This window comes from Pseudaeromonas sp. HNCC25DJ182 (genome assembly GCF_055413365.1).
On the sequence record NZ_JBVAYG010000022.1, the window covers coordinates 1 to 55,633 of the forward strand.

At 58.2% G+C, this 55,633-nt stretch carries 57 protein-coding genes; 33 read left to right on the plus strand and 24 right to left on the minus strand.

What is annotated here, in order from left to right:
• Window positions 1-56: 56 nt before the first annotated feature.
• Entirely contained in the window at window positions 57-917 is an 861-nt protein-coding gene (locus ACZYUB_RS15305; protein WP_463949118.1) for a YicC/YloC family endoribonuclease, read from the minus strand.
• A gap of 131 nt (window positions 918-1,048) precedes the next feature.
• Here ACZYUB_RS15305 and rph point away from each other — a divergent pair, with 131 nt between their 5' ends.
• The 4 genes from rph (at window position 1,049) to ACZYUB_RS15325 (ending at window position 5,390) form a co-directional block, all read left to right on the plus strand.
• Window positions 1,049-1,762, plus strand: coding sequence for a ribonuclease PH (gene rph, locus ACZYUB_RS15310; RefSeq protein WP_463949119.1), 714 nt, complete (start codon window positions 1,049-1,051; stop codon window positions 1,760-1,762).
• A gap of 77 nt (window positions 1,763-1,839) precedes the next feature.
• Window positions 1,840-2,487 carry an orotate phosphoribosyltransferase gene (gene pyrE / locus ACZYUB_RS15315; RefSeq protein ID WP_463949120.1) on the plus strand — a complete coding sequence of 216 codons (648 nt, stop codon included), beginning with the start codon at window positions 1,840-1,842 and terminating at the stop codon, window positions 2,485-2,487.
• Between the two features lie 46 nt (window positions 2,488-2,533).
• A complete protein-coding gene (locus ACZYUB_RS15320; protein ID WP_463949121.1) occupies window positions 2,534-3,283 on the plus strand; it encodes a sugar nucleotide-binding protein in 750 nt (249 codons plus the stop codon).
• Between the two features lie 202 nt (window positions 3,284-3,485).
• Window positions 3,486-5,390, plus strand: a complete 1,905-nt coding sequence (locus ACZYUB_RS15325) for a hypothetical protein (protein WP_463949122.1) — start codon at window positions 3,486-3,488, stop codon at window positions 5,388-5,390.
• A 117-nt stretch (window positions 5,391-5,507) separates the two neighbouring features.
• On the opposite strand, the gene ACZYUB_RS15330 is transcribed toward ACZYUB_RS15325, so the two are convergent.
• The 4 genes from ACZYUB_RS15330 to coaBC all read right to left on the minus strand — a co-directional run bounded on the left by ACZYUB_RS15330 (window position 5,508) and on the right by coaBC (window position 8,729).
• Window positions 5,508-6,338, minus strand: coding sequence for a mechanosensitive ion channel domain-containing protein (locus tag ACZYUB_RS15330; protein ID WP_463949123.1), 831 nt, complete (start codon window positions 6,336-6,338; stop codon window positions 5,508-5,510).
• A 46-nt stretch (window positions 6,339-6,384) separates the two neighbouring features.
• Window positions 6,385-6,999, minus strand: coding sequence for a nucleoid occlusion factor SlmA (slmA, locus tag ACZYUB_RS15335; protein ID WP_463949124.1), 615 nt, complete (start codon window positions 6,997-6,999; stop codon window positions 6,385-6,387).
• Window positions 7,000-7,087: 88 nt separating this feature from the next.
• On the minus strand, window positions 7,088-7,543 hold the full coding sequence (dut, locus tag ACZYUB_RS15340; protein ID WP_460884361.1) for a dUTP diphosphatase: 456 nt from the start codon (window positions 7,541-7,543) through the stop codon (window positions 7,088-7,090).
• The gene (coaBC, locus tag ACZYUB_RS15345; protein WP_463949125.1) at window positions 7,530-8,729 is read right to left on the minus strand and encodes a bifunctional phosphopantothenoylcysteine decarboxylase/phosphopantothenate--cysteine ligase CoaBC; all 1,200 of its coding nucleotides are present in this window, start codon (window positions 8,727-8,729) and stop codon (window positions 7,530-7,532) included. The genes dut and coaBC overlap by 14 nt, the downstream gene beginning before the upstream one ends.
• Window positions 8,730-8,991: 262 nt before the next feature.
• On the opposite strand from coaBC, the gene radC reads away from it, so the two are divergent.
• The 4 genes from radC (at window position 8,992) to mutM (ending at window position 11,171) form a co-directional block, all read left to right on the plus strand.
• Window positions 8,992-9,666 carry a RadC family protein gene (gene radC / locus ACZYUB_RS15350; RefSeq protein WP_460884359.1) on the plus strand — a complete coding sequence of 225 codons (675 nt, stop codon included), beginning with the start codon at window positions 8,992-8,994 and terminating at the stop codon, window positions 9,664-9,666.
• Between the two features lie 135 nt (window positions 9,667-9,801).
• Window positions 9,802-10,035, plus strand: a complete 234-nt coding sequence (rpmB, locus tag ACZYUB_RS15355) for a 50S ribosomal protein L28 (RefSeq protein ID WP_460884358.1) — start codon at window positions 9,802-9,804, stop codon at window positions 10,033-10,035.
• 11 nt (window positions 10,036-10,046) lie between these two features.
• Window positions 10,047-10,214 carry a 50S ribosomal protein L33 gene (gene rpmG, locus ACZYUB_RS15360; RefSeq protein ID WP_377151161.1) on the plus strand — a complete coding sequence of 56 codons (168 nt, stop codon included), beginning with the start codon at window positions 10,047-10,049 and terminating at the stop codon, window positions 10,212-10,214.
• A 144-nt stretch (window positions 10,215-10,358) separates the two neighbouring features.
• Window positions 10,359-11,171, plus strand: a complete 813-nt coding sequence (mutM, locus tag ACZYUB_RS15365) for a bifunctional DNA-formamidopyrimidine glycosylase/DNA-(apurinic or apyrimidinic site) lyase (RefSeq protein ID WP_463949126.1) — start codon at window positions 10,359-10,361, stop codon at window positions 11,169-11,171.
• Here the strand turns inward: mutM and coaD are convergent.
• A complete protein-coding gene (coaD, locus tag ACZYUB_RS15370) occupies window positions 11,168-11,668 on the minus strand; it encodes a pantetheine-phosphate adenylyltransferase (RefSeq protein ID WP_463949127.1) in 501 nt (166 codons plus the stop codon). The genes mutM and coaD overlap by 4 nt on opposite strands.
• Before the next feature lie 118 nt (window positions 11,669-11,786).
• Between coaD and ACZYUB_RS15375 the strand changes: the two genes are divergently transcribed.
• Window positions 11,787-12,827, plus strand: a complete 1,041-nt coding sequence (locus ACZYUB_RS15375; RefSeq protein ID WP_463949128.1) for a glycosyltransferase family 9 protein — start codon at window positions 11,787-11,789, stop codon at window positions 12,825-12,827.
• A gap of 263 nt (window positions 12,828-13,090) precedes the next feature.
• On the opposite strand, the gene ACZYUB_RS15380 is transcribed toward ACZYUB_RS15375, so the two are convergent.
• Together ACZYUB_RS15380 and ACZYUB_RS15385 are read right to left on the minus strand one after the other, a co-directional pair.
• The gene (locus tag ACZYUB_RS15380) at window positions 13,091-13,870 is read right to left on the minus strand and encodes a glycosyltransferase family 2 protein (protein WP_463949129.1); all 780 of its coding nucleotides are present in this window, start codon (window positions 13,868-13,870) and stop codon (window positions 13,091-13,093) included.
• Window positions 13,867-14,934, minus strand: a complete 1,068-nt coding sequence (locus tag ACZYUB_RS15385; protein WP_463949130.1) for a glycosyltransferase family 9 protein — start codon at window positions 14,932-14,934, stop codon at window positions 13,867-13,869. Before ACZYUB_RS15385 ends, ACZYUB_RS15380 begins: the two co-directional genes overlap by 4 nt.
• A 100-nt stretch (window positions 14,935-15,034) precedes the next feature.
• Here ACZYUB_RS15385 and ACZYUB_RS15390 point away from each other — a divergent pair, with 100 nt between their 5' ends.
• The gene (locus tag ACZYUB_RS15390; RefSeq protein WP_463949131.1) at window positions 15,035-15,763 is read left to right on the plus strand and encodes a 3-deoxy-D-manno-octulosonic acid kinase; all 729 of its coding nucleotides are present in this window, start codon (window positions 15,035-15,037) and stop codon (window positions 15,761-15,763) included.
• Here the strand turns inward: ACZYUB_RS15390 and waaA are convergent.
• From waaA to rfaD, 6 genes are all read right to left on the minus strand, one after another.
• Window positions 15,760-17,040 (minus strand): lipid IV(A) 3-deoxy-D-manno-octulosonic acid transferase, encoded by a 1,281-nt coding sequence (waaA, locus tag ACZYUB_RS15395; RefSeq protein ID WP_463949132.1) that lies wholly within the window; start codon window positions 17,038-17,040, stop codon window positions 15,760-15,762. The two genes, ACZYUB_RS15390 and waaA, sit on opposite strands and share 4 nt — an antisense overlap.
• A gap of 182 nt (window positions 17,041-17,222) precedes the next feature.
• A complete protein-coding gene (locus ACZYUB_RS15400; RefSeq protein ID WP_463949133.1) occupies window positions 17,223-18,590 on the minus strand; it encodes a 3-deoxy-D-manno-octulosonic acid transferase in 1,368 nt (455 codons plus the stop codon).
• A 9-nt stretch (window positions 18,591-18,599) separates the two neighbouring features.
• Entirely contained in the window at window positions 18,600-19,670 is a 1,071-nt protein-coding gene (gene waaF / locus ACZYUB_RS15405; protein WP_463949134.1) for a lipopolysaccharide heptosyltransferase II, read from the minus strand.
• Window positions 19,671-19,680: 10 nt separating this feature from the next.
• The gene (locus ACZYUB_RS15410; RefSeq protein ID WP_463949135.1) at window positions 19,681-20,787 is read right to left on the minus strand and encodes a glycosyltransferase family 9 protein; all 1,107 of its coding nucleotides are present in this window, start codon (window positions 20,785-20,787) and stop codon (window positions 19,681-19,683) included.
• 16 nt (window positions 20,788-20,803) lie between these two features.
• Window positions 20,804-21,853 carry a polysaccharide pyruvyl transferase family protein gene (locus tag ACZYUB_RS15415; protein WP_463949136.1) on the minus strand — a complete coding sequence of 350 codons (1,050 nt, stop codon included), beginning with the start codon at window positions 21,851-21,853 and terminating at the stop codon, window positions 20,804-20,806.
• A 94-nt stretch (window positions 21,854-21,947) separates the two neighbouring features.
• The gene (gene rfaD, locus ACZYUB_RS15420) at window positions 21,948-22,904 is read right to left on the minus strand and encodes an ADP-glyceromanno-heptose 6-epimerase (RefSeq protein WP_463949137.1); all 957 of its coding nucleotides are present in this window, start codon (window positions 22,902-22,904) and stop codon (window positions 21,948-21,950) included.
• A gap of 289 nt (window positions 22,905-23,193) precedes the next feature.
• On the opposite strand from rfaD, the gene ACZYUB_RS15425 reads away from it, so the two are divergent.
• On the plus strand, window positions 23,194-23,862 hold the full coding sequence (locus ACZYUB_RS15425; protein ID WP_463949138.1) for a TetR/AcrR family transcriptional regulator: 669 nt from the start codon (window positions 23,194-23,196) through the stop codon (window positions 23,860-23,862).
• 97 nt (window positions 23,863-23,959) lie between these two features.
• On the opposite strand, the gene ACZYUB_RS15430 is transcribed toward ACZYUB_RS15425, so the two are convergent.
• On the minus strand, window positions 23,960-24,970 hold the full coding sequence (locus ACZYUB_RS15430; RefSeq protein ID WP_463949139.1) for a substrate-binding domain-containing protein: 1,011 nt from the start codon (window positions 24,968-24,970) through the stop codon (window positions 23,960-23,962).
• Between the two features lie 440 nt (window positions 24,971-25,410).
• On the opposite strand from ACZYUB_RS15430, the gene ACZYUB_RS15435 reads away from it, so the two are divergent.
• From ACZYUB_RS15435 to glpG, 7 genes are all read left to right on the plus strand, one after another.
• On the plus strand, window positions 25,411-26,529 hold the full coding sequence (locus ACZYUB_RS15435; protein WP_463949140.1) for a branched-chain amino acid ABC transporter substrate-binding protein: 1,119 nt from the start codon (window positions 25,411-25,413) through the stop codon (window positions 26,527-26,529).
• Window positions 26,530-26,636: 107 nt separating this feature from the next.
• Entirely contained in the window at window positions 26,637-27,560 is a 924-nt protein-coding gene (livH, locus tag ACZYUB_RS15440; protein WP_463949141.1) for a high-affinity branched-chain amino acid ABC transporter permease LivH, read from the plus strand.
• Window positions 27,560-28,810: a high-affinity branched-chain amino acid ABC transporter permease LivM gene (locus ACZYUB_RS15445; protein ID WP_463949142.1), complete on the plus strand. Its 1,251-nt coding sequence runs from the start codon at window positions 27,560-27,562 to the stop codon at window positions 28,808-28,810. Before livH ends, ACZYUB_RS15445 begins: the two co-directional genes overlap by 1 nt.
• On the plus strand, window positions 28,807-29,571 hold the full coding sequence (gene livG, locus ACZYUB_RS15450; RefSeq protein ID WP_463949143.1) for a high-affinity branched-chain amino acid ABC transporter ATP-binding protein LivG: 765 nt from the start codon (window positions 28,807-28,809) through the stop codon (window positions 29,569-29,571). The genes ACZYUB_RS15445 and livG overlap by 4 nt, the downstream gene beginning before the upstream one ends.
• Before the next feature lie 8 nt (window positions 29,572-29,579).
• Window positions 29,580-30,281 carry an ABC transporter ATP-binding protein gene (locus ACZYUB_RS15455; RefSeq protein ID WP_463949144.1) on the plus strand — a complete coding sequence of 234 codons (702 nt, stop codon included), beginning with the start codon at window positions 29,580-29,582 and terminating at the stop codon, window positions 30,279-30,281.
• A gap of 132 nt (window positions 30,282-30,413) precedes the next feature.
• Complete coding sequence (gene glpE / locus ACZYUB_RS15460; RefSeq protein ID WP_463949145.1) at window positions 30,414-30,758, plus strand: thiosulfate sulfurtransferase GlpE; 345 nt, start codon at window positions 30,414-30,416, stop codon at window positions 30,756-30,758.
• A complete protein-coding gene (gene glpG / locus ACZYUB_RS15465; protein ID WP_463949146.1) occupies window positions 30,755-31,597 on the plus strand; it encodes a rhomboid family intramembrane serine protease GlpG in 843 nt (280 codons plus the stop codon). Before glpE ends, glpG begins: the two co-directional genes overlap by 4 nt.
• 5 nt (window positions 31,598-31,602) lie before the next feature.
• On the opposite strand, the gene ACZYUB_RS15470 is transcribed toward glpG, so the two are convergent.
• Complete coding sequence (locus ACZYUB_RS15470) at window positions 31,603-32,112, minus strand: flagellar basal body-associated FliL family protein (RefSeq protein ID WP_463949147.1); 510 nt, start codon at window positions 32,110-32,112, stop codon at window positions 31,603-31,605.
• A gap of 65 nt (window positions 32,113-32,177) precedes the next feature.
• On the opposite strand from ACZYUB_RS15470, the gene ACZYUB_RS15475 reads away from it, so the two are divergent.
• From ACZYUB_RS15475 to ACZYUB_RS15485, 3 genes are all read left to right on the plus strand, one after another.
• Complete coding sequence (locus ACZYUB_RS15475; protein ID WP_463949148.1) at window positions 32,178-32,735, plus strand: chorismate--pyruvate lyase family protein; 558 nt, start codon at window positions 32,178-32,180, stop codon at window positions 32,733-32,735.
• Between the two features lie 2 nt (window positions 32,736-32,737).
• Window positions 32,738-33,610 carry a 4-hydroxybenzoate octaprenyltransferase gene (gene ubiA, locus ACZYUB_RS15480; protein WP_463949149.1) on the plus strand — a complete coding sequence of 291 codons (873 nt, stop codon included), beginning with the start codon at window positions 32,738-32,740 and terminating at the stop codon, window positions 33,608-33,610.
• Between the two features lie 123 nt (window positions 33,611-33,733).
• On the plus strand, window positions 33,734-34,201 hold the full coding sequence (locus ACZYUB_RS15485) for a 2TM domain-containing protein (RefSeq protein ID WP_463949150.1): 468 nt from the start codon (window positions 33,734-33,736) through the stop codon (window positions 34,199-34,201).
• A gap of 77 nt (window positions 34,202-34,278) precedes the next feature.
• Here ACZYUB_RS15485 and plsB read toward each other — a convergent pair whose 3' ends face one another.
• The gene (plsB, locus tag ACZYUB_RS15490; protein ID WP_463949151.1) at window positions 34,279-36,711 is read right to left on the minus strand and encodes a glycerol-3-phosphate 1-O-acyltransferase PlsB; all 2,433 of its coding nucleotides are present in this window, start codon (window positions 36,709-36,711) and stop codon (window positions 34,279-34,281) included.
• Between the two features lie 180 nt (window positions 36,712-36,891).
• Here plsB and lexA point away from each other — a divergent pair, with 180 nt between their 5' ends.
• The 7 genes from lexA to ACZYUB_RS15525 all read left to right on the plus strand — a co-directional run bounded on the left by lexA (window position 36,892) and on the right by ACZYUB_RS15525 (window position 43,138).
• Window positions 36,892-37,515, plus strand: coding sequence for a transcriptional repressor LexA (gene lexA / locus ACZYUB_RS15495; protein WP_463949152.1), 624 nt, complete (start codon window positions 36,892-36,894; stop codon window positions 37,513-37,515).
• Window positions 37,516-37,671: 156 nt separating this feature from the next.
• Entirely contained in the window at window positions 37,672-38,136 is a 465-nt protein-coding gene (locus ACZYUB_RS15500; protein WP_463949153.1) for a tRNA (cytidine(34)-2'-O)-methyltransferase, read from the plus strand.
• Window positions 38,137-38,245: 109 nt separating this feature from the next.
• Window positions 38,246-39,229, plus strand: a complete 984-nt coding sequence (locus tag ACZYUB_RS15505) for a substrate-binding domain-containing protein (protein ID WP_463949154.1) — start codon at window positions 38,246-38,248, stop codon at window positions 39,227-39,229.
• Between the two features lie 499 nt (window positions 39,230-39,728).
• Window positions 39,729-40,646, plus strand: coding sequence for a cation efflux pump FieF (gene fieF, locus ACZYUB_RS15510; protein ID WP_463949155.1), 918 nt, complete (start codon window positions 39,729-39,731; stop codon window positions 40,644-40,646).
• Window positions 40,647-40,649: 3 nt separating this feature from the next.
• Window positions 40,650-41,429, plus strand: a complete 780-nt coding sequence (cysE, locus tag ACZYUB_RS15515) for a serine O-acetyltransferase (RefSeq protein WP_460883436.1) — start codon at window positions 40,650-40,652, stop codon at window positions 41,427-41,429.
• 82 nt (window positions 41,430-41,511) lie between these two features.
• Window positions 41,512-42,783, plus strand: coding sequence for a hypothetical protein (locus ACZYUB_RS15520; protein WP_463949156.1), 1,272 nt, complete (start codon window positions 41,512-41,514; stop codon window positions 42,781-42,783).
• A gap of 145 nt (window positions 42,784-42,928) precedes the next feature.
• The gene (locus ACZYUB_RS15525) at window positions 42,929-43,138 is read left to right on the plus strand and encodes a cell division protein ZapB (protein WP_460883434.1); all 210 of its coding nucleotides are present in this window, start codon (window positions 42,929-42,931) and stop codon (window positions 43,136-43,138) included.
• Window positions 43,139-43,198: 60 nt separating this feature from the next.
• Here the strand turns inward: ACZYUB_RS15525 and rraA are convergent, their stop codons facing one another.
• From rraA to argS, 5 genes are all read right to left on the minus strand, one after another.
• A complete protein-coding gene (rraA, locus tag ACZYUB_RS15530) occupies window positions 43,199-43,684 on the minus strand; it encodes a ribonuclease E activity regulator RraA (RefSeq protein WP_460883433.1) in 486 nt (161 codons plus the stop codon).
• 170 nt (window positions 43,685-43,854) lie between these two features.
• Window positions 43,855-45,183 (minus strand): HslU--HslV peptidase ATPase subunit, encoded by a 1,329-nt coding sequence (hslU, locus tag ACZYUB_RS15535; RefSeq protein WP_463949157.1) that lies wholly within the window; start codon window positions 45,181-45,183, stop codon window positions 43,855-43,857.
• A gap of 46 nt (window positions 45,184-45,229) precedes the next feature.
• Window positions 45,230-45,763 (minus strand): ATP-dependent protease subunit HslV, encoded by a 534-nt coding sequence (gene hslV, locus ACZYUB_RS15540; protein ID WP_463949158.1) that lies wholly within the window; start codon window positions 45,761-45,763, stop codon window positions 45,230-45,232.
• A 170-nt stretch (window positions 45,764-45,933) separates the two neighbouring features.
• Window positions 45,934-46,743, minus strand: a complete 810-nt coding sequence (locus ACZYUB_RS15545; RefSeq protein WP_463949159.1) for an SPOR domain-containing protein — start codon at window positions 46,741-46,743, stop codon at window positions 45,934-45,936.
• A gap of 3 nt (window positions 46,744-46,746) precedes the next feature.
• On the minus strand, window positions 46,747-48,489 hold the full coding sequence (argS, locus tag ACZYUB_RS15550) for an arginine--tRNA ligase (RefSeq protein WP_463949160.1): 1,743 nt from the start codon (window positions 48,487-48,489) through the stop codon (window positions 46,747-46,749).
• Between the two features lie 279 nt (window positions 48,490-48,768).
• Between argS and ACZYUB_RS15555 the strand changes: the two genes are divergently transcribed.
• The 3 genes from ACZYUB_RS15555 to ACZYUB_RS15565 all read left to right on the plus strand — a co-directional run bounded on the left by ACZYUB_RS15555 (window position 48,769) and on the right by ACZYUB_RS15565 (window position 50,804).
• On the plus strand, window positions 48,769-49,347 hold the full coding sequence (locus ACZYUB_RS15555) for an LON peptidase substrate-binding domain-containing protein (RefSeq protein ID WP_463949161.1): 579 nt from the start codon (window positions 48,769-48,771) through the stop codon (window positions 49,345-49,347).
• 205 nt (window positions 49,348-49,552) lie between these two features.
• Complete coding sequence (locus ACZYUB_RS15560; protein ID WP_463949162.1) at window positions 49,553-50,143, plus strand: sigma-70 family RNA polymerase sigma factor; 591 nt, start codon at window positions 49,553-49,555, stop codon at window positions 50,141-50,143.
• Entirely contained in the window at window positions 50,130-50,804 is a 675-nt protein-coding gene (locus ACZYUB_RS15565; RefSeq protein WP_463949163.1) for a ChrR family anti-sigma-E factor, read from the plus strand. Before ACZYUB_RS15560 ends, ACZYUB_RS15565 begins: the two co-directional genes overlap by 14 nt.
• 33 nt (window positions 50,805-50,837) lie before the next feature.
• Here the strand turns inward: ACZYUB_RS15565 and priA are convergent, their stop codons facing one another.
• Window positions 50,838-53,045 carry a primosomal protein N' gene (priA, locus tag ACZYUB_RS15570; protein ID WP_463949164.1) on the minus strand — a complete coding sequence of 736 codons (2,208 nt, stop codon included), beginning with the start codon at window positions 53,043-53,045 and terminating at the stop codon, window positions 50,838-50,840.
• A 154-nt stretch (window positions 53,046-53,199) separates the two neighbouring features.
• On the opposite strand from priA, the gene rpmE reads away from it, so the two are divergent.
• Window positions 53,200-53,412 (plus strand): 50S ribosomal protein L31, encoded by a 213-nt coding sequence (gene rpmE, locus ACZYUB_RS15575; protein ID WP_463949165.1) that lies wholly within the window; start codon window positions 53,200-53,202, stop codon window positions 53,410-53,412.
• A gap of 86 nt (window positions 53,413-53,498) precedes the next feature.
• Here the strand turns inward: rpmE and ACZYUB_RS15580 are convergent, their stop codons facing one another.
• Window positions 53,499-54,125: a tRNA-uridine aminocarboxypropyltransferase gene (locus ACZYUB_RS15580; protein WP_463949166.1), complete on the minus strand. Its 627-nt coding sequence runs from the start codon at window positions 54,123-54,125 to the stop codon at window positions 53,499-53,501.
• Between the two features lie 243 nt (window positions 54,126-54,368).
• Between ACZYUB_RS15580 and ACZYUB_RS15585 the strand changes: the two genes are divergently transcribed.
• The gene (locus ACZYUB_RS15585; protein ID WP_463949167.1) at window positions 54,369-55,613 is read left to right on the plus strand and encodes a malic enzyme-like NAD(P)-binding protein; all 1,245 of its coding nucleotides are present in this window, start codon (window positions 54,369-54,371) and stop codon (window positions 55,611-55,613) included.
• The last annotated feature ends 20 nt before the right edge of the window (window positions 55,614-55,633 follow it).

The window sequence follows — 55,633 nt, forward strand, 5'->3', positions numbered from 1 at the left end:
CCTGTAAGAGGGGCTTTGGTTTTTTAAGCGAACACCTGCGTTCTCGAGATAAGGGCCTATTCGATGTTCTGGATCTGTTCGCGCATTTGCTCGATCAGGACCTTGAGCTCGACGGCGGACTGGGTGGTCTCGGCGTTGATGGACTTGGAGCCCAGCGTGTTCGACTCGCGGTTGAACTCCTGCATCATAAAGTCCAGACGACGGCCACAGGCGCCGCCTTTTTTCAGGATCTTGTGAGTCTCGGTGATGTGCATGCCCAGACGATCCAGCTCTTCGGCGACATCAATGCGTTGGGCCAGCAGGATGATCTCTTGCTCGACGCGAGTGGATTCCAGCTCCAGCTTGGCTTCGGCCAGACGGTCGACCAAGCGTTGACGTTGCCAGTCGAGGATCTGCGGCATCAGGGCGCGGACCTTGGTCACTTCCACCTGGATGCCCTCCAGACGCTGTTCGATCAGCGCCTTGAGCTTGTCGCCTTCACTCTGACGGCTCTCGATGAATAGCCCCAGCACCTCGTCAAAACCGGCCAGCAGACGGGTGTTGAGCTCATCCATATCCTGCTCGGGGGCGGCGATAACGCCGGGCCAGCGCAGCACATCCAGCGGATTGAGTTGACCCTGACCGGCGCGGTCGATGACCCACAGGGCGTTGTCGATCAACTGCTCGGCCAGGGCTTCGTTGACATGCAACTGGCCGCCATCGGTCTGGCTTTCGAAGCGCAGATTGCATTCGACCTTGCCGCGCTCCAGGTGCTTGCGGAAGCGCTCACGCAGGATTGGCTCCAGACCACGCAACTGCTCGGGCAGACGCAGATACGTTTCCAGATAGCGTTGATTGACGGAGCGGATTTCCCATACCGCGGTGCCCCAATCGCCTTTGAATTCTTTGCGGGCATAGCCTGTCATGCTGTGAATCATACGGATCTCGTCGGTCGGTAAAAAATTGTCGCGATTATAGCCCTGCCGTCGGCAAAAAGCCCGTCATGTGAAAAGCCGCGGCCGATCCCGTATACTGACGGCCATTTCCGATTTTAAGCAGAGAAGATCCCATGCGTCCGAACGGCAGAACGCCCGCGCAAATGCGCCCGGTTACCATCACCCGTCACTTCACCGCCCACGCCGAGGGCTCCGTTCTGGTCGAATTCGGCCAGACCAAAGTGCTGTGTAATGCCAGCGTGGTGGACGGCGTGCCTCGCTTCCTCAAGGGCAAGGGGCAGGGCTGGATCACCGCCGAATATGGCATGCTGCCGCGTTCGACCCACTCGCGCATGAATCGTGAAGCGGCCTCCGGCAAGCAGGGCGGTCGCACCCTGGAGATCCAGCGCTTGATCGGTCGCGCCCTGCGCGCCGCGGTGGACCTGAGCAAGCTGGGTGAATACACCATCACCCTGGATTGCGATGTGATCCAGGCCGATGGCGGTACCCGCACCGCCGCGATCACCGGCGCCTGTGTGGCGCTGGTGGATGCGCTGCGCTGGTTGCAGGAGCAGGGCAAGCTGAAAACCGATCCGCTCAAGTACATGGTCGCGGCGGTTTCGGTGGGCATTCATGAGGGCCAGGCGATTTGCGATCTGGAATATGTCGAGGATTCTGCCGCCGAGACCGATATGAATGTGGTGATGACCGAGTGCGGTCGCATCATCGAGGTGCAGGGCACCGCCGAGGGCGAGCCTTTCAGCCAGGACGAGCTGAACCAGTTGCTGGAGTTGGCCAAGGGCGGTATCGCCGAGTTGGTGACCCTGCAGAAGCAGGCTCTGTTATAAGTGTTGATGTGACGCGGCCGAGGCCGCGTTTTTTGTGATGAAAACCCGTTAAAGATGAAGAACCAAGAGGACCAAGCATGAAAGCCTACCAGCGCGAGTTTATCGAGTTTGCCCTGAGCAAGCAGGTATTGAAGTTCGGCGAGTTCACCCTGAAGTCAGGCCGCAAGAGCCCTTATTTCTTCAATGCCGGGCTCTTCAACTCCGGTCGGGATCTGGCCAAGCTGGGTCGTTTCTATGCCGCCGCGCTGGTGGATGCCGGTATCGACTATGACGTGCTGTTCGGACCGGCCTACAAGGGCATTCCTATTGCCTCGGCCACCGCGGTCCAGCTGGCCGAAGTGCATGATCAGGATGTGCCCTGGTGTTTCAACCGCAAGGAAGCCAAGGATCACGGTGAGGGCGGCAACCTGGTCGGCAGCCCGCTCAAGGGGCGCATCATGCTGGTGGACGATGTGATCACTGCCGGGACCGCCATCCGTGAGTCCATGGATCTGATCCAGGCTAACGGCGCCGAGCTGGCCGGGGTCTTGATTGCGCTGGACCGTCAGGAGAAGGGCAAGGGCGAACTCTCGGCCATTCAGGAAGTGGAGCGGGATTACCAGGCACAGGTGATTGCTATCATCACGCTGGGGGATCTGATCCGCTATCTGGAAGAGAAGCCGGAGATGGGTGCCTTGCTGGAGCAGGTGCGTGCCTATCGGGCGCAATACGGCATCGAGGCCTGATCCCGGCTTCCCCGTCGTTCATCCTTCAACGAGCACAGGAGTGGCTATGCGTCTCTTGATTACCGGTTTGAATGGCACGCTCGCCCCCCATCTGGCGGCGCAGGCCAAAGCGGCGGGGTGGCAGCTGATCCCCTGGTCACGGCAGCAGGTGGATCCTGAGGACAGCACGGAATCGGCGCTGTTTTTGCAGCGGATGAGGCCCGATGCGATTGCCCATCTGGCGATGGGCGGCGAGAGCTGGGCCGCACAACTGGCAGCCTACGCCGCTCTGGCTCATATCCCCTTCCTGTTCACCAGCTCGGCCATGGTGTTTCACCATCAGCCGGATGGCCCCCATGGGGTGTCGGATGCGCCCAATGCCGAGGATGACTACGGTCGCTACAAGATGCGCTGCGAGCAGGCGATCTGGCAGGCCAACGCCCGGGCGTGTGTGGCGCGGATTGGCTGGCAGATCGATGGGGAGGCCCGGGGCAATAACATGCTGGCGGCGCTGGATAACTGGCAGCGGGAACAGGGTAAAGTGGCGGCCAGTCAGCTCTGGATCCCCGCTTGTTCGTTTATGGACGACACGGCTCGCGCCTTGTGGCAACTGCTGCAGGAGCGGGCGAGCGGTTTGTACCATCTGGATAGCAACGCCACCGAGGCCTGGACGTTCGCCGAACTGGTGCAGGCTCTGGCGGGTCAGTTTGATCGCGACTGGCGGATTGAGACGAATGATGACTATCGGCACGACCAGCGTTTGCTGGGGCATCCGGAACGCATGCCTGCATTGAGTCAACGCCTGCCCCGAGGGTGATTGTTTATTCAATATCGGCCTGCTGATGAGCCCCGCACCCTGTGCGGGTTTTTTTATCGTGGACGGAGAATGGTGCTCTGCTGGGGCTTTGTGCACGGGGTAGAAAAAAGCGCCAAACGAACTTGTTCCCTCTGTCGAGAATCGTCATGATTGGCGCCTGTTACAGCTGGTTTACATTTTAATAAATGACGGAGTTTTGCACATGAACAAGGGATTAGTGGCAGGCCTGGTGGCCGCCGCACTGGTAGGTGGTGGCAGCTATTATGCGCTGCAGGGAAAACTCGGCGGCAGCTCAGGTTCCAGTCTGGATTATGTGCCAGCCGATACCCTGGTCTTTGTCGGTGGCCTGGAGCCCATGTCCTGGAGCGATCTGGCCGCCTTCCGCGACAGTTTTTCCATGGGCTCCAAGCCGGAAGATATGCAGAAGATGGTGCAGGATCTGCTGAAAGCCGAAGGCGAAACGCCGAATCAGGCTCCGGCGGGCTTCCGTCTGTTACTGAGTCTGTATGCGGACTATCTGACCGCCGTCACGGCTCCGGATTTCAAACCGGAAGTACTCGGCCTGACTGACAAGCTGGATTCGGCCTTTTATACCGTGGGCGCTCTGCCGGTGATTCGCATCAAGCTGGGCAATGAGGCGACCTTCGATGCCTTCCTGAGCAAAGCCGAAGGCCGTTTCAAACTGCAGGCCGAAGCGGGCACGCTGAATCAATTCAATTACAAGCGCTATGCCCTGAATGATGATGCCAAGCAACCCATCTATCTGGCGATTGGCAAGCGCGACGGCTACGCCGTTCTGACTCTGGATCTGGGGACCCTGATCCCGGCCAACGAAGGATTGTCCGTGGCGTTTGGTCTGACCAAACCCGCCCAGGACCTGGCCAGCAGTGGCACCCTGCAAGCCATGGTCAAGGAGCAAGGTCTCAAACCCTTCTCCCTGGGATTCCTGAACCACGAAGCGTTGATCCGGGCCGTCACCCGTGCCGATAGCCCATTGGCCAAGTTGCTGGATAAAGTCAGCGAAGGGCAAGTCACCCAGGATCTGGCGCCCTTCCGCTCTGCCGCGTGCCAAAGCGAAATCGAAGGCATGGCCGCGCTGTGGCCACGGACCGTCTTCGGTTATACCGAGCTCGACAGCAGCAGCTCACCGATCCGGGTCAACAGCCTGCTCAAGGTGGTCTCTACCGACGCGGCGGCCATGGAGCAGTTGCAAAAACTGCGTGGCTTCCTGCCGGATCTCTCGGCCGGGCAGAGCAAGTTCTCCTATCAGCTGGGTCTGAATATGGATGAGCTGACCCCGGTCCTGACCAGCTTGTGGAGCCGCGCGACCCAGGCCAAGTTCAGCTGTGAACCGCTGATCGCCGCCCAGGCGCAACTCAAGGAGGTCAATCCGAGCCTGCTGGGCGCTATGACCGGCATGGTGCAGGGCGTGCAGGGGATGGGGATTGATCTGCAGGAGCTGAGCTTGAAACCGGCTGCCGAAGGTCAGGAGATGCCGGGCATCGCCGCACTCTCCTTCATGGCCACCCTTTCCAGCAAGCAACCTCAACAGCTGTGGAGCATGTTGGCCATGATGCAACCGGAGCTGGCCGCTATGCCGTTACCGGCGGATGGTCAGAGTGTCGAGCTGCCGTTGCCGCTGCCGGTGGAGTTGCCAGGCAAGATCAAGCTGGGGGTGTTTGGCAAACATATTGCCCTGTTCAGTGGCGACAAGGCTGAAGCGCTGACCGCTTCCTTAGGCAAGCAGGAGCTCAAGTCGAATGGTTTCTTCCATATGGGTCTGGACTACGGTCTGGTCGCCGATGCCTTTGACCTGTTGCTCAAGGACAAGCTGGCCAACCAGCAGGCTCTGGCTGCGGCCGCCGCTACCGAAGCGGAAGCTGCAGGTGCCGCATCTGCGGCACAAAGCACCGAAGTGACGGATGAAGCGGGATACGCAGAACCGACTGCGGCGGAGCTCAAGGCACAAGCCGATCGGGAACTCGAAGAGATGCAAGCCGCTCAGGCGATGATCGCCAAGTTGCGTGGCATGCGTCTGAGCTCAGGCTTCGACTTTACCGCGACCGGTCTGGAAGTTCGGGCCGACATGGAAATGCCGAAGCATTGATCCTGCGCGGGTGATCTGCTGTCACCCAGCCGCCATCATGCCAAAGGGCCGGACATAGTCCGGCCCTTCATTTTTGGGGCTTTCTTGAGTGACATTTTGCTTGGCGTAAAGCCGGCGTCAGGACTTGGGAACATGCATGGCGACCTGGGGCAGCGGACGTTTGAATCCTTCCGCCTCGAAGGCTAGGCTGACACGTTCCTGCAGTGCGAAGAATACATCCCAGTAATCCCCATTCTTGACCCAGGGCCGCACCACAATCTGCACCGCAGTGTCGGTCAGTGCCGCCACGGCGATCACCGGAGCCGGATCCTTGAGAACCCGGGGATCTTCATTGACCAGACGGGTCAATAGCTCCTTGGCCTGGCGCAGGTCGACGTCGTAGGCCAGATTGAAGCTCATATCGATGCGACGGGTCTCCATGCGGGAATAGTTGGTGATGGTGCCGTTCAAGATGGTGCCATTGGGAACCACTACCATCTTGTTGTCACCCGTGGTCAGCACGGTCGTGAAGATCTGCACGGTTTGCACCACACCGGCGGTTCCGGCGACTTCGACAAATTCACCGACCTTGATGGGACGGAACAGGATCAGCAAGACGCCGGATGCGAAGTTGGAGAGGGAACCTTGTAGCGCCAGACCAACCGCCAGACCGGCGGCACCGATCACGGCGACAAACGAGGCGGTCTGCACCCCGATGCGGCTGAGCGCCGCGATGCAGACGAAAGCCAGAATGGCATATTTCACCAGATTGCCGATGAAGTCGGTGATGGTGGAGTCCAGATTGCGTGCCTTCATCAGTCGCATCATGCCACCGGTCAGCAGGTTGGCGGCAAACCAGCCGAGTAGCAGGGTCAACAGTGCGGCGGCAATATTGACGCCGTACTCAATCAGCAGAGTCTGGTTGTTGGTCAGCCAGTGGGTGGCGTTATCGATGATTTCAGTTTCCATGAGTGCTCCTTGTGAGATCAGGCAGCGGGAAACTGAGCTCCCGCCATCAGCTTTGTAGCAACTGGTTATGAATAAATTGCCATTGGGTATCGAAATTGGCGGTCGGTTGCAGCCGGAATTGGCTACGCACAAATTGGCTGAGTCGACCTTCCACATAAGCTAGCAGAAGATTGGCCAACTGAGACTCCTCCACCGAAAATCCTTTGCCCTCCCGCAGTTTGCGTTCGCGTAGCACTTGCTTGAGCTGGCTTTCGAGTTTGTCAAACATATGGGTCACCCGATCGCGTAGCCGTTCGTGTTCCCCTTGCAGGGCATCACCGGTCAGAATGCGGGTAATGCCGGGATTTAGCTCAGAAAATTTGAGCAATAACAGTAAGATCCGCTCACAGCGGGCCAGCGTATCCTTCTCTTCACTCAGGATCAGATTGACCCGGGACAGCAGGGTCTCCTCGATAAAGTCGATCAAGCCTTCAAACATGCGCGCCTTGCTGGGGAAGTGCCGGTATAGCGCCGCCTCCGAGACACCGACTTCGGCCGCCAGACTCTTGGTGGTGATCCGTTGCCCGGCCTGATGTTCGAGCATATGGGCCAGCGCCTGGAGTATTTGCTCACGGCGGTGAGGTGTCTGTGACGCAGCTGGCGTGGCAGTTTGAGTTGTCATGTCCGAATAATCCCTAAACGAGAAGACAATGGAGGAACCATTCGCCGTGGCATGGGCGTCACGGCGATACTGCAGTCAGGTCAGGCCATCAATGACGGCCGGAGGATCCAAAGCCCCCTTCGCCCCGCTCACTGCTATCAAATTCATCAACAATGGTGAAACTGGCTTGCACCACCGGCAGGAAGACCAGTTGCGCGATACGCTCACCGGGCTGGATGGTGAAGCTCTGCTGGCCGCGATTCCACACCGAGACCATCAGTTGCCCCTGATAGTCGGAGTCAATCAGTCCGACCAGATTACCCAGTACTATGCCGTGCTTATGACCCAGACCGGAGCGCGGCAGTATGGTGGCACACAGCCCCGGATCGGCGATATGAATGGCCAGACCGGTGGGCAGCAGGGTGGTGGCGCCGGGCGCCAGTTCGACGGCCGCATCCAGACAGGCGCGTAAATCCAGGCCTGCCGAGCCCGGAGTGGCGTATTCCGGCAGCGGGAATTCATGGCCGATACGCGGGTCGAGAATTTTCAGTTCAATCTGTTTCATGTCGGTACTTCTTGAAGATAAGAGTCATAAGGTGGCGAGCCACCTCGGTTTTTGCGGCCAGCGGCAGTTCCTGCCGACCGCCGGGCCAGAATACAGTCAGCGCATTGTTATCGCTGTTAAAGCCCTGTCCTTCTCGCGCTACATCATTGGCGGCAATCATATCCAGCCCTTTGCGCGCCATCTTGTCGAGGGCGTAGTGTTCGACATCCCGGGTCTCGGCAGCGAAGCCGACCACGAAGGGCTTATCGGTCCGAGCTGCGACCTCAGCGATGATGTCGGGATTTCTCACCAGAGTCAGCGTCAGTTCATCGGCCGATTTTTTGATTTTTTGAGGGGCAATATCCACAGCGCGATAATCGGCGACGGCGGCGCAGCCGATAAACACCTGCTGCTGGCCAACTTCGCTTGCCACCGCGGCCTGCATCTCCAGCGCACTTTCCACATCAATGCGGCGCACACCGGGTGGCGTTGGCAAGGCAACCGGGCCCGATATCAGCGTCACATCGGCACCCAGCTCCGCCGCGGCCGCAGCCAGGGCAAAGCCCATCTTGCCGGAGCTGTGATTGCTGATGTAACGCACCGGATCCAGCGCCTCGCGGGTGGGCCCTGCGGTGATCAGCACCTTCAGGTCGAGGGACGGACGAGTGAAGAAGCGCACGCACTCGGTGACCAGCTCGTTCGGGTCCAACATGCGGCCTGGGCCGACATCGCCGCAGGCCTGGGAGCCGGAGTCCGGTCCCCACAACTGGACTCCGCGCTGGGCTAATAGCTGCAGATTGGCCTGGGTGGCCGGATGCAGATACATCTGCTGGTTCATGGCCGGTGCCACGGCCACGGGGGCGGGGGTGGCCAGACACAGGGTGGTCAGTAATTCATCGGCCATGCCGGATGCCAGCCGGGCGATCAGGTTGGCGGTAGCGGGAGCCAGCAATACCAAATCGGCCCATTTGGCCAGTTCGATATGGTTCATGCCCATTTCGCTGGCCGGATCCAGCATGCCATCCGGAATGGCGTGCCCCGAGACAGCCTGAAGCGTCAAGGGGGTAATGAAGGCGCGGGCGGAATCGGTCATTACCACCCGCACTTCCGCGCCCCGATCGCGCAGACGGCGCACCAGTTCGGCGCTCTTATAGGCGGCAATGCCACCGCTGACGCCCAGTAATATGCGTTTATCGCGCAGTTCCATACTTTCTATTTCCTGCTGCCAGGTCGAAGGCAAGAGAATATCACAAGGGATAGCGGACGAGCAGAAGCCGCCATCACACCCCGGTTGTATCACGGAGATATGTCAATCTGTCACTCCTGGCGGCCAGGGCCGAGAGCTGACAGGGGGCTGGCTCCACTCGAGTTGCTATCTTCAAGGCTGCTCAGCACCTAGATGCTACTGCAAGTGCAGCAAGAATCGTGCTCGCAATCAACAGGCCGGGGATCGGCAGCAAGGAGAGGGAATGGGGATCCGGGATTGGCCGGCGGCCGAGAGGCCCAGAGAGAAGTTGCTGAGCAAGGGGGCTGCGGCGCTCAGTGATGCCGAATTACTGGCTATTTTCCTGCGCACCGGCGTCTCCGGCATGGATGCAGTGGAGCTGGCGCGCCGCCTGCTGATGGAATTTGGTTCCCTGCGCGGACTGTTTGCCGCCGATCAGCGGCAGTTTTGTCAGGCCCATGGCCTGGGAGAAGCCAAGTTCGTGCAGTTGCAGGCAGTACTGGAGATGAGCTGCCGCTATCTGGATGAGGAGATGAAGCGCGGAGATGCGCTCACCAGCCCGACGGCGACGCGGCGCTTTTTGCAGGCGCGGTTACGGGATCGGCGGCAGGAGGTGTTTGCCTTGTTATTGCTGGATAATCAGCATCGGGTGGTGCATTTCACCGAACTATTTTGGGGAACGATCGACGCGGCCAGTGTCTATCCACGGGAAGTGGTACAGACGGTGCTCAAATATAATGCGGCGGCGGTGATCCTCTGCCATAATCACCCGTCCGGTGTGGCTGAGCCTAGCCGGGCAGACCGAAGCCTGACCGACCGCATCTGCGCGGCCCTGGGTCTCATCGATGTGCGGGTGCTTGATCATCTGGTCATTGGTGACGGTGAAACGGTTTCCTTTGCCGAGCGTGGTTGGCTATAGCCGATCACCGCTTGGCTTTTGCTTGATCTTCGCCGAGCGATGCTGTATAAAATGCCGCCTTCTATGTGGCCCCGCAACAGGCCAGCGGGGCTGAGAAATGCTCGAGCAAAAGAAGTAAGATTTGGAGAGACTGACATGTCTAGAGTATGCCAAGTAACCGGTAAGCGTCCGGCAGTGGGTAACAACCGTTCCCACGCTAAGAACGCGACCCGTCGTCGTTTCCTGCCTAACCTGCAAACTCACCGTTTCTGGGTTGAAGGCGAGAAGCGTTTCGTCAAGCTGCGTGTATCCACCAAGGGCATGCGTATCATTGACAAACTGGGAATCGAAGCAGTTCTTGTTGATCTGCGCGCCCGTGGTGAAGTGTAAGGAGATAGATCATGGCTAAAGGTGTACGCGAAAAAATCCGCTTGAACTCCAGCGCCGGTACTGGTCACTTCTACACCACTACCAAGAACAAGCGCACCATGCCTGAGAAGATGGAAATCAAGAAATTTGATCCCGTTGTTCGTCAGCATGTGATCTACAAGGAAGGCAAGATCAAGTAATTGATCCTGTCCTGCTTGAAAAGAACCCGACTCCGGTCGGGTTTTTTTATGCCTGCGATTCAGCGAGGGGAGTAGGTGCATCGACGCCAGCCTTGGGTCACAATAGCCGCCAGTGTTAACAGTTTGTGATGAAAGGAATGCCTCATGCCGGAGTTACCCGAAGTCGAAGTCAGCAAGCAGGGGATCAGCCCCTGGTTACTCGGGCATACCGTAACTCGTGTGGTGGTCCGGACTCCGTCTCTGCGTTGGCCGATCCCGGCCGAGATCCAGCAGCTGGTGGGCTGTCCTATTGAGCGCGTCGAGCGCCGAGCCAAGTATCTGCTGCTCTTCTCCACCCTGGGAACGGCGATCCTGCACTTGGGGATGTCCGGGCGACTGCGCATTCTGCCCATCGGTGCCGCGGTGGAAAAACATGATCATGTGGATATCGAACTGGATAACGGCAAAATGCTGCGACTCAATGATCCCCGTCGCTTCGGGGCTCTGCTCTGGACTCGTGACGCACCGGAAACCCATCCGCTCTTGGCTGCGCTAGGGCCTGAACCGCTGACGGTCGCATTTCATGGTGAGTACCTGTATCAGCGGTGTCGTCGCAAGCACAGTGCCATCAAACCTTGGCTGATGGATAACCACCTGGTGGTGGGGGTCGGTAACATCTACGCCAATGAGTCGCTGTTTGCGGCCGGGATTGATCCGCGACGCGGCGCCTCTACCCTGAGCCTGGAGGAGTGCGAGCGGCTGGTGGTCGAGGTCAAGGCGGTGCTGGAGCGCGCGATCCGGCAGGGCGGCACCACGCTCAAGGATTTTACCCGCGCCGATGGCAGGCCGGGGTATTTCGTCCAGGAGTTGCAAGTCTATGGCCGGGCCGGTCAGGCATGTGTCCGCTGCGGCCATCCGTTGGAAGAGTTGCGGCAAGGGCAGAGAACGACTGTCTATTGCCGTCTGTGTCAGCGTTAGTCCGGATTGTGGGGCGCTTGCTGCTGTTTGGCCTGCACCGCAATGGCGACTTCGGCACTGACGAAGGGGCTGACATCACCGCCGTGCAGAGCCACTTCTCGCACCAGGCTGGAGGTGACGCAACTGAGCTCGCTGCGTGACGGTAGGAAAAGTACTTCCAACTCGGGCATTAATTGCCGGTACATGCCAGCCAGCTGATTTTCGTAGTCGAAGTCGGTCATGGAACGAATACCGCGTACCAGCACATTGGCGCCTTGCTGACGGGCAAAATCGATGAGCAGACCGCTAAACCCCTCCACCCGGACCTGCGCATAGGGTGCGCAGCTTTGGCGAGCCAGGGTGATGCGCTCCTCCAGACTGAAGAGCGGGCGCTTGCCCGGACTCATGGCGATGGCCACGATCACTTCATCAAAAATTCCTGCCGCACGGGCGATCAGATCCTGATGCCCGAGGGTTAACGGGTCGAAGGTTCCAGGGAAAATAGCCTTGGTGTGCATCGCATGGTTCCTTGCGTGGTGCCTCGCGGAAAATTCTTGGCGAATTATACGGTTGCCTGCTTGTGAAAGGTACGACCTTTGGCAAGAATAGCCGCCATTGCGGTGAAGGAGAGCGACGATGCAACGTATTCTGGTGGTGCGTAACGACAAGATTGGCGATTTCATGCTGGCCTGGCCCAGCTTCGCCATGCTCAAGGCGTCGTGCGACTGCCATGTCACGGCTCTGGTGCCACCCTATACCGCAGCATTGGCCGAGCTCTGTCCCTGGATCGATCAGGTGATTCTGGACCCGGGTGCTAAGGCGAGCCGTACCGAACAAGTTGCTCTGCTGCGTCGACTGCGGCAAGGCCAGTTCGATGCGGCGATTGCGTTGTTTTCCCGCTGGCGCACCGCCTGGTTGTTGTGGCGTGCCGGAATCCCCTATCGACTGGCGCCGGCCACCAAACTGGCGCAGTTTCTCTATAACCACCGCCTGGTGCAGCGCCGCTCGCGTTCGGAAAAGCCGGAATCTCAGTACAATCTGGATCTGATCCGCCATTATCTGCAGCAGCAGAACCAGGCACCGGTCGAGCCTAACCCGCCATACCTGGTGTTCGACGATGCACTGTTGGTCGCCGTTCGCGGTGATACGGCCGGCCAGTTGGGGATCAACCCGGCCAAACCCTGGTTGATGGTGCACTGTGGCACCGGCGGCTCGGCCAATAACCTGAGTCTGCAGCAGTACGCAACGCTGATCCTGGGGTTGCAGCAGCACTATCCAGATTATCCCTGCGTGCTGACGGCCGGTCCTGGTGAGGGCGAGATGGCCGCGGCGCTGGCGACCCTGGTGCAGCAAGGTGGCGGTCATGCCTCCATCTATCACTCCCGTGAAGGCTTGCCCCGTTTCTGTCAGGTGATTGCCAATGCCGCCTTGTTTATCGCGGGCAGTACCGGCCCCCTGCATATTGCCGCGGCGCTGGATGTCCCGACGGTCGGCTTCTTCCCGGCCCGGCGCTCGGCGACTCCCTTGCGTTGGCAACCCTTGAATAGTGAAGGACGTCACCTGGCGATTGCCGCACCGACGGTGGGCGATGGCCAGAATATGCACCTCATCTCGATGACCGAGACCTTACCCCGGGTCCACGCCTGGTTTGCGGCCCTGCAGCCCGCAGCAGAGTAGCGCCGTTTGCTATCCACCCGGTAGGGTGGCGATCCCATGACGCAGGAAGCTCATCGGCGTGGGTGCTTATCCGTCATGAGGCTCGGGCGAGATATCCTCTCTCGCCAACTCGCCGTAAACCCTTCCCTGGGGGCTCGACGGCGGCATCCCTGCCGCCAACGGTTGGCTCAACAGGCTATCTCGCCTTCGCTAACGGACAGGTATTGGCGCTCAGGGGGCCTCTTGTTTCTTCTGCCTGATATTGCCGGGCGAAAGGAGCCCGATTATTCCGGTTTTCCCTGTGTCCGGCCGCGCAGCCACAAGTCGGCGTATTTGATAAAGGTAGAGTGGCTCGAAAGGATGCTCAGCAACAGACCTGCCTTGCCATCGAGAAAGCCCAGCCGCAGCACATACATCCGCAAGAAGCAGCCGATGGCGTGACCGAACCCCTGCAACAGCGAGCCGCGTTTGCCCCGTGCGGCCCGGCCGTCGGCCCAGGCCTTACCATAGCGGGCTGATTTCACCAGATAGTGTTCCAGATCCCGATAGGGAGTGTGTAGCAGGTCACCGTGCAGTGCCTGTACCTGCATGCTCTCATCCAGCTCGACCTTCTCATGCACCAGGGCATCGTTGTAGCGGGTCAACGCGGTGGGATAGAGTCGCAGCACCCGATCCGGGTACCAGCCACAATGACGGATATAGCGGCCGAACACCCAGTTCAGGCGTGGGACTGAGTAGACGGTGCGTCCGGCCGGAGCGGCGCAGACGCGCAGAATCTCAACTTGCAGCTCGGGCGTCACCCGCTCGTCGGCATCCAGCCAGAAACACCACTGGGCCGTGACCCGATCCTGGGCCAGTTGCCGCTGCCGTCCGTATCCCGGCCAATCGGGTTCGATCTGATAGTTGGCCTTGAATTCGGCCGCAATCTCGGCGGTATTGTCACTGCTGCCGGAGTCGAGGATCACGATCTCGTCGACCCATCCGGCCACACTTTGCAGGCAGGCGCGCAGGTTCTCGCCCTCGTTCTTGACGATGAGGACGGCGGCGATACGGGGTTGGCTCATGCGGGATCCTTGAGCAGGCCATGGGCCTGGGTGATGGCGTTAAATTGGTCGATCACCTGTTGCGGGGTGATCTGTTGCATGGCATCTGGATCCTTGAGCCGGCTGCGCCAGGGCAACTCGGCCAGAGGGCGCCCGGTGTGAGCCTCCATCAGTTGTTGATAGACGCTGACCACCCAGTCGCGGCACCGATAGGGGCCGGTGCGTTCCGGGTTGTGGTGAGCATACAGACCGATCACCGGCACGCCCGCGGCGGTGGCCATATGGGTGGGGCCGGTATCCGGCGCCAGCACCAGCTGGGCTTGCTTGATCAGCGCCATCAGCTGTTTCAGGCTGGTCTGGCCGATCAGGTTCCCGGGTTGATGCTGACACAGAGCCATGATCTCGCTGGCCATCTGCCGCTCCAGCGGGGTCGGCCCGCCGCACAACAGCACCTGGAAGCCACAAGCGGCGGCGTGATCGACGAGGGCGGCATAGCCTGCCACGGTCCAGTTCTTGTAGGCCTTGCTGGCGGCCGGAGCGATCACCAAGGTCGGACGGGCGTTATCCAGATGGGCGCTCGCCCAGGCATCGTCGGCCGCCGAGGTGGGGATCTGCCAGTGCGCTTCGCGATCGGTAATGCCCAGCTCGGCGGCAAAGGCCATCAGACCATCCAGCACATGGGGGGAGGCGGGCGATGGAACCGCATGATTGGTAAACCAGCGTTGGCCATCACCGGCCCGCTGTGCATCAAAGCCCAGCTTGTGGGTAGCACGGATACCCAGACTAAGCAGACTGGCGCGCAGCGCCGACTGCATGTGCAGCAGAGCATCGAAGCGGCGCCCCTTGAGCTGCCGCCACACCTGGCGGTAACCGCGCCAGCCCTGCTTCTTGTCGAAAGGGATCACCTCGACACCGGGCAAGTCGCCCAGCAGCATGGCTTCGACCTTGCCCATGATCCAGGTGATGCGGGTGTGTGGCCATTGGCGCTGAATGGCCTGTACCACGGCGACGGTATGCACACAGTCGCCGATTGCCGACAGACGCAGGATGCAAAGGGATTCTGGAGCGTGGGAAAACAGCGGCATGAGGTGGCTTCCAGACAAAGGAGTGCGGGCATTATGCAAACTCGGACAAGGCTTGTAAAATGTCCATCCACTCCATTCGAGCCAACGGACGAGAAGCGCGATGCACGGCTGGCAAACCCTGAGCCACGGCTCACACACCTGCTGGTTTGATGAGCAGCTGTTCCCTGATTTCTCCATCGAGGCCTTCGACCCGGCTTATTGGCAGGCACAAGATGCCGTGACCGGCCAATCCCGGGGACGCGGCGTGACCTGGTTCGTCCGTCACCACGGCCTGTCGCTGGTGTTGCGTCACTACTGGCGTGGCGGCCTGATGGGCAAAATTAATCCGGACCGGTTCTGGTTTCATGGCGTCGAGTCTTCACGCGCCATGGCCGAGTTCCGGCTTCTGGGCCAGTTGCGGGATCTGGGATTACCGGTCCCGCGGCCGGTGGCGGCGCGCCTGCAGCGCCAGGGACTCTGGTATCGGGCGGATCTGTTGATCGAGCAGATCCCGGGTGCACGGGATCTGGTGCATCTGCTGCGCCAACAATCACTCACTGCGGCTCAGTGGCAAGCGGTGGGGGCTCTCATTGCCCGTCTGCATCAGGCCGGGGCTTATCACTCGGATCTGAACGCCCACAATCTGTTGCTGGATGGGGACGACCAGATCTGGGTCATCGACTTTGACAAATGTGGCCTGCGCGAGCCTGGCCCCTGGCAGGCCGAGATGCTGGCCCGCCTGCTGCGTTCCCTGCGCAAGGAAGCTGGGTTGCATCCCGGGTTTCATTGGCAGGAGGATGATTGGTTGTCCTTGCTGGATGGATACAAGGCGGTGCAACCGGTTCGTTAGTCGCTGCACTCCAGATCGCAACAGCGGACAATGGCCGCCAGTGTTTTAGCCAGTGCCCCCTGATTGGCCGCGACCACATCGAAGGCGCGCATGCCCATCGGCTGCCGCTTCTCCCCATCCTGCAATAACTCCAGCACAGTCGCGCCCAGCGCCTGCGCATCCGCGACTATGATGCAGGCCTTGCTGTCGCACAGCTGGCGCGTCACATCGGTAAAGTTGAAGTAATGGGGGCCGATGAGTGTCGGTTTGCCCAGACTGGCGGGCTCCAGCAGATTGTGGCCGCCGACAGGCACCAGACTGCCGCCCATAAAGGCCAGATCGCAGGCCTGGAACAGCAGAGGCATCTCGCCCATGGTGTCGGCCAGATAAACCTGGGTTTCAGCTGTGATCGGTTCCTCGCGGCTGCGGCGCGCCAGAACCAGACCCTCGGCCTGACACAGAGCGGCGACGGCATCGAAGCGTTGCGGATGACGGGGCACCAGGATCAGCAGGCTCTGTGGCAACTGTTGTCGCACCTGCTGCAGGGCGGCCAGCACCTGCTCATCTTCACCGGCATGGGTACTGGCGGCGATCCAGACCGGGCGGGCACCAATGCGGGTGCGTAGCTGTTGTCCGGCTTCGATCTGGGCTTGATCGAGCTGGATATCAAACTTGAGCGAGCCGGTGACCTGCAGCCGCTCGACGGGAAGTCCCAAGCGGCGAAACCGTGCCTCATCATCACGATGCTGGCAGAGTACCAGGCTCAGATGGCGGCTCATGGCGCGGAAGACCCCTTGCACCTTCTGGTAGCGCTGGCAGGAGCGCTCGGAGAGGCGGGCGTTCATCACCACCACCGGCATCTGGCGTCGGGCACAGGCGGCGAGCCAGTTCGGCCAGAGTTCGGTTTCCATGATCACCAGGGCGCGAGGTCGGGTGCGTTGTAAAAAGCGCCATACCGCATCCGGATAATCCAGCGGCGCATAACGATGGGTGACTAACTCGCCCAGCTTGGCGATCTGGTCGGCCCCGGTGCGGGTGGTGGTGGTCACCAGCAGTGGCAACTCGGGATGCGCGGCCTTCAAGGCCCGGATCAGGGGAATGGCGGCCAGGGATTCGCCGACACTGACGGTGTGGATCCACAGCGGTGGCGTCGGGCTCTCGAACCGCGGTCCCCAGCCCAACAGCTCGGCCCAGCGCTGGCCATAGCCGGGTTTGCCGGGGCGGTCGCGGTAGGTGATATAGAGCACTACCGGCAGCGCCAGATAGATGATGAGGCAGTAGAGCAGACGATAGAACATAAGGCACCGATGGGTCGAAGGCCGGGTGGCGGCCAGTATCGGTGATGCGGGGGGTAGACTCAAGCCAGCGGAGTTATCGGGGGCGTCATTTGTGCGTCATGGCGCTCGGCAGCGGGTCCGAGCCTACTTTCTCCCCGGCAGTGGAACCGCCGGGGAGGAGTGGGTAGCGCAAGACTCTTCGATTAAGGTGCCGATGGTTCCGCTTTCGGTAGTAACAGTCCCTGGTGTTGTTGCTCCGCCACATAGGCTTCGGTCTGGGTCTTGAAGCTGACCTGATAGGAGAACTTGCGGCTGTCATTGGCAGCGACCAGATTGACACACAGACAGTAGCAAGCGGCGAGCAACAGTGCCTGGGTCAGACGCCGATCGCTTTGTTGTTGTGCCCAATGACGGATAAACAGCAGCAGCGGGATCTGGGCGAACGGGAAGGCGATCATCAGATGCCAGTAGCTGAAGATGATGGGCGAGAGCACGGCGCTGATAAAGATAGCCACCAGAGCGGCCACGCCATACAGGGTGAACCACTGCTCGCCATTGGCCTCTGCGACAGCAGGACGACGCCACCACTGGCTCTTGACCTGCTGCCAGACAAACCAGTTGGCCTTCAACGACAGCACCACCGACAGTGCGCCAATGGCGTAGACCAGTACCCGCCAGGTCCAGGTCAGTGCCAGCTGCACATAATGGGAGCCGCTCAGCCAGGCGAAATGGGTGTCGTTGATCAGTCGCTCGGCGAACAGCCAGGAGCCGTAGCGGAACCAGTAGATGAAGGCTTTCAGTACCGGGTAGACATGGACGCCACCCCAGCCGATGTAGCGCTTTTGCGCCTCTGGATCCGTATTCTGGGCAATGGTCTGGTTACTCATCAGCTCCTGCAGATAGGGGATGAGTGATGCGGCGATCAGCAGGATGGCGCTGGCAAGACCCAGCCAATGGATCTGGATCAGCCGACGATAGAACAGATAGGCCGAGATCACCGCCAGAATGGGCCAGGAGTAGTGCAACTGCATCGCCATGCCGATGGCCAGCACATGGATCAGGGTGTGAAAAAATGAGGGCTTGTGGCGCAAATGAAACGCCGACCAGAAGTGCAGGGCGGCGAACAGGAACAGGTACGACGGGTTATAGAGCAGGTTTTCGTACATGAACCAGGGATTGAGCCAGTACAGCAGCATGAACAGCAGGCGGATACGGGGGGCAAATAGTTGCCGGATCACGCTGTCAAACAGCAGATAGCTCACCAGTCGCATGACCAGTAGCGCCAGCATGGGGGCGTAGGGGGAATACCAGATCGTGAGCGGCAGCCCGACCAGATAGGCCGACAGTGAGCCGGGTACATTGCCCACGGCACTGGCGGCATTGCCATAGCTGAGCCAGGTGCCTTGCAGGGCGCCGAGGTAGCCCTTGTAGAGCATCTGGGTCTGATCGCCGGTTAGAACCTGATGCTCAGCATAGAGCAGCGAGAGCAGTAGACCGAGCAGCACTCCACCCCAGAACAGGGGATTGACATAGGCATCCAGGCCCTGTGGTTTCATATCATGGGTCGACAAGGGAAATCCTCAGTCATCAGCGAGTGTAATGGGGGAGACATCCTGCGCCAGCACCGGATGCAGGCGAGTCAGGGCTTGCCAGACCTGTTCCGGTGCCAGCTCCGTCAGACACTTCAGATGCCCGAGCGGACATTCGCGTTTGAAGCAGGGGCGGCAGCTGATATCGGTCTGCACGGTTTCGACCTTGGTGCTCAACGGCGGGGTATAGGCCGTGGAGGTTGAGCCATAGACGGCGACCAGCGGTGTGCCGACCGCAGCCGTGATATGCATCAGTCCCGAATCGTTACAGACAGTGGCATCGCAGGCGGCGAGCAGGTCGATGGCCTCGGTCAGACTGGTTTGCCCGGCCAGGATCTGGCACTGCCCTTGCGCGGTCGGCGAGAGCTGATTGAGGATGCTATGGGCGACATCCCCATCTTTGGCCGAGCCAAAAATCCAGACCTGGCCTCCCTTGGCACACCAGCGTTCGGCGATGTTGGCATAATAGGTTTCCGGCCAGCGTTTGGCGGGGCCAAATTCGGCGCCGGGACAGAGTCCAAGCACGGGAGCCTGGCTGGAAAGCCCCAGTCGGACGCGTGCTTGGTCCTGCTGTGCGCGATCGACGCGCAGGGCCGGATGGGGAATGGCGGGGAGCGCGGTCGCCGAGGTCATCTGCGCTTTGGCAAAGGCCAGTGCCATGTAGCGTTGCACCATCAGCGGAAAATCACGTTTGTTGCTGCGCAAGTCGTTGAGCAGGCCATAGCGGCTTTCACCCTTCCAGCCGGTGCGGCGTGGTATGCCGGCAAACAGCGGGATCAGCGCTGATTTCAGCGAGTTCGGCAGTATCAGTGCCCAGTCATAACCTTCGGCTTTCAGGGTTCGCCCCAAACGCCAACGGGCACCGAGCTGCAAGTCGCCGTGACCTAGCGGCATTTTGATGGCGCGATCGACTTCCGGCATCCGCTCCAGCAAGGGCAAGCACCAACCGGGGGCCATCACATGCAGCAGCGCATCCGGGTGCTGTTGTTTGAGCAAACGATACAGGCTCTGGGACATCACCATGTCGCCAACCCAGGCCGGGCCAATCACTAGAATTTTCATCGTTAGTTTCTCATTCATGCGGAACGGCAGAACTGCGATCTGCGGTGTGGCATTGATGCCACCAGGCCGGAAGACGTTGCTCCAATTCATCCCAGGGCAAGGTATTGATGTCTTGAGGATGGGTTGCCTTGGACAACAGTGTCTCGGCTAAGGGATGGCGAGGGCCCCAGTCTTGAAGATTTTCAGCATCCGGATTGTAGAGTCCGAATACTGGCTTATCCAAACCGACCGCGATATGCACGGTGGCGGTATCGACCGAGATCAAGGCCGCCGCACGGCGGATTTGGGCAATAGCATCGGCAATATGGGTACTGGCCGGATAGCAGAACAGACGACCGCTGTTGAGCTCCTGGCACAGAGCCATCACCTCATCCCGACTATCCGGTGCAAAGAGCAGGCAACAATCAGCCTCCGGGATCTGTTGGTGGACCAGGCTGATCAGTCGATGCATGCTGGCTGGCGTTAACCGACGGGATCCGCCACTCCCATAACCATTGATAGCGATCACTGGGCGGCTACTCGGCCAAAACGCGGCCACAGCCTCTTCATGCCGGGCCAGATACGGGATCCGGTAGTGCGTGTTGAAGCGGGTTGCTCCCAACGCATGGGCCAGTTGACCAAATTTCTCGACAAAGTGCATGCCCTGACACCGAGCGCCCAACTTGATATCGATGCATTCCAGATCATCGTCCAGGCCTGCAATATGCTGGCTCCGAACCCGGCTCAGGAAAAACAGATCTTTCATCTTGAGGGCTTTACTGAAATGGACCAGGCACTCGATGGGGCCGAGGTCACGGGCCAAACGGGCGAGTTGCCAGTAACCTGCACGCTTGGAACACTCATAGACATGATCGGCGCCGAGATGCTCCCTAAATAGCCATGCCATGGCGGGGGTGGTAATGACTTCCACCCGAATTCCGGGCCGTGCCTGCCGAAGGGCTTCGAAAAACCAGGAGGATACAATGGCATCCCCCAGTTTGGCATCCCAACGTACCAGTACAATCCGGCCAGCGGTACCTCGGCCAGATCGTACCGGGCGGTCGAAGAGCATGCGGCCAAGGGCGCGCCGTAATGCATCCCGCCCTCTCTGTACGGCACTTTTCAATGGCTTGAACATGCTCGCCCCGACAGAACTACAGACCGGCTGCGGCGAATCGTTCAAGGTATACCGCTTCCGTCGCGGCCTTGTGATCGAGTAATTGCTGACTGAACTCGGCAATGTTCTCCAGGCGCTCATGGATTAGCTGATCCAGATGCGCGAGCTCTTCGCCAACCGGCACCATGGCGGCACGGAACCCCTTGACCGTGGAGGCCCGGGGATCGTGAGCGATCATGATACCTGGCGTACCTTGTGAGGCGCTCATGCCGATGCCGTGCACCCGGTGACCGATGACCAGATCGTAACGGCCGAAGATATCCAGATAATCACGGGAATCAAAGGAGTAGCGCAGAGTCTGCCCCGGGAAGTCCTGTTTGAATGGTGTCAACTCATCAATGTAGTGAGCCACAAATTCAACCTCATAACGATCACCATACTGCTGCAGTATGTGGTTATAGATCTTCATCAGATAGTCATGGGTGGTTGCCGAGACATTGTTGCAAGAAACCGCTGACTTGGTGCCATAGATCAGGCCGATCCGTTTCACTTCCTTCACTTGACGCTGCTCGCGACTGGAGAACAGCGCAGGACAAGGGATCTGGTGAACAGGCAGTGGTTGCAGGCTCAATCGCGTGTCTTCATCGCGGCAGGTGATGAGCTTGGCGGCACGGAAGACGGCCATTTCATCGGCCGTAAAATGGCTCTCGTCAAATGTAAAGCGACCGCTGGTACCCAGACCAAGAAACAGGGTTGGCAGTTGGTATTCAAGAATGGAGCGATACAGTTTGTTCATCCGCAGCCCGCGCCATTCCGGAGAGCCCGCGAAAACCACCAGATCGGCGTAATCCATTGGCAGGCGATCTTTCACCGAGTTATCGAGGAATTTTTCCATGAAGTCGCGGCCGAGCAGGTTGTCGATCTTCTTGACGAAATCGTGGCGACGGGCCCGACGTATCTGCGGATTCCGGTTGTAAATGATGGGATTGAAATCACCCAGCTGTTTGCGCAGCAGATTCATGCAACCCATCAGAATGAATTCATCACCAGGATTCCATTGACGGGTAGTAGAAAAAACGATGTTCATAGGATCAATCTCATCAAGTTGGTCAGTCAGTGGGACTATAGGATAAAGAGGGTCGGTATCCTGAGTGAGGCAGGATACCGACAGAGCTCGCGTGTTAGGCCTTATTCAGCCATTCCATATATTCAGCCACGCCTTCGGCGACGGAGCGGAACTGGACATCGCAGCCGGTGGCTCTGAGTTTGGTCAGATCCGCCTGGGTGTAACTCTGATAGCGGCCTTTGAGGTGATCCGGGAACGGAATGAACTCGACCTGGCCACGACCATGATGCTTGACCACGGCTTCGGCGACATTCAGGAAGGGTTCGGCGCGCCCGGTTCCGCAGTTATAGATGCCGGACTTGCCTGCGTTCTTCCAGAACCAGATATTGACCTTGCAGACATCTTCGACGTAGACGAAATCACGGGTCTGACCGCCGTTGCCAAAACCGTCACAGCCCTCAAACAGTTTTGGATTCTGTCCGGCCTTCATCTGGTTGTTCAGGTGGAAGGCCACACTGGCCATACTGCCCTTGTGCTGTTCGCGGGGGCCATAGACGTTGAAGTACTTGAGGCCGACGATCTGGCTGTTGGTGGTCGGCAGCAGGCGACGGACATATTCGTCAAACAGGAACTTGGAGTAGCCGTAGACGTTCAGCGGTTGCTCGAAGCGACGGTCTTCGATGAAATTGTCGTTACGGCCACCATAGGTCGCAGCAGAGGAGGCGTAGATAAACGGAATGCCGCGCGCGATGCAGAAGTGCAGCAGGGCCTTGGAGTAATCGTAATTGACCTCCATCACGAACTTGCCATTCCACTCGGTGGTGGCCGAGCAGGCTCCTTGATGGAAGATCGCCTCGATTTCGTCCCACTCTTCAAAGGGGTCGCCAGCAACGACGCGGGCGAGAAAATCATCCTTGTCGAGATAGTCGGCGATATCCAGATCGACCAGGTTGGCGAACTTGGTGCCATCGGTCAGATCGTCGACAGCGACAATATTGGTGTGACCGGCCTGATTGAGAAGTTTGATGAGATTACTGCCGATAAAGCCAGCGCCACCAGTGACGATAATCATAAGCTGTTGCCTCGCAAGGAGCCGAAAGAGAAAGAACCCGGATGCCCGAGTTTATCACGCCCGGTATAAACGGCGAAGCCTTGGTCAGCTTTTGCGTCGGGTCACGCTATGGCTCTTGGTCGGAGATGTTGTGTCGCCACATGGTGATAAGATGAGCGGCAGTGGCGATTGCCACATGCAAGTTGGGGTTAAATAACAAATTATAACGAGACGTGGGTAACCTATCCGGCAAATGGCCCATTGATGTGCTATGCCCTATAGAGTAGTTACTCATATTTAAAGGGTTACCATGAAGACCAAAGACAAAATAATTTTTGCGGCGATTGAGCTGTTCAATGCCCAGGGTGAGCAGAATGTCACCACCAACCATATTGCCGCTCATCTCGGTATGAGCCCGGGTAACCTCTATTATCATTTCCGGAATAAGGAAGACATCATCCAGGCGATTTTCGAACTTTATGCTCGGGAGCTGGCCACCTTATTCTCTCTGGATGTCGATATGCCGCCGGAACATCTGGGAAGCTTGCAGACCAGTCAGCTGTATCTGGAGCGCGTCTTGTATGTGATTTGGCGCTTCCGCTTTGCCTATGACAACCTGCCGGACATACTGGCGCGTAACGAAGCGCTGAGTACCTGGTATCGCAAGATCCAGGAGCCTGTGTACGGTCTGATGCAGCGCCATCTGGAAGGGTTGCGCAGTACCGGCGTCCTGCATGTCAGCCAGGAAGAGTTGAATAACCTGCTGCATATCATGAAGCAGCTATTGATCTTCTGGGTGGCCTACCAGCGGACGCTCAGCCCAGGAGTGGCGGTAAGCAAGAGCACCGTATTTGGTGTGATCCCCAAGGTGTTGTTTCTGTTCCGGCCCTATATCGCCGCCGAGTACCAGGGCGAGCTTGCCGGTGTCGAGGCTTATTTTCGCGCCAAGCAGGCGGAACATGATGGAGCTGTGGTCTAACCTCCACCCCGTAAACATAAAGGGGGCGAGCCGTGACTCGCCCCCTTTTGCTTGGGGATCCCGGGTGCTTGGGGATCCTGGGGCGCGGGACTCGGGCTCAACGTGGGCGGGGGGGCGCCACTGAGTTGCGAATCACCAGCTCCGGCTGCACATTCAGCGCTTCGACGGTCAGCTCCTTGTTGCGAACCCGGCTGACCAGTAGTTCGACGGCCAACTGGCCCAGCTCTGCCTTCGGATGACGGATGGTGGTGAGCGGTGGGCTGGAGAAGCGGGCCATTTCTACATCGTCGTAGCCGACAATCGAGATATCTTCCGGTACCCGGAATCCGGCCTGGGTTGCGGCGCAGATAGCCCCGATTGCCATGGGATCGTCAAAGGCGAACACAGCCGTCGGTTTCTCCGGCCGCGCCAGCAACTCCTGCATGGCATCGAAACCACTCTGCATCTCGTAATCCCCTTCGAGAATATTCTCCTCGGCCAGGGTCAAACCGGCTTCCGCTAGCGCATCGCGCACCCCATCCAGCCGCTGCTGGGTGGTTTGCTTACTTAATTGTCCGGTGATGCATACCAGCTCGCGATGGCCCTGACTCACCAGATACTGCCCGGCCAGATAGGCGCCGATACGCACGTTGTCGTTGATGACGTTGGCAAAATCGCATTGGCCACCCCAATCCATCACCACTTGCGGTACGCTCTGGTAGCTGCGCAGCAGCGCCTGAATTTCGGCATCAATGTCGGTGCAGATCACCAGCAGGCCATCGACCCGCTTTTCCATCAGCATGCGTAAATAATGACGCTGACGCTCCAGTTGGTTTTCGGTATTGCAGAGGATCAGGCTGTAGCCCTGAGTGAAGCAGTAGTCTTCGACCCCTTTGACCACTTCGGCGAAGAAGGGGTTGGCGCTGGCTGTGACCAGCAGGCCGATCGTCCGGGTATGATTCACTTTCAGACTACGAGCCACGGAATTCGGGGCATAGTTGAGCGCAGCCACGGCTTCAAGCACATGGCGGGTGGCATCCTCGCTGACGCGCCGCGTATGGTTGAGAACGTGGGATACGGTGGAGATCGATACTCCAGCCCGAGCGGCGACATCTTTGATTGTGGCCATCTTGCGTCTCCTGAAAAAAGGCAGCGAACATTAGCAGATTTTGTGCCGGAAGATTGAGAGATATTTCTCATGCTTCCTTTATCCCTCAATAGTAGGCATAAACCCCGAAGATGGTGTCATTCGGGCGGATATTGCACCAACCGGATGCGGGTAAAAATCCGTCATTCATAAAAGCGTAATATGCTAGCTTTGTTTTCGATTGTTTCAGAATAATATGGCGAAAAAACCAATTGTTTGGTTTATAAAACTATTAATGTTGGTTTTGTTGGTATTGTTTCAATGATAATTGTCTGCTTGACGGAAGAATATTTTCGTCTTTCTCTCTTGTGTGTGATTCGGCGCAATGATAGAAAACTCGGAACGAGTCGCTGTACCCCAGCAGACTGTGCCAAAAATGCGCCCGGCGCATAACCAACAAAAAAATAGAGGGAAGACAAGATATGAGTAAATGGACTAAAGGCGCGCTGACTGCGGCCATCGCAGTTGGCTTGTTTGGTGTGGCTTCTCAAGCCATGGCGGACGATACCATCAAGATCGCCATTGCTGGCCCCCAAACTGGCCCGGTTGCCCAATATGGGGACATGGAGTTTGCCGGTGGCAAGCTGGCTGTTGAAGAGATCAACAAGGCCGGTGGCGTAAACGGCAAGAAGCTCGAAGCCGTGCTGTATGACGATGCCTGCGATCCCAAGCAAGCCGTTGCGGTGGCCAACAAGATTGTTAACGATGGCGTCAAGTTCGTCATCGGTCACCTCTGCTCTGACAGCACCCTGGCAGCATCCGATGTCTATGAAGATGAAGGCATTCTGATGATCACCCCGGCTTCCACCAGCCCGAAAGTCAGTGACCGTGGTTATGAGCTGACCATGCGTACCATCGGCCTGGATAGCGATCAGGGCCCGACCGCTGCCCGTTACATCATTGATCAGGTCAAGCCGAAGACAGTCGCCGTTATCCATGACAAGAAGCAATATGGCGAAGGCATTGCCACCAGCGTACGGGATGAGTTGAAAAAGGCCGGTGTGAATGTGGTTTCCTTTGAAGGGATCACTGCGGGTGACAAGGATTTCTCTGCGCAAATCGCCAAGCTGAAGAAAGACAATGTCGACTTCGTTTATTACGGTGGTTATCACCCGGAGCTGGGTCTGATCCTGCGTCAGGCCGCCGAAAAGGGTCTGAAGGCCAAGTTCATGGGTCCGGAAGGCGTGGGTAACAAGGATATCTCCGCGATTGCCGGTCCGGCCTCCGAAGGTCTGCTGGTGACGCTGCCGAAGCGTTACGATCAGGAAGCGGCGAATGCGGCGCTGGTTGAAGCGCTGAAGGCCAATAAGCAAGATCCGTCCGGCCCGTTCATCTGGACCACTTATGCTGCGATCCAGAGCGTTGTTGCCGGTATCAAGCAAGCCGGTGAAGAGCCTGCCGATGTGGCGAAGGCCCTGAAGGCTGGCACCATTCCGACCGTGATGGGCGATCTGCAATGGGACGCTAAGGGTGATCTGAAAGGCTTCGAGTTCGGTGTCTTCGGTTGGCACCAGGACGGTTCTTCTACCACGTTGAAGTAAGCTTCAGCTTTGCAACCCGAGGGGCGGCCTGAGCCGCCCCTTCATTTATCGTCCCGCCTGGCGGGACGACTGTCATCACAATGTCGGGTGCACAGGGAATTTCTCCTATGTCGGAACAATTTTTTTACTTTATCCAGCAACTGCTCAATGGCCTGACCATTGGCAGTACCTATGCGTTGATCGCCATTGGCTACACCATGGTCTACGGCATCATCGGCATGATTAACTTTGCCCATGGCGAAATCTATATGTTGGGGTCCTATGTTGCTTTTATGGTGATTGCGGCTCTGATGATGATGGGGATCGACAGCACAGTGCTGCTGATGGGCAGCGCCTTCGCTATCTCGATCATTATTACCAGCTGCTATGGCTGGACCATAGAGCGGGTGGCCTATCGGCCCTTGCGGGGCAGCAACCGGCTGATCCCGCTGATCTCCGCGATCGGTATGTCGATTTTTTTGCAGAACGTGGTGCGTTTCGCCCAAGGCTCGCGGGACATTGCGATGCCGGCGCTGGTCACCGGCGGCTTCGAATTCGGGCCCGAGAATTTTGCCGCCAGTCTCTCCTGGATGCAGATCATCATCTTCGTGGTGACCTTTGTCACCATGTACGGCCTGACCCAGTTTATCGCCCGTTCCCGTATGGGCCGCGCCTGTCGTGCCTGTGCTGAAGATATCAAGATGGCCAACCTGCTGGGGATCAACACCAATAATGTGATTGCCCTGACTTTCGTCATCGGTGCGGCACTGGCTTCGATTGCCGGGGTCTTGCTGGGGATGTACTACGGCGTCATCAATCCGTCCATCGGCTTCATGGCGGGCCTCAAGGCCTTCACCGCCGCCGTGCTTGGCGGTATCGGCTCTATTCCCGGCGCTATGCTCGGTGGTTTGATCCTGGGGGTCACCGAAGCATTGACCTCCGGTTATCTGAGTTCCGAATACAAGGATGTGGTGGCGTTTGCCCTGTTGCTGGCGATCTTGCTGTTTATGCCGACCGGTATTCTTGGCCGTCCTGAAGTGGAGAAGGTGTGATGCATTTTAAACATGCCTGTATTGCCAGCGTGATGACGCTGTTGCTGACTCTCTGGCTGTTCGGCTTCCAGCTGCAGGCCGAGGGTGTCGGCCTGACGGTGGTCAGCCAGATGGGTACCAATGGCCCGGCCTTGTTCATCGGTGTGGCCATCGTGTTCTTCTTCCAGCTGTTCCGTGAGCGGATCCTGGGGGTTTTTGGTCAGGTGGGCGCGCGGACACCCAAGCTGGTACTGCCGAGCAAAAATGACAAACCGGGTCTGTACCGTTTGGGCTCTTTGCTGATCCTGGGTGCTCTGATCGTTTTGCCGTTTGTCGCCAGCCGGAGCGTAGTCGACTTGGCGACGCTGACCCTGATCTATGTGATGCTGGGTCTGGGGCTCAACGTGCAGGTGGGTCTGGCAGGTTTGCTGGATCTGGGCTATGTCGGCTTCTATGCCGTGGGTGCCTACAGCTATGCCCTGCTGAACCAATACTTCGGTTTCAGCTTCTGGGAAGCCTTGCCACTGGCCGGACTGCTGGCCGCGGGATTCGGCTTCCTGCTCGGCTTTCCGGTGCTGCGTCTGCGGGGGGATTATCTGGCCATCGTCACCTTAGGCTTTGGTGAAGTGATCCGTATCCTGCTGAATAACCTTAACTTCATTACCGGTGGGCCGAACGGTATCTCCGGTATCCCCAAGCCGACCTTGTTCGGCCTGGAGTTTGCGCGCAAGGCAGAAGAGGCGGGTGGGCAAACCTTCCACCAATTCTTCGGCATCAAATATGTGGCGGACCATAAGGTCATTTTCCTCTATCTGATGGCCGTCTTGCTGGTGCTGTTTACCCTGTTTGTCATCAACCGCCTGCTGCGTATGCCGCTGGGACGGGCGTGGGAAGCGTTGCGGGAAGATGAAATTGCCTGCCGTTCCCTGGGGCTGAATCCGACCGTGATCAAGCTCAGTGCCTTTGCCATCGGTGCCGCTTTTGCCGGCTTCGCCGGTAGCTTCTTCGCCGCCCGGCAGGGCTTTATCAGTCCGGAATCGTTCAACTTCATCGAGTCGGCCATCATCCTGGCCATAGTGGTGTTGGGGGGTATGGGATCCCAGTTGGGTATAGTGCTGGCGGCTATTGTCATGACCCTGCTGCCGGAAATGGCGCGCGAGTTCAATGAATACCGGATGGTGATGTTTGGTCTGTTGATGGTGGTGATGATGCTGTGGCGGCCGCAAGGTCTGCTGCCGATGACCCGTCAACACATGGAGGTGCCGAAATGAGCAAGATGTTGGAGGTTTCGGACCTGACCATGCGCTTTGGTGGTCTGGTGGCCGTGAACAAGGTAGCCCTGCAGGTGGAAGAGAAACAGATCGTCTCCATCATAGGGCCCAACGGAGCTGGCAAGACCACGGTCTTCAACTGCCTGACCGGCTTCTATCGTCCCAGCGGCGGCATCATCCGTTATGCCGGTGAAGAGATCCAGGGATTACCGGGGCACCTGATTGCCCGTAAAGGGGTGGTACGTACATTCCAGCACGTGCGTCTGTTCAAAGAGATGACCGCGCTGGAAAACCTGCTGGTGGCCCAGCATCGTCACATGCATGGTGGTCTGTTACAGGGCATCATCAAGACTCCGGCCTTCCGGCGTTCGGAAAAGGAGGCTCTGGATCGGGCGCTGTTCTGGTTGGACAAGGTGGGCTTGACCGAGATGGCCAATCGCCCGGCTACGGGCTTGGCTTATGGTCAGCAACGTCGGCTGGAGATTGCCCGTTGCATGTGCACCCAGCCCAAGTTGCTGATGCTGGATGAGCCAGCGGCGGGTTTGAACCCGAAGGAGACCCACGACCTGGATGATCTCATCCGCCTGCTGCGTGATGAGTTCGGTGTGTCCGTGTTGCTGATCGAGCATGATATGAAGCTGGTGATGGAAATTTCTGACCAGATCTATGTGGTCAACCAGGGATGTCCGCTGGCCGAAGGCAAGCCGGAACAGGTGAAGAACAATCCGGCCGTGATCAAGGCCTATCTGGGCGAGTTTTGAGGTATCAGATGCTGGAATTCAAGAACGTTTCCACCTATTACGGCAAGATCCAGGCGCTGCACGATGTCAGCTTGCACATCAACAAGGGTGAGATCGTCACCCTGATCGGTGCCAACGGGGCAGGAAAAACCACCCTGCTGATGACGCTGTGTGGCGATCCGAAGCCGCAATCCGGGCAAGTGCTGTTTGAAGGGCAGGACATTACCCAGTGGCATACCGCCAAGATCATGCGCGGTGACATCGCCATAGTGCCGGAAGGGCGCCGTATCTTCAGTCGCCTGACGGTCGAAGAAAACCTCTACATGGGTGCTTTCTTCGTCGACAAGGCGGAGCAGGAGAGCTTGCTGGCCGAAGTCTACGAGCTGTTTCCGCGTCTCAAGGAGCGGGTGCATCAGCGGGCGGGCACCATGTCCGGCGGCGAGCAGCAGATGCTGGCCATTGGCCGTGCGTTGATGAGCAAACCGCGCCTGTTGTTGCTGGATGAGCCCTCGCTCGGGCTGGCCCCCATCATCATCCAGCAGATCTTCGAGATCATCGAACGGCTGCGGGATCGGGGCATGACCATCTTCCTGGTGGAGCAGAATGCCAACCAGGCGCTGAAGCTGGCGGATCGGGGCTATGTGCTGGAAACGGGCCGAGTGGTACTGGCTGGCACGGGTGCCGAATTGCTGGCCGATCCGGCGGTACGTCAGGCTTATCTGGGGGGGTGATACCCGCGACTGCTGATTGCGGCAGCTAGAAACGAACCCTGTAGTAGAACGAGGGATCATCCGATGTGAGTCGGGTGATCCTTTTTTTTAACAATCGGGTAAACTGGGCGCTGATTTTGACAGGAGTAGCCCATGTCCGAGTTCCAACATATTTCCCTGGCCGCCGCCGATACTCTGCTGCAGGCTGGCGCGGCGCGGCTGGTGGACATTCGCGATCCGGCCAGTTTCCGTAGCGCCCATGCGCCCGGAGCCTTTCACCTGACCAACGACACGCTCGTCCCCTTCATGCAACAGACCGACTTTGAGACCCCAGTGCTGGTGATGTGCTACCACGGCCATAGTAGCCAGGGAGCAGCCCAATACCTGGTCAACCAGGGCTTTACCGAGGTCTACAGCGTGGATGGTGGCTTTGAAGGCTGGCGCCTGGCGTTTCCGGTGGAAACCTCCGCTGCTGATGGGCAGGGTCGGGTGTCATGAAACAATTGCTGGTGATCAATGATGCGCGGCTGGCACAAAGCCTGGCCGACTATCTTTCCAGTCGGGGCATGCATTGCGAGCTCACTCAGTCCGAGGTTGGTATTACCGTCTGGCTGGCGGACGAGAGTCGCAGCGGCGAGGCTGAACCCGAGGTCAAACGCTTCCTCAAAGAGCCCTACCATCCACGCTATGCCGAAGCCTCCTGGCAGAGCGGTACGCCGAATAGTCGTATCGATTACAGCGCCGGGCACCACAGTCTGACCGCACATTTCTTGATGCAGGCAGGCCCTGTGACCTTGCTGGTGATGGCGGTGTGTACCTGCCTGTATGTCCTGCAACTGATTGGCCTGAATCTCTATGCCAGCCTGAGTTTCCATCAGGATGTCTCCCAATTGAGCGGCTGGCAGATCTGGCGCTTTGTAACTCCGGCGTTTTTGCATTTTTCGGCCCTGCATCTGATCTTCAATCTGATGTGGTGGTGGTATCTGGCTGGATTGGTGGAGCGGCAACTGGGGAGCAGTAAGCTGCTGACCCTGCTGCTGGTGGGAGCTGTGATCCCCAATTTATTGGAGTTTCTGCTCTCCGGACCGGATTTTGGTGGTCTGTCGGCGGTGGTGAATACCCTGGTGGGTTATTGCTGGATCGTCGGTCGCATGAAGCCTGACGGCGAGGTCAAGCTACAAGATGGTATCTTCATCTTCATGGTGGTCTGGCTAGCCATCGGCTTTAGTGGCCTGTTGGGCAACAATCTGGCGAATGCTGCCCTTCTCAGCGGTTTGGCCATTGGCCTGCTGCACGGCTGGCTGGACGGTCGTAAACCGACCACGTCTGTATCCTGAGTGGCTTATTGATACAAGAAGTTGGTAAACAGCAGGTCACGGATTACCTTGCGACCCTCCTCCTTGGTCAGTAGCTCTTCGACCTTGGCCTTGCAGGCGAGACGGGTTTTTTCCCGTCCTTCCTGGGACTTCACATCATCCAGAGTCTGGGAGCCCAGCAGGGTGTTGATGGCGTCTCGTAGCAAGGGGTCGTGCTTCTTCAGCAGTTCGATATCGGCGGCGTTGTCGACCATGATATCGACCTTCACCCGCACGTAACCGAGCGTCGGCCCTGTGGTGATGAAGTTGGTGATGAATTCCGGATCCAGGGTGTAGTAGCCAATCCCGGCCGGTTGTGCGGCGCCTTCTCCTTCGCCCTCTCCGCCGCCTTCTTGGGCAAACGTGGTCAGTGGAGCCAAGCAGGTGGCGAGCATCAGCAGGAGGAGAGGCAGTGTCTTGCGCATGAGGTCGGCTTCCGGTCGGTCGATAAAAAGGGCGATGGCGCCCATTCTTGGCGGTGCATGCTTGGCCGTCAAGAGTTCTCCTCTTTACTATGGGTGCGGGATGGCGATTTTGTGTTGTTTCTTTGATGGGTGTGTCTTTGCAAGCTGTATTCCCTGAGTCTGATTGGTGCGCGGTCGCGCCCCTGTCGCGGATTGACTGGTTGCCTCTGGATCCGGCTGTGGTACCTCAAGCGGTTCTGGGCTGGTTGGCCGAGCAGGGTTCGCTGACCCGACGGCTGCGAGCCGAGGCCGGTGACTTGTCGGTGATCTGCCTGCAGCAAGGTGTAACGGATGCCGAACCCGGGCTCTGGCAACGACAGGTGTTGCTGCTGAAATCGGGTCGCCCCTGGGTCTGGGGCTTGACCCAGGCGCCGTTGAGTACCCTGGCGTGTTATCCGCAGTTGGCCACCCAAGGTGAGCAGCCGTTGGGCGACTGGTTGTTCGGGGTGGCGGGTGCGACACGAGAAGGGTTGGTCTGGGCCGATCTGGTGGCCGATCCGGCTCTGCGTCAGGTACTGGCCGCATGGCAATTACCAGCACCTGGGGTGCTGTGGGCGCGTCGTTCGCGCCTGCTATTATCCGGTGGCGACTGTACGATCACCGAAGTATTTTTACCGGACGCGCCCCTGTATGCGGGTGGCGAGGAGAAGGAATAACCATGCAGTTGGTGACGCGGACCCCCTGGGCCGCCTATTGGCAACTGGCCCGGATGGACAAACCGATTGGCACGCTCTTGCTGCTCTGGCCGACCCTGTGGGCGCTGTGGCTGGCGTCGGCCGGGCAACCGGATTGGTGGGCTCTGCTGGTCTTTACGCTTGGCGTCTTCCTGATGCGCTCTGCCGGTTGTGTCATCAATGATTATGCCGATCGCCACGTCGACGGCCATGTCAAACGGACGGCCCTGCGGCCATTGCCCGCCGGGCGCTTGACGACGCGTCAGGCGCTGCTGTTCTTTGCCGCCCTGGTGGGCTTGTCGTTTCTGCTGGTATTGACCCTCAACCGATTTACCATAGCCCTGTCATTGGTGGGGCTGGTGCTGGCGGTGCTCTATCCCTTTATGAAGCGGGTGACGCATCTGCCGCAACTGGTGTTGGGTTTAGCCTTCTCCTGGTCCATTCCCATGGCCTGGGCGGCGGTCACCGCTGACTTGGCCTGGAGCACCTGGTTGCTTTTCATGGCCAATGCGACCTGGACCGTGGCCTATGACACCTACTACGCCATGGTGGATCGGGATGATGATGTGCGCATCGGCGTCAAATCGACGGCGATCCTGTTTGGCCGCTATGATCTGCCGATCATCGCCCTGTTGCAGCTCGTCACCTTGCTGTTGCTGCTGTTGGTTGGCTGGTTGCAGGCTCTGCAATGGCCTTTCTACGGCAGCTTGCTGGTGGCTGCCGGCCTGTTTGTGCAACAGGGCTGGTTGGCCCGGCATCGGGATCGGGAGGCTTGCTTCCATGCCTTCCTGGCTAATAACTGGGTGGGTGCCGTGATTTTCTTGGGCATATTCCTGTCCGGGCTGTTGGCGGGATAATAAATTAATTTATAACGCATTGATTTTATTGGTGTGTCATAAGGATGTCGGCTCAATGTCGTCACGTGTCGTTCATGGATTAGTGGATAGTCTCACTCGAACACCAGAAGCAGAGGGATCACAATGAATGTTCGTAAACTTAGACTGCAACGGCAGTGGTCCCAAGACCAGCTCGCGCAATTAAGTGGCCTGAGTATTCGCACCATCCAGCGTATAGAGAGGGGCCAGACTCCTGGGCTTGAATCACGAAAATCTCTCGCCGCTGTTTTTGATGTTCCCGTCGAGACACCACCCGAGGAACAGGATATGACACACCAACAATCCATAGATCCAGTAGAGCAAAAGACCATCGAATACGTTCGCGACATCAAGGGCTTTTATTCACACGCCATCAAGTATGTGCTGGTGATTACCATGCTCTTCATCATCAACCTGGCGACAGCGCCTGGCTATATCTGGGCCTGGTGGCCCATGTTGGGCTGGGGTATCGGGGTGCTGTTTCATGGTCTGAATGTGTTTGAAGTGTTTAATTTCTTCGGACCCGCATGGGAAAAGCGCCAGATCGAAAAACGGCTCGGCCGCAAGTTGTAACGCGGGCAAAAAAGCGCCCCTGAATCCAGCCATTGGTGCAGGATTCAGGGGCGCTTTATATGTGCTGCGCTCGGACGTTAACGAGCGGGCATCAGCAGGGTGCGACGCACCCGATCCGGCAGCAGGGGTAGCAAAATGGCCGCCAGTTCTGCCAGTGCCTCGCTGTTCTGAGTCACCGGCTGATCGTCACCCTGGCACTGCAGATACTGTTCCTGCTGCAGGCTCAGCAACAAGGTCTTGAACAGGCTCTTGTCGCTGAATTCCGGGGCATGAATGCCATGCAGGGTCGCCAGCCGTACTGCCATCATCTGACTGTCTGATTCCAACTGCTGCAGGGTGATCGCCGGCTGCTGCTGGATCTGTGACAGGGTAATGGCGTAGCGCTGCAGGGTCTCCTGAATGCTCTGTCCCAACAACAACAGCCGCATCTGCTCTTCCGGACGCACCCAGTAGCCATCGTTATGTTCTTCGATCAGCGCCAGCTCCTGGAACGCGGCGAGAATAGCCGGCACCTGGGTATCCAGCGCCTCCAGTTCATAACGCAGGAACAACTCGTTCTTGAGCAATGGATAAATCCGTCGGCAACGCGCCAGCAGATCGATGTCATTGATCCCCTCGTTACGCTCGATCAGGGTGGCGATCAGGCTGGGCAGCGCGAACAGATGCAGGATCGTGTTGCGGTAGAAGGTCATCAGGATCGCCTGGTAGCGATCCATGCTGATGATTTGGCCAAGCTTATCCTCTTCCACCTGGAACTTGTTCAGCTCCAGTGCCTGCTCCAGTAGCTCCTCGGCACTGGCCGTCGGCACCGTATTGAACGGGCTGTAGGGCACCCGTTGCAACAGTGCGGTGTAGAGGCGGATCTGGGCCAGCAGATCTTCCCGCGGCAGTGCCTGTTTGTCGGTGGCCAGTAGAGCCAGAGCACTCAGGGTCAGGCCATTGACCGCGGCGGCGTCATTGATGCGAGTCATCAGCTGCTTGGCCAGAATATCCACGGTCGCGGGCAACCACTCGGGGCGGCATTGGCCGGTTGGATCTATGTCATCCCGCCATTCGGGAACCTGCTGTTGCAGGAACTGATGCAGGGTCAGTGGCTCGCCGAAGTTGACGAAGCTGCGGCCAAAGTTGCGCAATTTGCCCAGGATCCCGACCACCTGCCACAGGCTCTCCTTCTCCTTGCGGCTGCCCTTGAGCTCCTTGAGGTATGTGTTCACTTCCATCACATGCTCGTAGCCCAGATAGACGGGGACAAAGGTCAGGGGGCGCTTGATGCCGCGTAACTGCGCCTGCAGCGTCATGGCGATCATGCCGGTTTTCGGCTGCAACAGTCGTCCGGTGCGGGAGCGGCCACCTTCGGTGAAATACTCCACCGCATAGCCACGGGCAAACAGCTGGCTCAGGTATTCACGGAACACTGTGCTATAGAGCTTGTCGCCTTTGAAGCTACGCCGCAGGAAGAAGGCACCACCATGACGGAACACGGGCCCCGCCGGCCAGAAATTCAGGTTGATCCCGGCGGCAATATGCGGCGGCACCATGCCCTGATGGTAGATGACATAGGAGAGCAGCAGATAGTCCATGTGGCTGCGGTGGCAGGGCATGTAGATGATCTCATGGCCTTCCCGGGCCAACCGGCGCACCTTCTCGGCACCACGAACCGTGATGCCGCGATACAGCTTATTCCATAGCCAGCCGAGGAAGTAGTCGCCGAAGCGGATCAGCCGATAGGAGAAATCGGATGCCATCTCGTCGAGATAACCTAGGGCCCGGGCGCGCATCAGCTCTTCGCTGCTGCCTTCACTCTGCGCCTGTTCGGCGATGGCGCGGACTATGTTGTCGCTGCGCAACAGTTCACGAAACAGGGCCTGGCGATCGGGCAGCCGTGGTCCCTTGGCGGCCTGACGCTGACGGCTGAAGTGGATACGCGCCACTCGTGCCAGCTTGTGAGCCACCACTTCGTCGGTGCCGAGCTCGGTGACCAGGCTACGCAAAGACACTGGCGTCGAGAAGCGGACCCGGTTTTCCCGACCATACAGCAACACCATAGCGGCTTTGCGCAATGCGCCTGGCGTCTGGTGTGGCGGTTGTAGCCGGTGCGGGCGTTCACGGCCCGGGGCGCGATGCCACAGCAGAGTCACCGGAACCAACTGGATATCCAGTTGCGCGTTCTGTTCGTGCAGACTCAACCATTCGCGAAAGGTGTCCAGGTGGGGTATGCCACTGCGCGGGTTGCCGAGGAGCGACGGCGTACGATCCAGGCAGACATAGCGCGGGTGACTCACCCCTTGTACGGTGAGCGGCGAAAATGGATTGGGCAGTCCCAACTCTTTGGCACAGAGCTCCAGGGTCAGCAGATCGCTCAGCGAGTCAGTGCTCAGGGCATAAACAATGGGTCGTCCCAAGTCGAGACCCAATTGGCCCAATGGGTCTTCCGGGAGACTGCTGTGGTTGACCAGTAGACGAACAGGCAAGCGGCATAGGGCCCGGGCCAGGGAAAAGCCGAAGGACATGGTGCTGTATCCTCAAAAAAAATGCGGCGCCAGCATAGCAAAACTGGCCCGACTTGTCGTGGAATGCTGACTTGTGTCATGAGTGGAGAGCTTTTGTAACCTTTGTCCGGCATTTATCTTGCGCTTGATAAATGCCTGTATATACTCACAGTTATCTGTATAAATAGACAGGCAAACGCCATGAAACATCTGACCCCTCGCCAAACTGAAGTGCTGGAACTGATCAAGGAATGCATGCAGCAGACCGGAATGCCGCCGACCCGGGCCGAGATTGCTGCCCAATTGGGTTTCAAGTCTGCCAATGCGGCGGAGGAGCACCTCAAGGCCCTGGCGCGCAAGGGGGTGATCCACATCATGCCGGGTACTTCCCGTGGCATTCAGCTGCTGCAAGAGGACGTAGTCGAAGAGGAGTTGGGCCTGCCATTGATCGGTCAGGTGGCGGCCGGTGAGCCAATCCTGGCCGCCGAGCATGTCGAGACTCACTACCAGATCGATCCCGCCATGTTTCAACCCAGAGCCGATTTCCTGCTGCGGGTGCAGGGGATGAGTATGAAAAATATCGGCATTCTGGATGGCGATCTGCTGGCGGTGCACAAGACCGAACAGGTGCGCAACGGTCAGGTCGTGGTGGCCCGGGTCGGTGATGACGAGGTCACGGTCAAACGCTTCGAGCGCAAGGGCAATCAGGTGCGTTTGCTGCCGGAAAACGAGGCGCTGGAGCCGATCCAGGTCGATTTGACCGAACAATCGCTGAGCATTGAAGGGCTGGCGGTGGGTGTGATCCGCAACGGCAGCTGGCACTAGTTTGTTCATCTTGGCAGGCAGGCCGGACAGCGGACTGGCCTGCCAGTCTTCATGCTACGGTGGCGTAATCCACAGCATGCCGTGGCAATTTCCCCGTTCCAGACGTTTCCCCTTGGGGTAGAATGGCATTTTTCCCCTCAGGTCCCCATTGCTCCGATGTTTCATATCGCCCTGTTTGAACCGCAAATTGCTCCCAATACCGGCAATATCATCCGTCTGGTGGCGAATAATGGCTGCCATCTGCATCTGATTGAACCTCTGGGTTTCGATCTGGAAGAGAAAAAGCTGCGGCGGGCCGGTCTGGACTATCACGATCTGGCGACTGTAACCCGTCATCGCAACTATGCGGCATTTGCCGAGGCCATGCAGGGCCGTCGGATCTTTGCCCTGACCACCAAGGGCACGACGCCTCACACCACACCTGCCTATCAGGCCGGTGATGTTCTGCTCTTCGGTTCGGAAACTTCCGGCCTGCCCGATGCCGTTCGCAACAGCTTGCCGCAGGATCATCTGATCCGCATCCCCATGCTCAGCAGTTCGCGCAGCCTGAACTTGTCGAATGCCGTTGCCATTGTCAGCTACGAGGCCTGGCGTCAGCTTGATTTTGCCGTCACGGGTTGAGCGCCAGTGGCTGTCCTGTCTGGCATCGGGCGGTGACAACGAGGCCTGAGTGTCTATACTTTGCTCATCCTCGTAATCACAGGGGCTTCATGCCGGAAGGTGGCCAGATATGACCTTTGCCGCTCGGTGGCTCTATTCACTGTGTATTGGCGTCCTGTTGATGATGTCTCTGGGCCAGAGTGCGTTTGCCCGGGAGTGTGTGGCCGTCATCACGGCAGGGACGGGGCACCACTTCTGGCGAGCCCTTGAGGCTGGTGCTTTGCAGGCGGGCAGTGAGCTGGGCGTGGATATTTTCTTTCGCGTGCTCTACGACGAAACCTCTGTCGATGCCCAAGAGCAGATCCTGCGGGAAGCCCTGGAAAAGCAGTGTATTGGTGTGGTTCTGGCGTCCAACTCACCGGAACATCGCAAGACTCTGGATCTGTTTAGACAAAAAAATTTACCCATTGTGTTGATCGATCGGAGTATGGCGCTAGGGACTGTCTACGCCCAGGTCATGACCAATAATTATCGGGCTGGTCAACAGGCGGCGCGAGAGATGATAGCGCGCCTGCGAGGCGAGGGGGCGGTGACGGTTTTAAGGTTGAAACCGGGAGTGGCTTCCACCGATGCCCGTGAACAGGGTTTTCTCGATGAGATCAAAAAATCCAGTTTGAAGTTATTGCCGCCCGCTTATCTTGGCTCCGGGATCGTTGAAATCCGACATAATGCGGACCTTTATTTGCAGCAGAATATGGCCGAATTGGATGGTTTATTTACCCCCAATGAATCGACGACGCTGGGTGTCATGGCCGAAATAAAAAGAAAAGGCCAAAAAAAACGCCTGATACATATTGGCTTTGATTATAATCGTTATCTGATTCAGGGGCTTGAATCCGGAGAGGTTGATGGTTTATTACTTCAGCAGCCCCATGCCATCGGCTTTCAGGGCGTCAAGTTGGTCATGGCGGCTCATGGTGGCCAGCCCGCACCTCAGGAGGTGATCTACACCCCGGTATTTTATCTCACAGTCGAGAATATGCACTCTGCACAAGCGCAGCAATTTCTTGATTTATATAATGATGAAGGTAGCATGATGCGAATTAGGAAATAAAAATTCGAGCATAGATTAAAATTTATTCTTTTATTCTTTTATTCTTTTATTCTTTTATTCTTTTATTCTTTTATTCTTTTATTCTTTTATTCTTTTATTCTTTTATTCTTTTATTCTTTTATTCTTTTATTCCTTTATTTCTTTATTTCTTTATTTCTTGTTTAATATTGTAAGTTTTTAGGCTCAATTAAATGCATTATTTAATTCTGTGCTCGTTCCATATTATGGATGACGTCTATGACGGGGCGTTTATCACCCATTCCTGGCATCCTCTCCGTTGCCCGTGGTCACCCATGATGCGGCTGTCGTCTCCTGTCTCCCGTGGCCAGGTCGTTCGTCATTCTATCCCTGGGTGAATTCGGGAGCAGGCCTGCATTTGTCCGTCTGGCTGGCGGGATGGCTCGGCCGGGGATTGTCCTTACCTTGCCAACAGGTATGATAGTGATCCTTTTCACATTCGGAGGTGCGGAATGCCTCCTGGTTCGTCGGGGATGACACTGTGACCACTACTTCCTACTCGCGCTGGGTGACGCTCGCGGGTCTGGCTTCAACGGCAACCGCCGGAATACTGATTATCGCCAAGCTGGCCGCCTGGTTGATGACGGGCTCTTCCAGTCTGCTGGCATCATTGACCGACTCGCTGATGGACATTAGTGCTTCCATCATCAATCTGGTGGCGATCCGCTATGCCCTGGTGCCTGCCGATTCGGATCACAGCTTTGGCCATGGCAAAGCCGAGTCGCTAGCCAGTCTGGCCCAGGCGGCATTTATCACCGGCTCCGCGGTCGTGCTGGTGATGAATGGTTTCTCCCGCATGGTCAATCCGGAGCCGATGCGCCATCTGGATATCGGTATCTGGGTGACGGTCGGGGCCCTGTTACTGACCTTATTGCTGGTGCTGTTCCAAAGCATGGTGGTACAAAAGACCCAGAGTCAGGCCATCAAGGCGGATCGTCTGCACTACCAATCCGATCTGTTATTCAATGCCGGTGTCTTGCTGGCGCTGGGTTGTTCCTGGTATGGCTGGTTGTGGGCCGATGGCCTGTTTGCCATGCTGCTGGGGCTTTATATCCTCAAGGGCGCGCTGCAGATTGGCTATGAAGCGGTACAGACGCTGCTGGATCGGCAACTGCCGGATGAGGAGCGGGAGCAGATCATCACGCTGGCAACCTCGGTCGCTGGGGTACATGGTATCCACGACCTGCGTACCCGTCAGTCCGGTCCGTTGCGCTTTATTCAGCTCCATCTCGAACTGGATGACTCCTTGCCGCTGGTGAAGGCTCATGATCTGGCGGATCGGGCCGAGGCGCAGATCCGCGAGGCTTTCCCGGAGGCCGATGTCATCATTCATATGGACCCTATTTCTGTATTGCAACGGGAAGACGCTGTCTCCCGTCACCCCGAAGCGCAAGGATGAGCTATGGCCTGCATCAAACAAGTCACCTGGGATAAAATTCGTGAAGAGGCTGTCATCATGGCCGCCGAAGAGCCCATGCTGGCCAGTTTCTTTCACTCCACCATCCTCAACCATGATTCGCTGCGCTCAGCCCTGAGTTTCCAACTGGCCAACAAGCTGGCCAGTGCGGTCATGCCAGCCATGGTGCTGCGCGAGGTGATCGAGACCGCGTTGGCGGCGCAACCGGATATTCTGGATGCCGTCGCCGCCGATATCTGTGCGGTCAAGGATCGGGATCCGGCGGTGCGTTATTACTCCACCCCCTTGCTCTACCTCAAGGGTTTCCATGCCCTGCAGGGCTACCGGGTCGCGCACTGGTTATGGCAGCAGGGGCGCTATTCGCTAGCCACGTTCCTGCAAAACCAGATCTCCGTGGTGTTTTCGGTGGATGTGCATCCGGCGGCCCAGATTGGTTGGGGCATCATGTTTGACCATGCCACCGGCATCATCATCGGCGAAACGGCGGTGGTGGAGAATGATGTCTCGATCCTGCAAAACGTCACCCTGGGCGGCACCGGCAAGGAGCATGGTGACCGTCATCCGAAGATCCGCGAAGGCGTGATGATCGGGGCGGGCGCCAAGGTGCTGGGCAATATAGAAGTCGGTTGCGGTGCCAAGATTGGTGCCGGGAGTGTGGTGCTGCAAGCCGTACCGCCGCATACCACGGTCGCCGGGGTTCCCGCCCGGGAAGTCGGCCATCCCGATTGTGACAAGCCTTCTTTGGATATGAATCAGGGGCTCTAGCCCGCTCGCCTGCCGTCCTGAGCCGGGCAGGCGGGACGGATCACTCGTCTCCCTGCCCGCAGCCTGCGCAAGGAGTCCTGGCTTGAGCAAACCGATTGCCGGTGTCCTGATCCTCTGCATGTGGTTGGCCGATCTGGCGCATCTCTATCTCCAGGTTTCTATCTGGCCTGCGGCTGTTCTAGCCTGGGGGGCAGCCCTGTTGCTGGGGCCGACCCTGGATCCGGCCGCACGACGGCAGTGTCTGGGGCTCTACCTGGGCGCCTTGTTATTGCTGCTGCTGGCCTGGAGTCAGGGCGCGCGACTGGCGTTATCTGACCTGTTGTTACCAAACGTGGATATGGTCACCCTGTTCGCGGCGGTGAGTTGTCTGAATCTGGCCACCGGCTCCCTAACCCAGAACAAGGGCACCTGGCCGGGTTGGAAGGGGGTCTGGAGTACCCTCCTGGGCGTCAACCTGTTGGGTGCCGTCATCAATATGTCGGTGCTGTTTGTGGTCGGTGATCGCCTGGCGCGGCAAGGCCGGCTCGAGCGGCGACAGGTGATCATGCTCAGCCGTATCTATTGCTGTGCCGCCTTCTGGTCGCCATTCTTCATCGCCATGGCGGTCGCCGTGACCTATGCCCCGGGGATGATCTTCACCCATCTGCTGCCGTTCGGTGTGTTAGGTTCTCTCGCCGCCATGCTGCTCACGGCGCTGGAGGTTCGCCGCCTGGGCGTCGACAACTTCGAGGGCTACCCGTTGCGGGTGCAGACACTGTTGCTGCCGGGGCTGCTGGCCCTGACGGTGATCCTGGGGCGGCTGGTGTGGCCGGAGTTGAGTATTGTCGGCATCATTTCGTTGGCCGCCCCCCTGATCTCCATGCTGTTGATGCCGAAGCACAATATGACCCTGGCACTGCGCCGTCAGGTGACGGAGCGGTTTCCGGCCATGGGCAGTCAGCTGGTACTGTTCCTCGGTGCTGGCCTCCTGGCCGCAGCGATCAACGGTTTGACCCAAGTCTGGTCACCGGCGCCCTTGCTGGCAGCCTTCCATGAGTTTGGCGTGCTGGAGGCCACTCTGACCGTGGCCCTGATCCTGCTCATCGCCTATCTGGGGGTTCACCCCATCATCACCATCTCCTCGCTTTCGCCGCTGCTTTGGCATTTGCAACCGGATCCGACCCTGCTTGGCATGACATTCCTGCTGGGTTGGGGGCTGGCCACCGGGGCGACTCCCTTATCCGGTGCCAACCTGGCTCTGCTGGCCTGCTACCGGGTCCGGGCGCGGGATCTGCTGTTCTGGAATCTGGGGTATGCGGGCAAGATGCTGCTGGTGTGTGCCGGTCTGTTCGCCCTGTACCGACAGTTGCTCTGAGGTTGCCGAGGAAAGCAGCAAGTAAGCCAGTGGAGGGGACAAAGCCGGTGCCAACCCTTGTTGCCTCTGGGGGGACGGGGTATTCTGGGCCCTGAGCCTGGGTGATCACCTCCCGGAAATGAGCCACAAGACAATGGGTATGACTATGTCTCTTGAAGTACTGGAACAGCTAGAAGCCAAGGTGCAGACCGCGGTAGACAACATCGCACTGCTGAAAATGGAAATGGAAGAGTTGAAGACTCAGAACCTGCGGCTCAAGGATGAAAACCAGCAACTGCGCAATGATCATCAAGCCTGGCAAGATCGCCTGCGCGCCCTGCTGGGCAAGATGGATCAGATGGAAGAGAGTGTCTGAATCCCGTCACGGATGCCATAGCAAAACGCCGGTCAATGACCGGCGTTTTTGTAGGAGCTATCACTCGATGTCGAGGGGCTCAGGCGACAGAATAATCCCCGTGGTGTCGGCATACAGGTGATCATCCGGCAGGAAGGTGACACCGCCGAAATTCACCGGCAGATCGGTATCGCCCGTTTCGCTATCTTCCGCGCCGACCGGGATGGAGGCCAGGGCCTGGATACCGATATCCAGATCGCCCAGCGCATCGACTTCCCGCACGCTACCGTAACAGACAATGCCTTCCCAGCCATTTTCCTGGGCTATGGTTGCCATCTCGGCGTCAATCAGCGCGCGTCGTAGCGAGCCGCCGCCATCGATCAACAATACCCGACCCACACCGCTCTCCTTGATGAGTTCACGGATCAGGCCATTGGCTTCGAAACACTTGATGGTGCTGATGACGCCACCGAAGGAGTTCCGGCCGCCGTAACTGCTGAACATGGGCTCGACGACGTCGACCAGATCGGCATAGGTGTCACAAAGTTCTGAAGTATTGTATTCCATGGTTTTTTTACCGAGGTGGATACAGGTGGCTCAAGTATAAGGAGCCCATCCGGCTTTGGAAAGCGAATCCCCACTCTACAAGCGGTTACTGTTCTTGAGGTCATAATTTTGGCGATGAGCAGGGTTCGAGCCAGCCTTGAGGCTGACTCGAACCGCTGGAAGGAGAGGAATTAGAGAATGTAGCGGCTCAGATCCTCATCTTCGATCAGTTTGCCCAGATGCGCGTTGACGTGTTCGACATCGATGACGTGGGTTTGACCAGCATGGTCAGAGGCTTCGAAGGAGATGTCCTCCATCAGCTTTTCCATCACGGTATGCAAACGGCGGGCGCCAATGTTTTCGGTGCGTTCGTTGACCTGCCAGGCGGCCTCAGCGATGCGCCGGATCCCGCCGCTGGTAAACTCGATGGTGACCGATTCGGTGGCCATCAGCGCCTGGTACTGCTCGGTCAGCGAGGCATTGGGCTCGGTGAGAATACGTTCAAAATCATCGGTGCTGAGTGCTCCGAGTTCGACGCGGATCGGCAAACGACCCTGCAGTTCCGGGATCAGATCCGACGGTTTGGCGATCTGGAAGGCGCCCGACGCGATAAACAGTATATGGTCGGTACGCACCATGCCGTGCTTGGTATTGACGGTGCAGCCTTCGACCAGGGGCAGCAGATCCCGCTGAACCCCCTCGCGGGAGACATCGGGGCCGGAGGATTCGCCGCGTTTGCAGATCTTGTCGATCTCGTCGATGAAGACGATGCCCTGGTTTTCGACCGCGGCGATCACCTGCTCCTTGAGCTCTTCCGGGTTCACCAGCCGCGCCGCTTCCTCTTCGATCAGTTGCTTGAGCGCATCCTTGACCTTGAGCTTGCGCTTCTTGGTCTGACCCTGGCCCATGTTCTGGAACAGGCTCTGCAGCTGATTGGTCATCTCCTCCATGCCGGGAGGGGCCATGATTTCCACCCCCACTTGCGGAGCGGCGAGCTCCAGCTCGATCTCCTTGTCATCCAATTCGCCCTCGCGCAATTTCTTGCGGAAGATCTGGCGGGTATGGCTGTTGTCCGGTTTCTCGCTCTGGCCCCAGCCTTCGCGAGGCGCGGGCAGCAGGGCATCCAGGATCCGCTCTTCCGCCGCCTCTTCGGCACGGTAGCGGTTCTTTTCGATCTGTTGCTCGCGCACCATCTTCATCGCCATATCGGTCAGATCGCGGATGATGGAATCCACTTCCTTACCGACATAACCCACCTCGGTGAACTTGGTGGCTTCTACCTTGATGAAGGGGGCGTTGGCCAGCTTGGCCAAACGACGGGCGATCTCGGTCTTGCCGACCCCGGTGGGGCCGATCATCAGAATATTTTTCGGCGACACTTCCTGACGCAGCCCCGGCTCGAGCTGCATGCGACGCCAGCGATTGCGCAAGGCGATGGCCACCGCGCGCTTGGCGTCGGCCTGACCAATGATGTGGCGATCCAGCTCGTGGACAATTTCTCTGGGGGTCATTTCGGACATGGTGAATTCCTTATAACGGGCCGAGATGCTCAGCCCGATGGACGAGTCAGGCGGCTGGATAGTCCAGCACTTCAATGGTCTGGAAGCTGTTGGTGAAGACGCAGATATCACCGGCAATGGCCAAGGCCTTTTTGACGATGGTTTCGGCATCCAGCTCGGTATTTTCCAGCAGGGCGCGAGCCGCAGCCTGGGCATAGCTGCCACCGGAGCCCATGGCGATCAGATCCTGCTCAGGCTGCACCACGTCGCCATTTCCGGTGATGATGAAGGACTTGTTGGCATCGGCCACGGCCAGCATGGCTTCGAGCTTGCGCAGTGCCCGATCGCTGCGCCACTCTTTGGCGAGGGCCACGGCGGCGCGTTCCAGATTACCCTGATGGGCCTGCAGCTTGGCTTCGAAGCGCTCGAGCAGGGTGAAGGCATCGGCGGTACCACCGGCAAATCCGGCCAACACCTTGCCACCGGCCAGGCGATGAACCTTGCGGGCGTTGCCCTTCATCACGGTATTACCCAGGGAGACCTGGCCGTCGCCGCCGATCACCACCTGGCCGTTACGGCGCACGGATACGATTGTAGTCACTGGAAACCTCGCTTGAGCAGATAGGGCGTGCCGTTATGGGCTTGTACGCGTGTCTGTCAAACAGATGGGGTCGGCGGTAAAGCTTTTCAAGAGCAGAAGCAGTGAGCGGGTTAAATCCAGGGCGACGGAGCGTCACCCTGGAGTTATGTTTTATGCAGGCGCTGAGCTACTTATTTCAGCAGAGTACAGCTGTCGACCATATGCCGGCTCTGCAGTTCCGCTTTCTTGCGCTCGGCATCGGCGCGGGAAGCGAAGGGACCGAGCACCACCTTGTGCCAGGCACCGGTGGCGGTCTGGCTTTGCTGGACCTGGGCCGCTTGTCCCTGCTGGGAGAGGCGGAGCTTCATGGATGCGGCCTGATCGGCGCTGCGGAACGCGCCACACTGCATCATGACGCGACCACTGCTGGCGCTGCTTGGCATGGCAGATGCCGCGGGTTTGGCTTCAGTGCTGGCAAATGGCACGATTTGGCCAGCCAGCAGAGCCGCAGCTCGCTCCGGCTCACTGAGCTTGGGCGTGACTGTGCCTGCGGGGACGGGTTGTCCGTCGGGCGAGGTCAGGGCACCACTCTGTTGCTGGGCCTTCAGACGTTGCTGCTCCAGCAGTTGTTGCTGGGCCAGCAGGCGCTTGCGTTGCTCCGGATCGATACTCAGATCGGTCGGCGTGGCGCCACTGGGTAATTCAACGTTCACTTCCTTGTTTTCCAGCAAGGTCATGTAGTCAAACTTCTCTTTGGCCGGGCGCTGGTCTTCGATCGGGATCGGTTTGGCCACCGGGGCGGCCTTGGTGTTGGGCTGTGGATCCCCGGAGCTGCCTTTGAGCACATACAGGAAAATACCGAACCCGATAACCAGGGCCGCTGCCAGTGCGACCCGCACCAGCGGGAATGCTGGTGGCGGCGAGCGGCGACCGGACGCCGCCCGGCTGGCAGGCTTCCGTTTGCGGGCTGGTCGAGTCGTGCGGACGTAATCCTGAGTCATGATTTACATGCGCTCCAGAACCTGGATGCCCAGCAGTGCCAGACCCTGCTGGATGACCCGCGCCGTGGCGGCACACAAGGTGAGGCGGCTGGCTTTCTGTGCGGCTTCTACCCCTTCCTTGTTGATGGGGCAGGCTTCATAGAAACTCATAAACAGGCCTGACAGCTCGTACAAATAGGTACACAGCAGATGGGGCATGCCCTTGGCAGCCACATTCTGGATGGCATCGTTGAACTGCATCAGCTTTTGAGCCAGCGCTTCTTCGGCTGCTTCATTCAGTTGCACCGGGCCGGAGACGGCATCGTCGCCAGCACGGCGGAAGATGGACTGGATCCGGGTATAGGCATATTGCAGATAGGGTGCGGTATTGCCTTCGAACGCCAGCATGTTGTCCCAGTCGAAGATGTAGTCGGTGGTGCGATTCTTGGACAGATCCGCATATTTCACCGCTCCCATCGCCACAGCATGGACCACACCGGCCTGCTCCTCAGCACTCAGATCGCTCTCGCGGCTGGCCATCAGATCCCGGGCGCGCTGTTCGGCCTCATCCAGCAGCTCGGAGAGTTTGACGGTACCGCCGGAGCGGGTTTTGAACGGTTTACCATCCTTGCCCAGCATCATGCCGAAGGCTTCATGCTCCAATGAGACCTGCTCCGGAACGTAACCAGCCTTGCGTGCAATGGTCCAGGCCTGCATCAGATGCTGATGTTGGCGGGAGTCGATGAAATAGAGCACCCGATCGGCACCCAGGGTCTCGACGCGATATTTGGCGCAGGCGATGTCGGTGGTGGTGTAGAGGAAGCCACCATCCTTCTTCTGCACGATGACGGCCATGGCCTCGCCATCCTTGCCCTTGAATTCGTCGAGGAAGACCACCTGGGCACCTTCACTCTCGACCGCCATGCCCTTGGCTTGCAGGTCGGCGACTATGCCCGGCAACATGTCGTTATACAGGCTTTCACCCATGACATCCTTGGCACTCAGACTGACGTTCAGACGGTCATAGATGATCTGGTTCTGGGCCATGGTCAAATCGACCAGCTTCTTCCACATGGTGCGGCAATAGGCATCGCCACCTTGCAGCTTCACCACATAGCCACGGGCCCGTTCGGCAAAGTCTTCATCCTCGTCGTAGCACTTTTTCGCCTCGCGATAGAAGGCTTCCAGATCCGAGAGCTCCATGTCGCTGGCGTGTTCGTTTTCCATCTTCTCCAGATAGGCGATGAGCATGCCGAACTGGGTACCCCAGTCACCGACGTGGTTGGCGCGGATCACCTTGTGGCCGAGGAACTCCAGAGTCCGGGTCACGGCATCGCCAATCACGGTGGAGCGGATATGGTGTACCGCCATCTCTTTGGCAACGTTGGGTGCCGAGTAATCCACCACTATGGTCTGGGGCGGGTTGGCGGATTTGACCCCCAGTTGCGGGTCGGTCAGCAAACCGTCGATTTGACGAGCCAGCCACTGGCTGTCGAGATAGAAGTTGATGAAGCCGGGACCGGCGATCTCGACTTTGGCCACCCGGGTAGAGGCGGGCAGGGCGTCGATCAGCTGTTGGGCGAGCTGACGCGGATTCTTGCCGACCGTTTTGGCCAGTAACATGGCCAGGTTAGTGGCCAGATCGCCGTGAGCCTTATCCTTGGTGTTGTCTACCTGAATGCGCGGAGCCAGATCGGCGGGCAATTCACCCTGGGCGATCAAGGTGGCCACGGTCTGTTCAAGTAGTTGCTGAATATGCTCTTTCATCTCTGCTCATCCAAATTTGGAAACTGAAACCAGGTACTACCGATAGTGACTACCACAGGAGTGACTACAAACAATGGAGTACGAATTTATAAGGGGGCAAATTTTACTCTGAATAGCGCGCCCTGACTACCTTTGCCGCCTGGACCGGGATTGGCTGAATTTATGCTAGCTGTGGATTTGCGGCCTATAGTGGCAAGAGTGTGACCCGCAACTCTCAGGCTGCAAGGACTTGGCTATTTCTTGTGACTGTGTTTCCGACCCGAGTTGCCCGGAGGAAAAATGATGCGACTGCCCCTGTTTCCGCTGAATGTCTATCTCTTGCCGGGTGGCATTTTACCCCTGCGTCTGTTCGAGCCACGTTACTTGCGGATGCTCTCCCTGAGTCAGGACCATGGGTTTGGATTGTGTCTGCTGGGCACGCGCCGCGAGGATGGCCAGATGCCGTTACTCGCTCTGGGCACCCGGGTGGAAGTAACTGATTTTAATCAATTAGATGATGGGACTTTAGGCATAACGGTTCGCGGTATCGAACGGTATCGTTTGCATAGCCTCACTATCGAGCCGGATGGTTTACTGATGGGCGAGGTCACTGCGCTGCCGAACTGGCAAACCACGGAGTTGGCTCCCCGGCAGGATATTCTGGCGCGAAAACTCGGTGAGCTGTTTGAAGAACATCCTGATTTTGCGGCCTATTATCCGCAACCGGAGTGGGCGAATGCCTGCTGGGTCGCCCAGCGCTGGCTTGAGGTTCTCCCCCTGTCCGGCGAACAGAAGTTACCCCTGCTGGAAAGTGATGATTGCAGCGATGCCCTGCGTTTTTTGATGGACGTGGTCCATGAACCCTTGCGTCCTCACTAAGACGCTGTCTCCTATTTTGCGTTGCAATTGGCGGTCATTTGCAAATTGCAGCGCTTTGAGATGATCCTGGAGTCGGGGCCGTTCGTAGAGATCATGCAGGATCACTCGAGGTTGATAGTCGATGATGAGGCAGGATCAGAATCGAATCGCAAGCCCGACAATCCGGTATACTGGCGCAACCCACGCCTATCATATCCGAGCATTGATGGACGATTCGAACCCAGAAATGATCGAGCCATCTCATTTGGCTCAGTGGCTGCAGCGAGTGGCCGAAGAACGCTCTGCAGACGCTTATAGTCGACTGTTTCGTTATTTTGCACCGCGGATCCGCAGCTATGGTCTGCGCCATCTGTACAGCGAGGCTCAAGCCATGGAGTTGGTGCAAAACACCCTCTTGACCGTCTGGCAGAAGGCTCATCTCTATCAGGGGGATAAGGGTGCCGCCGCGACCTGGATTTACACCGTGATGCGGAACCAGTGTTTTGACATGCTTCGCCGCCAGATGGCCAGTAAGGAGCAATTAGTTGCTGAAGATCTGTGGCCAGTGCTGGAGCTGCAGGTGGAGACGGATCTTGTTGCGGATACGGGTGAAAATCAGGTACTGACTCGTCAGCTGGAGCTCTACATCCACCGGTTGCCAGTTCCTCAGCAAGAGGTGGTGCGGGGCATCTATCTGCAGGATTTGACCCTGCAAGAGTTGGCTGAGCGCCTGGATGTACCGCTTGGTACCATCAAATCCCGATTACGGTTAGCCCTGGAAAAACTTCGTGAGCAGATAGGTCATGCCGATGATTAATCACCACCCTGATAGCCAGTTGTTGCAGGCGTTTGCGGCCGGAACGCTGGCCCCGAGTATTTCCATTGCCGTATCGGCACATCTGGAGCTCTGTCGTCGCTGTTCCCGGGATGTTCATCGACGGGAGGCTCATCTGGCGGAGTCCCTGCTGCAGGATGAACTGACCGATGATCAGTCTGTAGCGGATGATCTGGAGGCCATGTTGCAGCAGATTTTGCAAACCCCGCCGACGGCATCGCCGGATGATGTGGTGTCGCCAGCGCTTCCTGTCCTGGATTGGCAAGGGCAACCGATACTCATGCCCCGGGCTCTGCGCCAACTGCTTCCGGTTTCCTGGCAGCGTATGGGCAAGGTGGCTCGAGCTCGCCTAGCATTGAGTGAGACGGATGGTTCCAGAGCCAGTTTATTGGCGATTGAGCCCGGGGGCGGGGTGCCAGCCCACCAGCATGCGGGTTATGAGCTGACCCTGCTGTTGGCGGGAAATATGCTGGACGAACACGGATGCTATCAGGCAGGCGACTTTCTGCTTCTTCAGGGATCTCAAACCCATACCCCAGTCACCCCGGATGGTTGTCTCTGTTACACCGTGCTGGATGCCCCGGTCCAGTTTACCCGGGGTCTTCCGCGACTGCTGAATGGCTTTGGATCCTTGCTCTATTGATGGTGGGCAGGAGATAACCGAGTGGTGCTGCGGTTAAAACAACTCCTGTGGATCCACATCCAGTGACCAGCGCACTTTGCGGCCGCTGGGTAGCGCTTCGATCTCTGGCAGTATCCGGGTCAATAGATGCGCCAGGGGCGCTCGTTGCGGCATCTGCAACAGCAGTTGCATCCGGTATTTGCCGGCACGGCGTTCCATCAGGGCGGAGATGGGACCTATGACCTGAAGGCCGGGATAGAGGCTGCGACGGTTCATGATAAGCCCGGCGACCTCCAGCATGAATTGGTCCACATTGGTCTTGTGTACCGCCTCGCTGCGTAGCAGGGCCTGAAAGGCAAAGGGCGGTAGTCCCAGCAAGGAGCGCTCCTGCAGGCAGGTGCGGGCAAAGTGGTCATAACCGTTTTGCACCAGATCCTGCAGCAGCAAATGGCCCGGATGGTGACTCTGCAACACCACCAGTCCGGGTTTGCTGGCGCGTCCCGCGCGCCCTGCAACCTGGGTGTAGAGTTGGGCCAGTCGCTCGGTGGCTCGAAAATCCTGGGAAAACAGGGCACTGTCGACGTCGAGCAGTCCCACGAGCGTCACATTCGGGAAATGGTGACCCTTGGCCAGCATCTGGGTGCCGATCAGGATCTGGTACTCCCCTTGGCGGATACCCTCCAGATACGCCTCCAGCTCGCCTTTGCGTCGGGTGCTGTCCCGATCGATACGGATGGTGCGGAAACGTGGGAAATGGCTCGCCAGCAATGCCTCGACCTGTTCAGTTCCGACTCCGGTGCCCTGAAGATCCGCACTCCCGCACTCGGGGCAGTGGCTGGGGACCGGGCGTTGGCTGTCACAATGATGGCAATGCAGGCGGTGGCTTCCCTGATGCCAGGTGTAATAGGCATCGCAGCGACCGCAAGCCGCCGCCCAGCCACAGTGGTGACAGAGCAGGGACTGGGCATACCCGCGGCGGTTCAGGAAGAGCATGACCTGATTGCCCGCCTGCAGATGTGTCTCCATCAACTGCAGTAATTGCGGGGAAACACCCGCTTGCAACGGTACCTCCTTGATATCCAGGACTGCCTGCTGTGCCATGGCGGCCCCACCGGCTCGTTGCCGTAGCCGCAAGTGCTGGTATTTGCCACTGCGGGCATTTTGTAGCGTTTCCAGGGATGGGGTAGCAGAGCCCAGCAGGATCGGACAAGACTCCAGCCGGGCGCGCATGACGGCCAAATCCCGGGCGTGGTAGCGAAATCCCTCCTGCTGCTTGAAGGATCCATCATGCTCTTCATCGATCAGGATCAGGCCCAGATCCCGGAACGGCGTAAACAGCGCCGAGCGGGTGCCGATGAGAATTGCGGCTTCGCCTTGCTGACATGCCAACCAGGCCTCCAGCCGCTCCCGATCATTCATGCCGGAATGCAGGGTCAGGATCGGGGCCGCAAACCGGCGTCGGAAACGTTGCAGTGTCTGTGGGGTCAAGCCGATTTCGGGGACCAGCACCAATACTTGCTGGCCCCGTGCCAGTACCGGCGCGATCAGCTGCAAATAGACTTCCGTTTTGCCGGAGCCGGTGACGCCATCCAGCAGAAACACACCGAATTCGGCGCCGTGGCTCTGTATCTGGGCAACCGCCAGGGCTTGTTCAGTATTGAGTTGATGTTGATCGGACTCATGAAGCAGCAGGGTATCTCGCCAGTCTTCTTGCAAGGTGAGCAAATCGAACTGTTCTACCACCTGCTTGGCGGCCAGCTTGGCCAGTACCTGGGCATCCACCCCTGCTTCGCGCAAGTCAGCTGCGGTCAGAGGGCCATCTTGCAGCAACTGCAATGCCAGCTGTTGGCGCAATGCAGTTTTTCCCGGGCGATACCCTTCGGCCTCAGCCCGCGCGGTCAGTCGCCAGCTCTCCAGCGGTCGCCTCAGGGCGGGCTCCCCCTGGCGCAAAAGAACCGGCAAGGCATGCTGCAGTACTTCCCCCAGGGGATGCTGGTAATACTGGGCACTCCAGAGCAATAACTGCCATAAGGAGTCCGGAAGCAGGGATGAGTGATCCAGCTGTTCCGTGATGGGTTTGAGCTTATCCAGGGGAACGTCGCTCTGTTCTGGATGCTCAGTCACCAGGCCGATCAGCAGTTGGCGACCAAAGCTGACGCGCACCCGGCAGCCGATGGTTGGCAAGGGGAGTGGCGCCAGATAGTCGAATTGGCGGCGCAGCGGCACCGGAAGGGCGACTCGAATAGGGAGATAGGTGATCATTTCGCTCTCTGGTTGCCTGTTTTTTCTGCGATCATACTTGCGGCTGTAGGGATCGATCCTATATTATTCGCACCCTCAAAACATCCGTTCCAATTCGTGTGGTGTCTGGCGTGAGGCTGGATGGCGACACGGCCTAATATATTAGAGGTTGTCCATGAAAGAAGGTATCCACCCAGAGTACAAAGAGATCAACGTGAAGTGCTCTTGCGGTAACGAATTCTCTATCCGTTCCACTGGTCGCAGCTTGAACCTGGACGTTTGCTCTGAATGCCACCCGTTCTACACTGGCAAGCAGAAGATCGTTGACACCGGTGGTCGTGTTGACCGTTTCAACAAGCGCTTCGGCGCCCTGGTTGGCAAGAAGTAATTCTCGCCAGTCACAAAAAACGCCTCTCGGGGCGTTTTTTTATGGGCGTCGTCCAGTACGTCCGAGTTGATAATCGACACGCACGTTCAAGCCTCAGGATACCGAGCCCGGACTTCAGGCGGTAATGCCGCCAGCTCGCGGGCGATCCAGCGCTCGAAGCTCGCGAGCAGGCGTTCACTTTCTGCGACTCCCTCCGCATTGTTGTCTTGCTGATACCATTCCTTGAGTAGATAACTGACGGCCTCGAAGGTCGAGAGTCCATCGGCACGTGGTGATTTACGGATCAAGTAGCGACTGGTGTGCGTGGAGGCCAGTGACATCCGCGGCAGCTGCACCAGCTTTGGATGCCCGAGGAGCATTTTGAGGCTTTTTTTCCAGGTCCCATCCAGCGCTATGATGCACAGTGGGCCTGTTGGTGCGAACTCCTGCCAGTGACTAACCGGCTGAGCTTGCTTTCCCGGATAGAGCAACACGCACTGCAGATTAGGCTCAGCGAGCAGTGCGTTTAGTTCGATATGCTGACTGAAATCAGGACTGCTCCACACCGTGATCTCGGGCACACAGGCCTTCAGCAGAGCCAGACTCCCCTTGGCCTGTTTTATTTCCCCGGGATCCTGAAGGACCACCAGACGCCACGGTAGAGTGATCCGGGTTGCCAAGCTACACAGACAGCGGGATAAGGGGCGTTCACAATTTGAGCAGTAGGCGCGCACTGTTTTTATCCAATCGGTTATTCGGTTGATGCACTGTGGGTCCCGGCGGCGGTCAACGCGGCCGCGTGCAGGTCAGCGGCGATCATAGTGATTCGAGAGCCAAAGCAAAAAATTTCCTGGCATTAGTTCCGTGTGGCCCTTGTGAAGCCATAAAAGGGGATTATGCTCACAGCATTCATCGCGCCACCCATCAAACCCGCACCGGGTCATTATCTCTTTCAATCTATGCAGAGGGAATTGCCGATGTCCGATCTAAGACAACAAGCCCTGGATTATCACGCCCTGCCGATACCAGGCAAAATTGCCATCCACTTAACCAAACCCGCCGAAACCGCACTGGATTTGACGCTGGCCTATAGTCCGGGTGTTGCCGAGCCAGTTCGTGAAATCGCGGCAAATCCGGACGAAGCGTATCGCTACACCGCCAAAGCCAATCTGGTGGCGGTGATTACCAATGGCACGGCCATTCTGGGGCTGGGTAATCTTGGGCCATTGGCCTCCAAACCAGTGATGGAAGGCAAGGCCTTGTTATTCAAGCGATTTGCCAATATAGACGCCATCGATATCGAAGTGACGCATACCGATCCGGCCGATTTTATTCGCACCGTTGCCAATATCGCCGATACCTTTGGTGGCATCAATCTGGAAGACATCAAGGCTCCAGAGTGCTTCGAAATCGAACAGGCGTTGATCGAACTGTGCAAGGTCCCGGTCTTTCACGATGATCAGCATGGAACGGCCATCGTCACGGCGGCGGGCATGCTGAATGCGCTGGAGATACAGGGTAAACAGTTAGCGCAGTGCCGTATCGTCTGCTTGGGCGCAGGCGCTGCGGGTGTGGCATGCATGGATCTGCTGATTGCGTGTGGAGCGAGGAAGGAAAACCTGTTTATGCTGGATCGGCATGGGGTGATACGCTCCGATCGTACCGATCTGAATGGGCAGAAACCTCGATTTATCAACGATAGTGGGCCACGTACCCTGCATGAAGCCATTGAAGGGGCCGACATCTTTGTCGGTGTCTCTGGGCCCGATTTATTAGGCGCCGAAGAAGTGGCTCTGATGGCCCCTCGTCCAGTGATCTTTGCCTGTTCCAATCCGGATCCGGAAATTGATCCGGCGCTGGCACACAGGGTGCGGGATGACTTGATCATTGGTACGGGACGATCCGATTATCCCAACCAGGTAAACAACGTACTCTGTTTTCCGTTCCTGTTTCGTGGGGCGCTGGATGTGCGTGCCAGTCGTATCAATATCGAGATGAAGAAAGCGGCCGTAGAAGCCTTGCGGCAATTGGCCAAGGAGCCGGTTCCTGCGGAAGTGCTGGCGGCGGCTGATGTCCGGGAATTGCACTTCGGGCCGGATTACGTCATTCCCAAGCCGATGGATCCCCGCTTGTTGCCCCGGGTTGCGCGCGCCGTGGCTGTAGCCGCAGTGGAGTCTGGTGTCGCCCGTATTCCGTTACCGGATCGCTACATGCAGGAGTAGTACGAAAAAAGGCGCCCAAG

Coding starts and splice junctions, on each gene's coding strand:
- rpmB (WP_460884358.1), top strand. CDS start 9,802: ATGTCTAGAGTATGCCAAGTAACCGGTAAGCGTCCGGCAGTGGGTAAC.
- ACZYUB_RS15385 (WP_463949130.1), bottom strand. CDS start 14,934: ATGCCGCTGTTTTCCCACGCTCCAGAATCCCTTTGCATCCTGCGTCTG.
- ACZYUB_RS15330 (WP_463949123.1), bottom strand. CDS start 6,338: ATGGAAACTGAAATCATCGATAACGCCACCCACTGGCTGACCAACAAC.
- pyrE (WP_463949120.1), top strand. CDS start 1,840: ATGAAAGCCTACCAGCGCGAGTTTATCGAGTTTGCCCTGAGCAAGCAG.
- glpG (WP_463949146.1), top strand. CDS start 30,755: ATGAAACAATTGCTGGTGATCAATGATGCGCGGCTGGCACAAAGCCTG.
- ACZYUB_RS15555 (WP_463949161.1), top strand. CDS start 48,769: ATGATGCGACTGCCCCTGTTTCCGCTGAATGTCTATCTCTTGCCGGGT.
- coaD (WP_463949127.1), bottom strand. CDS start 11,668: ATGCACACCAAGGCTATTTTCCCTGGAACCTTCGACCCGTTAACCCTC.
- ACZYUB_RS15455 (WP_463949144.1), top strand. CDS start 29,580: ATGCTGGAATTCAAGAACGTTTCCACCTATTACGGCAAGATCCAGGCG.
- ACZYUB_RS15500 (WP_463949153.1), top strand. CDS start 37,672: ATGTTTCATATCGCCCTGTTTGAACCGCAAATTGCTCCCAATACCGGC.
- livG (WP_463949143.1), top strand. CDS start 28,807: ATGAGCAAGATGTTGGAGGTTTCGGACCTGACCATGCGCTTTGGTGGT.
- ACZYUB_RS15390 (WP_463949131.1), top strand. CDS start 15,035: ATGCACGGCTGGCAAACCCTGAGCCACGGCTCACACACCTGCTGGTTT.
- ACZYUB_RS15435 (WP_463949140.1), top strand. CDS start 25,411: ATGAGTAAATGGACTAAAGGCGCGCTGACTGCGGCCATCGCAGTTGGC.
- coaBC (WP_463949125.1), bottom strand. CDS start 8,729: ATGGAACTGCGCGATAAACGCATATTACTGGGCGTCAGCGGTGGCATT.
- rfaD (WP_463949137.1), bottom strand. CDS start 22,904: ATGATTATCGTCACTGGTGGCGCTGGCTTTATCGGCAGTAATCTCATC.
- argS (WP_463949160.1), bottom strand. CDS start 48,489: ATGAAAGAGCATATTCAGCAACTACTTGAACAGACCGTGGCCACCTTG.
- ACZYUB_RS15325 (WP_463949122.1), top strand. CDS start 3,486: ATGAACAAGGGATTAGTGGCAGGCCTGGTGGCCGCCGCACTGGTAGGT.
- hslU (WP_463949157.1), bottom strand. CDS start 45,183: ATGTCCGAAATGACCCCCAGAGAAATTGTCCACGAGCTGGATCGCCAC.
- ACZYUB_RS15505 (WP_463949154.1), top strand. CDS start 38,246: ATGACCTTTGCCGCTCGGTGGCTCTATTCACTGTGTATTGGCGTCCTG.
- lexA (WP_463949152.1), top strand. CDS start 36,892: ATGAAACATCTGACCCCTCGCCAAACTGAAGTGCTGGAACTGATCAAG.
- ACZYUB_RS15525 (WP_460883434.1), top strand. CDS start 42,929: ATGTCTCTTGAAGTACTGGAACAGCTAGAAGCCAAGGTGCAGACCGCG.
- ACZYUB_RS15565 (WP_463949163.1), top strand. CDS start 50,130: ATGCCGATGATTAATCACCACCCTGATAGCCAGTTGTTGCAGGCGTTT.
- ACZYUB_RS15425 (WP_463949138.1), top strand. CDS start 23,194: ATGAAGACCAAAGACAAAATAATTTTTGCGGCGATTGAGCTGTTCAAT.
- ubiA (WP_463949149.1), top strand. CDS start 32,738: ATGCAGTTGGTGACGCGGACCCCCTGGGCCGCCTATTGGCAACTGGCC.
- rpmG (WP_377151161.1), top strand. CDS start 10,047: ATGGCTAAAGGTGTACGCGAAAAAATCCGCTTGAACTCCAGCGCCGGT.
- slmA (WP_463949124.1), bottom strand. CDS start 6,999: ATGACAACTCAAACTGCCACGCCAGCTGCGTCACAGACACCTCACCGC.
- rpmE (WP_463949165.1), top strand. CDS start 53,200: ATGAAAGAAGGTATCCACCCAGAGTACAAAGAGATCAACGTGAAGTGC.
- priA (WP_463949164.1), bottom strand. CDS start 53,045: ATGATCACCTATCTCCCTATTCGAGTCGCCCTTCCGGTGCCGCTGCGC.
- livH (WP_463949141.1), top strand. CDS start 26,637: ATGTCGGAACAATTTTTTTACTTTATCCAGCAACTGCTCAATGGCCTG.
- ACZYUB_RS15585 (WP_463949167.1), top strand. CDS start 54,369: ATGTCCGATCTAAGACAACAAGCCCTGGATTATCACGCCCTGCCGATA.
- ACZYUB_RS15430 (WP_463949139.1), bottom strand. CDS start 24,970: ATGGCCACAATCAAAGATGTCGCCGCTCGGGCTGGAGTATCGATCTCC.
- ACZYUB_RS15415 (WP_463949136.1), bottom strand. CDS start 21,853: ATGAACATCGTTTTTTCTACTACCCGTCAATGGAATCCTGGTGATGAA.
- waaA (WP_463949132.1), bottom strand. CDS start 17,040: ATGTTCTATCGTCTGCTCTACTGCCTCATCATCTATCTGGCGCTGCCG.
- ACZYUB_RS15380 (WP_463949129.1), bottom strand. CDS start 13,870: ATGAGCCAACCCCGTATCGCCGCCGTCCTCATCGTCAAGAACGAGGGC.
- mutM (WP_463949126.1), top strand. CDS start 10,359: ATGCCGGAGTTACCCGAAGTCGAAGTCAGCAAGCAGGGGATCAGCCCC.
- ACZYUB_RS15445 (WP_463949142.1), top strand. CDS start 27,560: ATGCATTTTAAACATGCCTGTATTGCCAGCGTGATGACGCTGTTGCTG.
- plsB (WP_463949151.1), bottom strand. CDS start 36,711: ATGTCCTTCGGCTTTTCCCTGGCCCGGGCCCTATGCCGCTTGCCTGTT.
- ACZYUB_RS15560 (WP_463949162.1), top strand. CDS start 49,553: ATGGACGATTCGAACCCAGAAATGATCGAGCCATCTCATTTGGCTCAG.
- cysE (WP_460883436.1), top strand. CDS start 40,650: ATGGCCTGCATCAAACAAGTCACCTGGGATAAAATTCGTGAAGAGGCT.
- ACZYUB_RS15375 (WP_463949128.1), top strand. CDS start 11,787: ATGCAACGTATTCTGGTGGTGCGTAACGACAAGATTGGCGATTTCATG.
- waaF (WP_463949134.1), bottom strand. CDS start 19,670: ATGAAAATTCTAGTGATTGGCCCGGCCTGGGTTGGCGACATGGTGATG.
- ACZYUB_RS15545 (WP_463949159.1), bottom strand. CDS start 46,743: ATGACTCAGGATTACGTCCGCACGACTCGACCAGCCCGCAAACGGAAG.
- ACZYUB_RS15320 (WP_463949121.1), top strand. CDS start 2,534: ATGCGTCTCTTGATTACCGGTTTGAATGGCACGCTCGCCCCCCATCTG.
- ACZYUB_RS15305 (WP_463949118.1), bottom strand. CDS start 917: ATGATTCACAGCATGACAGGCTATGCCCGCAAAGAATTCAAAGGCGAT.
- glpE (WP_463949145.1), top strand. CDS start 30,414: ATGTCCGAGTTCCAACATATTTCCCTGGCCGCCGCCGATACTCTGCTG.
- rraA (WP_460883433.1), bottom strand. CDS start 43,684: ATGGAATACAATACTTCAGAACTTTGTGACACCTATGCCGATCTGGTC.
- dut (WP_460884361.1), bottom strand. CDS start 7,543: ATGAAACAGATTGAACTGAAAATTCTCGACCCGCGTATCGGCCATGAA.
- rph (WP_463949119.1), top strand. CDS start 1,049: ATGCGTCCGAACGGCAGAACGCCCGCGCAAATGCGCCCGGTTACCATC.
- ACZYUB_RS15485 (WP_463949150.1), top strand. CDS start 33,734: ATGAATGTTCGTAAACTTAGACTGCAACGGCAGTGGTCCCAAGACCAG.
- ACZYUB_RS15410 (WP_463949135.1), bottom strand. CDS start 20,787: ATGTTCAAGCCATTGAAAAGTGCCGTACAGAGAGGGCGGGATGCATTA.
- radC (WP_460884359.1), top strand. CDS start 8,992: ATGGGGATCCGGGATTGGCCGGCGGCCGAGAGGCCCAGAGAGAAGTTG.